At 58.0% G+C, this 57671-nt stretch carries 50 protein-coding genes and 2 pseudogenes (1 of these 52 running past the window's edge); 24 read left to right on the top strand and 28 right to left on the bottom strand.

Features of this window, described 5'->3' with window-relative positions; genetic code table 11:
- Together MRBLMR1_RS11975 and ppk2 are read right to left on the bottom strand one after the other, a co-directional pair.
- Positions 1 to 530, bottom strand: partial view of an AI-2E family transporter gene (locus tag MRBLMR1_RS11975; protein ID WP_148144267.1) — the start only. The gene continues 631 nt to the left of window position 1, outside the view; only the first 530 of its 1161 coding nucleotides appear in the window; its start codon is at positions 528 to 530; its stop codon lies beyond the left edge, outside the window.
- 29 nt (positions 531 to 559) lie between these two features.
- Positions 560 to 1396: a polyphosphate kinase 2 gene (gene ppk2, locus MRBLMR1_RS11970; protein ID WP_500064789.1), complete on the bottom strand. Its 837-nt coding sequence runs from the start codon at positions 1394 to 1396 to the stop codon at positions 560 to 562.
- A gap of 423 nt (positions 1397 to 1819) precedes the next feature.
- On the opposite strand from ppk2, the gene MRBLMR1_RS11965 reads away from it, so the two are divergent.
- The 8 genes from MRBLMR1_RS11965 (at position 1820) to MRBLMR1_RS11930 (ending at position 14137) form a co-directional block, all read left to right on the top strand.
- Positions 1820 to 2116 carry a hypothetical protein gene (locus MRBLMR1_RS11965; RefSeq protein WP_148144265.1) on the top strand — a complete coding sequence of 99 codons (297 nt, stop codon included), beginning with the start codon at positions 1820 to 1822 and terminating at the stop codon, positions 2114 to 2116.
- A gap of 226 nt (positions 2117 to 2342) precedes the next feature.
- Positions 2343 to 4034 (top strand): aspartate-alanine antiporter, encoded by a 1692-nt coding sequence (aspT, locus tag MRBLMR1_RS11960; protein WP_148144264.1) that lies wholly within the window; start codon positions 2343 to 2345, stop codon positions 4032 to 4034.
- A 151-nt stretch (positions 4035 to 4185) separates the two neighbouring features.
- Entirely contained in the window at positions 4186 to 6927 is a 2742-nt protein-coding gene (locus MRBLMR1_RS11955) for a decarboxylase (protein WP_500064788.1), read from the top strand.
- A gap of 72 nt (positions 6928 to 6999) precedes the next feature.
- Positions 7000 to 8691, top strand: a complete 1692-nt coding sequence (gene aspT, locus MRBLMR1_RS11950; protein WP_500064787.1) for an aspartate-alanine antiporter — start codon at positions 7000 to 7002, stop codon at positions 8689 to 8691.
- A gap of 89 nt (positions 8692 to 8780) precedes the next feature.
- Positions 8781 to 10487: a SulP family inorganic anion transporter gene (locus tag MRBLMR1_RS11945; RefSeq protein ID WP_500064786.1), complete on the top strand. Its 1707-nt coding sequence runs from the start codon at positions 8781 to 8783 to the stop codon at positions 10485 to 10487.
- Positions 10488 to 10555: 68 nt separating this feature from the next.
- Positions 10556 to 11002 (top strand): ion channel, encoded by a 447-nt coding sequence (locus tag MRBLMR1_RS11940; RefSeq protein WP_206827686.1) that lies wholly within the window; start codon positions 10556 to 10558, stop codon positions 11000 to 11002.
- A gap of 148 nt (positions 11003 to 11150) precedes the next feature.
- Positions 11151 to 13085, top strand: coding sequence for a mechanosensitive ion channel family protein (locus MRBLMR1_RS11935; protein ID WP_500064785.1), 1935 nt, complete (start codon positions 11151 to 11153; stop codon positions 13083 to 13085).
- Positions 13086 to 13702: 617 nt separating this feature from the next.
- Entirely contained in the window at positions 13703 to 14137 is a 435-nt protein-coding gene (locus MRBLMR1_RS11930) for a DUF2721 domain-containing protein (protein ID WP_148144258.1), read from the top strand.
- Positions 14138 to 14545: 408 nt separating this feature from the next.
- On the opposite strand, the gene MRBLMR1_RS11925 is transcribed toward MRBLMR1_RS11930, so the two are convergent.
- The 7 genes from MRBLMR1_RS11925 to MRBLMR1_RS11895 form a co-directional block, all read right to left on the bottom strand.
- Positions 14546 to 16777: a methyl-accepting chemotaxis protein gene (locus tag MRBLMR1_RS11925; RefSeq protein ID WP_206827683.1), complete on the bottom strand. Its 2232-nt coding sequence runs from the start codon at positions 16775 to 16777 to the stop codon at positions 14546 to 14548.
- A 769-nt stretch (positions 16778 to 17546) separates the two neighbouring features.
- The gene (locus MRBLMR1_RS11920) at positions 17547 to 18710 is read right to left on the bottom strand and encodes an ABC transporter ATP-binding protein (protein ID WP_500064784.1); all 1164 of its coding nucleotides are present in this window, start codon (positions 18708 to 18710) and stop codon (positions 17547 to 17549) included.
- Positions 18703 to 19647 carry a carbohydrate ABC transporter permease gene (locus MRBLMR1_RS11915; RefSeq protein ID WP_500064783.1) on the bottom strand — a complete coding sequence of 315 codons (945 nt, stop codon included), beginning with the start codon at positions 19645 to 19647 and terminating at the stop codon, positions 18703 to 18705. The genes MRBLMR1_RS11920 and MRBLMR1_RS11915 overlap by 8 nt, the downstream gene beginning before the upstream one ends.
- Positions 19644 to 20531: a carbohydrate ABC transporter permease gene (locus MRBLMR1_RS11910; protein ID WP_148144254.1), complete on the bottom strand. Its 888-nt coding sequence runs from the start codon at positions 20529 to 20531 to the stop codon at positions 19644 to 19646. Before MRBLMR1_RS11910 ends, MRBLMR1_RS11915 begins: the two co-directional genes overlap by 4 nt.
- Before the next feature lie 126 nt (positions 20532 to 20657).
- Positions 20658 to 21944: an ABC transporter substrate-binding protein gene (locus MRBLMR1_RS11905; protein ID WP_500064782.1), complete on the bottom strand. Its 1287-nt coding sequence runs from the start codon at positions 21942 to 21944 to the stop codon at positions 20658 to 20660.
- A gap of 30 nt (positions 21945 to 21974) precedes the next feature.
- Entirely contained in the window at positions 21975 to 23720 is a 1746-nt protein-coding gene (locus MRBLMR1_RS11900) for a DUF2264 domain-containing protein (RefSeq protein ID WP_500064781.1), read from the bottom strand.
- Between the two features lie 8 nt (positions 23721 to 23728).
- Positions 23729 to 24910, bottom strand: coding sequence for a YyaL domain-containing protein (locus MRBLMR1_RS11895; protein ID WP_148144251.1), 1182 nt, complete (start codon positions 24908 to 24910; stop codon positions 23729 to 23731).
- A gap of 275 nt (positions 24911 to 25185) precedes the next feature.
- On the opposite strand from MRBLMR1_RS11895, the gene MRBLMR1_RS11890 reads away from it, so the two are divergent.
- Complete coding sequence (locus MRBLMR1_RS11890; protein ID WP_500064780.1) at positions 25186 to 26229, top strand: LacI family DNA-binding transcriptional regulator; 1044 nt, start codon at positions 25186 to 25188, stop codon at positions 26227 to 26229.
- 83 nt (positions 26230 to 26312) lie between these two features.
- On the opposite strand, the gene MRBLMR1_RS11885 is transcribed toward MRBLMR1_RS11890, so the two are convergent.
- The 9 genes from MRBLMR1_RS11885 to MRBLMR1_RS11845 form a co-directional block, all read right to left on the bottom strand.
- Positions 26313 to 27500, bottom strand: a complete 1188-nt coding sequence (locus MRBLMR1_RS11885) for an NnrS family protein (RefSeq protein ID WP_500064779.1) — start codon at positions 27498 to 27500, stop codon at positions 26313 to 26315.
- A 2-nt stretch (positions 27501 to 27502) separates the two neighbouring features.
- Positions 27503 to 28714: an NnrS family protein gene (locus MRBLMR1_RS11880; RefSeq protein ID WP_500064778.1), complete on the bottom strand. Its 1212-nt coding sequence runs from the start codon at positions 28712 to 28714 to the stop codon at positions 27503 to 27505.
- Positions 28715 to 28719: 5 nt separating this feature from the next.
- Positions 28720 to 29466, bottom strand: coding sequence for an ABC transporter ATP-binding protein (locus tag MRBLMR1_RS11875; RefSeq protein ID WP_148144247.1), 747 nt, complete (start codon positions 29464 to 29466; stop codon positions 28720 to 28722).
- A complete protein-coding gene (locus MRBLMR1_RS11870; RefSeq protein WP_148144246.1) occupies positions 29463 to 30272 on the bottom strand; it encodes an ABC transporter permease in 810 nt (269 codons plus the stop codon). The genes MRBLMR1_RS11875 and MRBLMR1_RS11870 overlap by 4 nt, the downstream gene beginning before the upstream one ends.
- 8 nt (positions 30273 to 30280) lie before the next feature.
- Positions 30281 to 31300 carry an ABC transporter substrate-binding protein gene (locus tag MRBLMR1_RS11865; RefSeq protein WP_500064777.1) on the bottom strand — a complete coding sequence of 340 codons (1020 nt, stop codon included), beginning with the start codon at positions 31298 to 31300 and terminating at the stop codon, positions 30281 to 30283.
- Positions 31301 to 31398: 98 nt separating this feature from the next.
- A complete protein-coding gene (locus tag MRBLMR1_RS11860) occupies positions 31399 to 33675 on the bottom strand; it encodes a TonB-dependent receptor family protein (RefSeq protein WP_500064776.1) in 2277 nt (758 codons plus the stop codon).
- 204 nt (positions 33676 to 33879) lie between these two features.
- On the bottom strand, positions 33880 to 34563 hold the full coding sequence (locus tag MRBLMR1_RS11855; RefSeq protein WP_500064775.1) for an NnrU family protein: 684 nt from the start codon (positions 34561 to 34563) through the stop codon (positions 33880 to 33882).
- Entirely contained in the window at positions 34560 to 35036 is a 477-nt protein-coding gene (locus MRBLMR1_RS11850; RefSeq protein WP_500064774.1) for a hemerythrin domain-containing protein, read from the bottom strand. Before MRBLMR1_RS11850 ends, MRBLMR1_RS11855 begins: the two co-directional genes overlap by 4 nt.
- Positions 35037 to 35049: 13 nt before the next feature.
- Positions 35050 to 35205, bottom strand: coding sequence for a hypothetical protein (locus tag MRBLMR1_RS11845; protein ID WP_206827671.1), 156 nt, complete (start codon positions 35203 to 35205; stop codon positions 35050 to 35052).
- Between the two features lie 105 nt (positions 35206 to 35310).
- On the opposite strand from MRBLMR1_RS11845, the gene MRBLMR1_RS11840 reads away from it, so the two are divergent.
- The 6 genes from MRBLMR1_RS11840 (at position 35311) to MRBLMR1_RS11815 (ending at position 40930) form a co-directional block, all read left to right on the top strand.
- Positions 35311 to 35880: a cytochrome c oxidase subunit 3 gene (locus MRBLMR1_RS11840; RefSeq protein WP_206827670.1), complete on the top strand. Its 570-nt coding sequence runs from the start codon at positions 35311 to 35313 to the stop codon at positions 35878 to 35880.
- A 26-nt stretch (positions 35881 to 35906) separates the two neighbouring features.
- Positions 35907 to 36158, top strand: coding sequence for a cytochrome C oxidase subunit IV family protein (locus MRBLMR1_RS11835; protein ID WP_500064773.1), 252 nt, complete (start codon positions 35907 to 35909; stop codon positions 36156 to 36158).
- Positions 36159 to 36318: 160 nt separating this feature from the next.
- Complete coding sequence (locus MRBLMR1_RS11830; protein WP_148144240.1) at positions 36319 to 36771, top strand: c-type cytochrome; 453 nt, start codon at positions 36319 to 36321, stop codon at positions 36769 to 36771.
- 28 nt (positions 36772 to 36799) lie between these two features.
- Positions 36800 to 38146: a cbb3-type cytochrome c oxidase subunit I gene (locus tag MRBLMR1_RS11825; RefSeq protein ID WP_404946077.1), complete on the top strand. Its 1347-nt coding sequence runs from the start codon at positions 36800 to 36802 to the stop codon at positions 38144 to 38146.
- Positions 38147 to 38215: 69 nt separating this feature from the next.
- On the top strand, positions 38216 to 39019 hold the full coding sequence (locus tag MRBLMR1_RS11820; RefSeq protein ID WP_206827665.1) for a CbbQ/NirQ/NorQ/GpvN family protein: 804 nt from the start codon (positions 38216 to 38218) through the stop codon (positions 39017 to 39019).
- Positions 39020 to 39031: 12 nt separating this feature from the next.
- On the top strand, positions 39032 to 40930 hold the full coding sequence (locus MRBLMR1_RS11815; RefSeq protein WP_500064772.1) for a nitric oxide reductase activation protein NorD: 1899 nt from the start codon (positions 39032 to 39034) through the stop codon (positions 40928 to 40930).
- 68 nt (positions 40931 to 40998) lie between these two features.
- On the opposite strand, the gene hemN is transcribed toward MRBLMR1_RS11815, so the two are convergent.
- Complete coding sequence (hemN, locus tag MRBLMR1_RS11810) at positions 40999 to 42351, bottom strand: oxygen-independent coproporphyrinogen III oxidase (RefSeq protein WP_500064771.1); 1353 nt, start codon at positions 42349 to 42351, stop codon at positions 40999 to 41001.
- A 204-nt stretch (positions 42352 to 42555) separates the two neighbouring features.
- Between hemN and MRBLMR1_RS11805 the strand changes: the two genes are divergently transcribed.
- Positions 42556 to 42837, top strand: coding sequence for a DUF2249 domain-containing protein (locus tag MRBLMR1_RS11805; RefSeq protein ID WP_500064770.1), 282 nt, complete (start codon positions 42556 to 42558; stop codon positions 42835 to 42837).
- Positions 42838 to 42907: 70 nt separating this feature from the next.
- Positions 42908 to 43417, top strand: a complete 510-nt coding sequence (locus tag MRBLMR1_RS11800) for a DUF2249 domain-containing protein (protein ID WP_206827659.1) — start codon at positions 42908 to 42910, stop codon at positions 43415 to 43417.
- Positions 43418 to 43511: 94 nt separating this feature from the next.
- Here the strand turns inward: MRBLMR1_RS11800 and MRBLMR1_RS11795 are convergent, their stop codons facing one another.
- From MRBLMR1_RS11795 to napE, 6 genes are read right to left on the bottom strand one after another with little or no spacing between them, the layout of a single operon-like run.
- Complete coding sequence (locus tag MRBLMR1_RS11795) at positions 43512 to 44213, bottom strand: NapC/NirT family cytochrome c (protein ID WP_500064798.1); 702 nt, start codon at positions 44211 to 44213, stop codon at positions 43512 to 43514.
- On the bottom strand, positions 44213 to 44704 hold the full coding sequence (locus tag MRBLMR1_RS11790; protein ID WP_148144233.1) for a nitrate reductase cytochrome c-type subunit: 492 nt from the start codon (positions 44702 to 44704) through the stop codon (positions 44213 to 44215). The genes MRBLMR1_RS11795 and MRBLMR1_RS11790 overlap by 1 nt, the downstream gene beginning before the upstream one ends.
- Positions 44674 to 47178 (bottom strand): periplasmic nitrate reductase subunit alpha, encoded by a 2505-nt coding sequence (gene napA, locus MRBLMR1_RS11785; RefSeq protein ID WP_183827775.1) that lies wholly within the window; start codon positions 47176 to 47178, stop codon positions 44674 to 44676. The genes MRBLMR1_RS11790 and napA overlap by 31 nt, the downstream gene beginning before the upstream one ends.
- A complete protein-coding gene (locus MRBLMR1_RS11780) occupies positions 47153 to 47434 on the bottom strand; it encodes a chaperone NapD (protein WP_206827656.1) in 282 nt (93 codons plus the stop codon). The genes napA and MRBLMR1_RS11780 overlap by 26 nt, the downstream gene beginning before the upstream one ends.
- Positions 47427 to 47927, bottom strand: coding sequence for a ferredoxin-type protein NapF (gene napF / locus MRBLMR1_RS11775; RefSeq protein WP_500064769.1), 501 nt, complete (start codon positions 47925 to 47927; stop codon positions 47427 to 47429). The genes MRBLMR1_RS11780 and napF overlap by 8 nt, the downstream gene beginning before the upstream one ends.
- Before the next feature lie 5 nt (positions 47928 to 47932).
- The gene (gene napE / locus MRBLMR1_RS11770; protein WP_206827655.1) at positions 47933 to 48148 is read right to left on the bottom strand and encodes a periplasmic nitrate reductase, NapE protein; all 216 of its coding nucleotides are present in this window, start codon (positions 48146 to 48148) and stop codon (positions 47933 to 47935) included.
- 459 nt (positions 48149 to 48607) lie between these two features.
- Here napE and nirK point away from each other — a divergent pair, with 459 nt between their 5' ends.
- The 6 genes from nirK (at position 48608) to MRBLMR1_RS11740 (ending at position 55542) form a co-directional block, all read left to right on the top strand.
- Positions 48608 to 49747, top strand: coding sequence for a copper-containing nitrite reductase (nirK, locus tag MRBLMR1_RS11765; RefSeq protein ID WP_206827654.1), 1140 nt, complete (start codon positions 48608 to 48610; stop codon positions 49745 to 49747).
- Positions 49748 to 49829: 82 nt separating this feature from the next.
- Entirely contained in the window at positions 49830 to 50726 is an 897-nt protein-coding gene (locus tag MRBLMR1_RS11760; protein ID WP_500064768.1) for a formylglycine-generating enzyme family protein, read from the top strand.
- Between the two features lie 91 nt (positions 50727 to 50817).
- Positions 50818 to 51522 (top strand): Crp/Fnr family transcriptional regulator, encoded by a 705-nt coding sequence (locus MRBLMR1_RS11755; protein WP_183686745.1) that lies wholly within the window; start codon positions 50818 to 50820, stop codon positions 51520 to 51522.
- 444 nt (positions 51523 to 51966) lie between these two features.
- Complete coding sequence (locus MRBLMR1_RS11750; protein ID WP_500064767.1) at positions 51967 to 53931, top strand: PAS domain S-box protein; 1965 nt, start codon at positions 51967 to 51969, stop codon at positions 53929 to 53931.
- A gap of 61 nt (positions 53932 to 53992) precedes the next feature.
- On the top strand, positions 53993 to 55120 hold the full coding sequence (locus MRBLMR1_RS11745) for a PAS domain-containing protein (RefSeq protein WP_500064766.1): 1128 nt from the start codon (positions 53993 to 53995) through the stop codon (positions 55118 to 55120).
- Complete coding sequence (locus tag MRBLMR1_RS11740; RefSeq protein WP_183827766.1) at positions 55117 to 55542, top strand: response regulator; 426 nt, start codon at positions 55117 to 55119, stop codon at positions 55540 to 55542. The genes MRBLMR1_RS11745 and MRBLMR1_RS11740 overlap by 4 nt, the downstream gene beginning before the upstream one ends.
- Positions 55543 to 55689: 147 nt before the next feature.
- On the opposite strand, the gene MRBLMR1_RS11735 is transcribed toward MRBLMR1_RS11740, so the two are convergent.
- From MRBLMR1_RS11735 to MRBLMR1_RS11725, 3 genes and pseudogenes are all read right to left on the bottom strand, one after another.
- Positions 55690 to 56100, bottom strand: a complete 411-nt coding sequence (locus MRBLMR1_RS11735) for a hypothetical protein (RefSeq protein WP_500064765.1) — start codon at positions 56098 to 56100, stop codon at positions 55690 to 55692.
- Between the two features lie 7 nt (positions 56101 to 56107).
- Positions 56108 to 56977, bottom strand: a complete 870-nt coding sequence (locus tag MRBLMR1_RS11730) for a TIGR02587 family membrane protein (protein ID WP_500064764.1) — start codon at positions 56975 to 56977, stop codon at positions 56108 to 56110.
- Between the two features lie 117 nt (positions 56978 to 57094).
- Positions 57095 to 57205 (bottom strand): annotated as a pseudogene (locus tag MRBLMR1_RS11725) (exodeoxyribonuclease III); the annotation flags it as partial.
- A gap of 69 nt (positions 57206 to 57274) precedes the next feature.
- On the opposite strand from MRBLMR1_RS11725, the pseudogene MRBLMR1_RS11720 reads away from it, so the two are divergent.
- Positions 57275 to 57487 (top strand): annotated as a pseudogene (locus tag MRBLMR1_RS11720) (IS3 family transposase); the annotation flags it as partial.
- Positions 57488 to 57671: the final 184 nt, after the last annotated feature.

Genomic DNA, 57671 nt, shown 5'->3' with positions numbered 1-57671 from the left:
ATCCCACCGCCGATTGATAGAACCCTGCCCAGAATGACCCCACCCGCCTCACGCAACGGCTGCTTGAACGACAGTATCGCTGCGGCCACGTTGGTGGCAGCCTCATTCCAGGCAGAGTAGAGTTTTGTTCCGACGATCGGAACCTCATTCAGTCGCTCTGGCGCCCTCGGTATGTGGAAGCCGACGGCATCCGAAAAAAATGTCTGCAGGGTATCGACAAAGTTCACCGCAGCGAGCGCCAGAGGGCTGATGATCACGATAAGACATGCGGCGACGAGAGTGGATGCCGACAGGAACTGCCTTCCCCCGAGGAGCTTGGTCAAAAGGTTGAATAACGGATAGAGCGCCACTGTCATTATTGCCGCCCATATAACGATCAGGGCGAAGGGCGCGATCAGTTGCGCAGACCAATAGGTGAAGGCCGCAATGACCCCGATCCGGACGATATCGCTTACGCGCGCCTCGATCGATATATGGCTTGCCGCGACGGGATGCGGCTCCTGCTTATCGGCTGGGGCAGCGGCGTTCATGATCTGGCCTCGCTGGCTGACGAACGGGCTCAATTACCGTGGCGTGCTGATCGGCTGATGTCAGGCACGATATGTCGAGGACTTTGATCTTCGATATAGTCGTTCGGCCGCTTCTGGCGTTTGCCGAGATCAGGGATCTTGAACGCTAGTTTCTCATAGGGAATGGATGAGAGAATGTGGGCGATGCAGTTCACGCGGGCACGCTTCTTGTCGTCTGAGGGGACTATCCACCAACGCGCGTGCTCGGTGTCGGTCATGCGTAGCATTTCGTCATAGGCCTGAGTGTAGTCCCACCAGCGCCGGTAGGATTCGACATCCATCGGGCTCAGTTTCCACTGCCGCAGCGGATCTTCGATACGCTTCTTGAAACGGCGTTCCTGCTCTTCCTCGCTGACGATGAGAAAATACTTCAGGAGCAGAACGCCGCTTTCGACGATTGCGGCTTCGAAACGTGGTGCGAGCTCCAGGAAACGGCGCGCCTTCTTCTCGCTGCAAAAGCCCATGATCCTGTCAACGCCGGGCCGATTATACCAGCTGCGGTCGAAGATCACGATCTCACCGGCGGCAGGAAGATGCGCAATATAGCGTTGCATATAGATCTGAGACTTCTCACGCTCTGTCGGAGCCGGAAGCGCGACAACCCGAAACACTCTGGGGCTGACCTTCTCAAGGATACGTTTGATGACGCCGCCTTTGCCGGCCGCATCGCGTCCTTCGAATATGATGACGACCCGCATGCCAGAATCCTTGACCCATGCCTGAAGGTGAGCAAGTTCCACCTGGAGCCTCTTGAGCTCCTTGTCGTAGTTCCACGACTTCTTTTCCTTTTTTCCGATCTCGTGATCCGCGTCATGCAACTGGTTCATCCTAGCCTCCTGTACTGCCTGAATATGCCGGGCCACGCGGTCCAGACGGCAAAACCATTGACGGTGTTGAGAGTGGGCCTCAGGAAGAAATGAACAACACGGCCAAAAAATAGCGGTATGCTGTCGCGTCGATTGCGAGCCTTCGGTTAATCTAGTGCGGCCCGTTTCGCGTGGCTCGTAACTTCCCGTAATCTCTGTGTTACGGCGTGTCGCGGCGAGCTAACGGTCGTGAGTTCGACGATCGCATGCCTTCGATCGCATCGGATCCGGCGATGCAGTGACGCGATGGCTGTCGGACAGGTCAGGCGGCCGAGGAGAGGTCTCCCGTCGGAGGCTTGGTAATTTCGAGTATAATACGTCACGCTTTCCCGAACCGCGCTACGATAATCAATCTGTCGCAATAGAAGCCTTCGTGGGGGTGTGATGGGATCCAGCTCAGATAAGGCACCACATTCGCGCGGACTTGCCGCAGCTCGCGAACGATTTCCGGATTTGCTGAGACAGATAGATAACCTGTTCGAACTCGATGAAGAGTTCAGGGTTCTTTGCGAGGACCTTGCGGATGTCAAAACCGCTCTGAACGAATGTCGGCATCTGCCTGCCGATATCAGAGATGCAAGGCGGCTCGAGTATGAAGAGCTTATCGACAGCCTTGCCAAGGAAATCGAACAGGCCCTCTCACGAGCCAATGTCATCCTGTTGCGGCCGCCGCGTCACTAGCCGCATGCACGATTTGCGGACAGGCTCTCTGGCTCGGGGTGCGCGCTTGTAACCAGTGTCAGCCGCCGCGGTATAATACCGTATTCTACTTCGCGAACACTCTCCGGTGAGCGACCCTGAACTCGGCGCTCCACCCACAAGCGGTTTGGAGCAAAGGAGAGCCGTCCGGGTGCATTCAGAGGGAAACGACCTCCCATGCCCCTGTGATCAACCGAGAGAGGGACCGATGGTTGACTGGTTCGTAAACACGCTCCGCACCTATCCTGAAATTGCAATCTTCCTGTCGCTGGGCCTTGGCTATTACTTCGGCTCATTCACCTATAAAGGGCTGGGTCTGGGTGCCGTCACTGCGACGCTGATTGCCGCGGTTCTTATCGGCCAGCTCGGCATCACCATTTCCCCGCCATTGAAGTCGACATTCTTCCTGATGTTCCTTTTCGCGATCGGGTATGGGGTTGGCCCCCAGTTCGTGAGAGGGATCGCGAAGGACGGAATTCCGCAGGCAGTCTTTGCGGCCGTGGTCTGCCTCTTCTGCCTGGGGGCTGCCTATTTCGGCGCACTCATCGCCGGTTATGACATAGGCTCCGCCGCCGGGCTCTATGCAGGTTCCCAGACGATTTCGGCCTCGATGGGGCTGGCGACGGATGCCATCAACCGTCTTGGCCTTCCGCCTGAACAGAGCAAGGCGATGCTGGATGCAATGCCTGTCGCCTATGCTGTCACCTATATTTTCGGGACGGTGGGCTCCGCCATTGTTCTTGCGCTGATCGGGCCATCCCTGCTGGGCATAGATCTGGAAGCGGAATGCAAGCGTTACGAACTCGAGCATGGCGGCAAGAAGGCTCTGGGTGGTGCAGGGACTGCATGGCATCATTACGAGCTGCGCGCCTACCGGGTGAAGGAGGGGGGACGAGCCGCGGGCCTGACCGTACTCGAGGCAGAACGTATGCTTCCGTCCGAACGCGTATTCATCGAACGCATCAGGCGCGATGGAAAGGTGCAGGACGCAACCGTCGATACCGTAATCGCCGCCGGCGACATTCTCGCCGTGGCAGGTCGACGGGAAATCCTCGTCGATCTCATCGGCAGTGTGGCGGAGGAGATAAACGACCAGGAACTGCTCGCAGTCCCGGCCGGCGGTGTCGATGTCTTCGTCACCAACAAGGCGGTGGACGGCAAGACGCTTGCCGAGCTTGCATCCATGCCGCTCGCCCGCGGCGTCTTTCTGCGCAAGATTGTTCGCGGTGCAACTGCAACCGAAATTCCTATCCTGCCGAACACGCAGGTGCAGCGCGGCGATATTCTGACGATTGTCGGGCGCACACAGGATACCGCTGCGGCAACAAAGGCTCTTGGACGGCCGGACGCACAGACGGACATTGCCGACGTGGCTTTCATCGGCGCCGCTATCGCAATCGGCGCTTTGATCGGGGCGATGACCTACAAGGTTGGCAGCGTACCCTTGACGCTTTCGACATCCGGCGGGGCATTGATTTCTGGCCTTTTCTTCGGATGGCTTCGATCTGTCCGTCCGACATTCGGGCGCATACCTTCGCCTACCGTCTGGTTCATGAATTCCGTGGGTCTCAACGTTTTTATCGCCGTGGTCGGTATTTCGTCGGGACCTGGCTTCGTCGCCGGTCTGCAGCAACTCGGGTTCAGCCTGTTCCTCTGGGGTGTGATGGTAACGACGCTCCCGCTGATCCTTGCGATGTATGTCGGCAAATACGTTTTCCGGTTTCATCCCGCAATCCTGCTGGGATGCTGCTCCGGCGCGCGCACGACGACGGCCTCCCTCGGAATGATCAACGACCGGGCAAAAAGCCAAATTCCGGGCTTGGGCTACACGGTGACTTATGCCGTCGGAAACACGTTGCTGACCATCTGGGGCATGGTTCTGGTTCTGCTTCTGGCCTGAAGCAGACAGCAGGTCGAGGGTGAAGAAGTTCGTCACCCTCGGCGATGCGCAAGTCTTTGCATCTGCAGTTTCTTTCATCGCGGGCGGCGGGAAGTGCGGCACGGTTCGACCAGTGCCGCCAACCATAATCGGGAAACAACGGGAGCGTGAAATGTCAAATCGAAACGTACAGATCGACCAGTTCCTCCTCCTCCATTCGGCGCGTGCAGACAAATGGCGCGAACTGACGACAATGGCCGATGCCTGGGCGAAACAGCAGGGTGACAGGTTGAAGCTGGAAGCAATCTTGAGCGCCCTGGAGGCCGTGGAGGAATATCACGCCTATCCGGGGCCACAGCTTCTTGCAGCGCTGCGGGAAAGTATCGCGGCGAATGATGCCGGCGGTGCTGCACGATTGGCCCGGCGGATCTCCAACGGCCTGCTCACAGATGCATATCGCAGCCGGTCAGCGGAATGGGACGTTCACGACGAAATGTCGGCGTCTGAGGTTCCCGACATCCTGCCGCCCTCGACGAATGATGCCAGTGAACGGCGTCCCTATTTCGAGGTCCTGTTCGTCAACAGTCAGCCGGCTGCCAGATGGCCGGCCTTTGCACGTGAAATACGCCGGTTGCGGCGGCGCGAGGATGCCTTCATCTACGAGCCGGTGATGGTTGGCGCCTTTGAAGATGCCATCTGCGCGACGATCCTCAACCCCAACATCGTTGCAGTCGTTCTCGCGGAAGGTTTTCCCTATCGCTCGCGTCACGATGCGCCGATCCTGCGTTCCGTACTTGATCCGCTCGGCGAGGTGGAGAGTGCAGACGCTTCTGCCCTTCGTCTCTCCAGTGCCCTGCGGAGGCTTCGCCCGGAACTCGACGTCTATCTGCTTTCCGATCGCGAGGTGGAGAAGATCGCGGGCGACCCCAACGCGAAGGGCGTGCGACGCGTCTTTTACGCGGTCGAAGAGATGCTCGAATTGCACCTTGCCGTGTTGGAAGGTGTTTATGCACGCTACGAGACGCCATTCTTCGACAACCTCAAGAAATACGCCCGCCGGCCGATCGGCACATTTCATGCTTTACCGATCGCCAGAGGAAAGTCGGTCTTCAAGTCGGACTGGATCCGCGATTTCGGCGAATTCTACGGCCTGAACCTGTTTCTGGCCGAAAGCAGTGCGACGACTGGCGGACTGGATAGCCTTCTGGAGCCAACGGGCAATATCAAACGATCTCAGGAAATGGCGGCAAGGGCGTTTGGCGCTGACCACGTCTTCTTCGTCACTAACGGCACGTCAACCTCCAACAAGATGGCCGTGCAGGCGCTGTTGGCTCCGGGCGATATCGCCGTCGTCGACCGCAACTGCCACAAGTCGCATCATTACGGAATGGTTCTGTCGGGCGCGCAGCCCTATTATGTCGAAGCCTTTCCTATGACGGAATATTCGATGTACGGGGCCGTGCCGCTTGCAACGATCAAGCGCGCGCTGCTGACCTTGAAGGCCGAGGGACGGCTCGATCGGCTTAAGCTTCTGGATTTGACCAACTGCACGTTCGATGGCCATATGTACAATGTGCGGCGGGTGATGGAGGAATGCCTTGCGATCAAGCCGGATCTGATTTTCCTGTGGGACGAAGCCTGGTCGGGTTTCGCCCGCTTCTCGCCCTTCCTGCGCCCAAGAACAGCGATGGGTGCCGCGGAGGAAATCGAAGACTGGCTGCGTGATCCGGCGTCTTTGAAAGCATTCGAGGCGCAGAAAGCGCAACTAGGCGAAAACCCAGGCGATGATGCCCTGCTTGCGGCGCAGCTCATTCCCGATCCGCGTCTTGTCCGGTTGCGTGTCTACCAGACGAATTCGACCCACAAGTCGATGTCGGCTATTCGGCAGGGGTCGATGCTTCTCGTCAAGGACGTCGACTTCCATACCGTCGCGGCACAATTCCGCGAGGCCGTGTTTACCCACGCATCGACGAGCCCCAATCAGCAACTGATCGCAAGCCTTGACGTTGCTCGCCGGCAGATGGAGCTGGAAGGCTACGGGCTGGTGATGAACGCGATCGAGATTGCACTCAAGATCCGGCGTAGCGTCAACGAGCACAGGCTGATCTCGAAATATTTCAGGGCGCTCGACGCCGATGATATGATCCCCAAATCCTATCGTCAGTCGGGGTTTGAGGGATACATCCGCGACGGCACCACCTGGGCGGATGCCGTCAAGGCAATGCACGAAGACGAGTTCTATCTCGACCCGACGCGTATCACGCTTGTTTGCGGCACGGCCGGCTTCGACGGCACGCAATTCAAGGGCCTGCTGGCCGAGAAATACGGCATCCAGCTCAACAAGACGTCCCGCAACAGCGTGCTGCTGCAATCCAACATCAACAACACCCGCAGCGATGTCGCGCATCTGATCAGGGTTTTGGTTGAGATATGCCAGTCCATCGAGGAGCGCCTCTCCGATGGCGGGGAAGGCGAGCGCACTGCCTTTGCTGCGCGCGTGAAATCGCTCATGACGGACGTACCGGATCTACCCAACTTCAGCCACTTCCATGAGGCGTTTCGTCACGATGCAGGCCGTGACACGCCGGAGGGCGATATCCGGACGGCTTTCTTCAAGGCCTATGATGCGTCGGTATGCGAATATGTGCCTCTGTTCGGTGCCGAATGCGACAAGCGCCTCAAGGACGGGCCGGAAATGGTCTCTGCCAATTTCGTCATTCCCTATCCGCCCGGCTTTCCGATCATGGTTCCGGGCCAGGTCCTGACTCAGGAGACGATCGACTTCATGCGTAAACTGGACGTGAAGGAAATCCACGGCTTCGAAAAGGCGAGGGGGCTGAAGCTTATCCGTTCAGACGCGATCGCGGTGGCTGAACGACCACGAAAGAGCAAGGACGAGAAGCGATCGCATTGAGAATGGTACCGGATCTTCGGCGTTGGGCATTCTGGCCCGGCGCGTTCCGGGAACAGACAGGGCTGGTTTTCAATGGTCTGGACCGAACAATTCCTTATCAAGTATCCGGAACTTGCGGTGTTTCTCGCGATCAGCATCGGCTATCTGATCGGGACCTTCAAGATTGCAGGCTTTAGCCTGGGGCCTGTGACCGGTTCACTGTTTGCCGGTATCGCGATCGGACAACTGGCAGATGTTCCGATTGCCTCCATGGCAAAGTCCTTCCTGTTTCTCCTTTTCCTCTTCGGAACAGGTTATTCGGTCGGCCCGCAGTTCATGAAGTCGATCAGGCGGGACGGGTTGAAGCCTATGCTGCTCGCCGTGGTGGTCACCGTCACCGGGCTGGGCCTGGCGATCACTATCGCCAGGCTGCTGGATCTCGATCCCGGCTTCGCGGCTGGTCTTCTCTCCGGATCGCTGACGGAAAGTCCGGCGATCGGCACTGCCGCCGAGGCGATCAATGCATTGCCGTTACCCGATGCGGAGCGTGAACGACTGGTGGCGCATATCGCTGTGGCCGATGCGGTATGTTACGTTTTCGGCGCCTTAGGCGTGATCCTTTTCTGCAGTGTCGCCGCTCCCCGGCTGCTCGGGATCGACCTGCCCGCCGAGGCGCTGAAACTCGAACGTGAACTGGGTATCGTCCGCCGATCCGAGGGGGTGGCGTCCGCATGGCGCCGGTTCGAGTTGCGGGCATATCGGGTTGCCGAAAACGGACTGGTCGCGGGTCTTTCGATCGCTGCCGCCGAACGGCAGGCTTCGGGCGAGAGACTGTTCATTCATCGGCTGCGTCGAGGCGATGCCCTGATCGATGCGACACCCTCGATGGTGATCGTTCCTGGCGATGTTCTTGCCGTCTCCGGGGAGCGCGCGAAGCTCGTGAGATTGATCGGTCCGCATGCCGAGGAGATCGAGGACAAGGCTCTGCTCGATATGCCGGTCGTCTCCACCGACGTCATACTGACCAACCGCGATCTCGATGGGCGTACGATTACACAATTGGGAGAGGGAAACCTCGCCCATGGCCTCTACCTGCGGGGGGTTACCCGTGGTGGAAACGAGGTGCCGATCGCGCCCGGCGTTACCGTGCAACGTGGCGATATTGTCGGACTTGTCGGGCCGGAAGCGGTGGTCGAGAAAGCTGCCCGGCAAATCGGGACAGTCATATCCGCAACGCAGACGACGGACTTTTTCGTTCTGGGACTGGGGATTTTCCTAGGTGGGCTTGTCGGCGTCATTTTGACATTTCCAGTCGGCAGCATGCAGATTTCGCTCAGCACCAGCGTCGGTGCCTTGTTGTCAGGCCTGCTGGTCGGACATTTGCGCACGCGCTTCCCGCTTTTTGGCCGGATACCGGACGCTGGTATCTCGCTGATGACCGGCCTGGGGCTTTCGGCGTTCGTGGCGATGATCGGTTTGCATGCCGGACCTGTCTTCTTCTCGGCGATTGCTGAAGCGGGATTGGGTCTTCTCTTCGGAGGCATGATCGTAACGATAACGCCATTGATCGTCGGGCTGTATTTCGGCCGCTATGTCCTCAAGATGAACCCCATACTGCTTCTTGGCGGACTTGCGGGGGCGCAGACGATGACGGCGGCCATGGCGGCAGTTCAGGAACGTTCCGGTAGCACAGTCGCGGTGCTCGGGTATACGCCGGCAGTGCCGCTCGGCCACATCCTGCTTACGACCTGGGGAAGCGTAATCGTCAATGTGATCGCAGGTTAGGGATCACCGATGCCGGACGATCTCGTGAGCGAATATCCGGTTTGGCGGGAGAAAGGCAATTTCCGCCATGATTGTAAGGAACGGTAACGATGATCGGGCCATCATCCTCTGGCAGCACTGCCGATCTGTCCCCCGCAGGAGGCATCCGGCGAGATGTCATCGCTGGCTTGACGGCGGCAGCTGTCGTCCTGCCGAAGGCTATGGCCTACGCGACGGTTGCCGGATTGCCCGTGATCGTCGGCCTTTATACGGCATTCGTGCCGATGATCATTTATGCCTTTCTCGGTTCGTCGCGGGTGTTGAGCGTCAGCTCGACGACAACCATCGCAATCCTGACCGCAGCTGAGCTGCAGTTAGTTGTACCCGATGGGGATCCAAGCGAGCTCATCGTCGCTACCGCGACCTTCACGGCTTTGACGGGCGCGCTGCTGCTCATTGCATCTGGTCTGCGGTTGGGCTTTGTTGCCAATTTTATCTCGGTGCCGGTGCTGACTGGGTTCAAGGCAGGTATCGGGCTGGTAATCATCCTGGACCAGTTGCCGAAGCTCTTCGGGCTTCACATTACCAAGGCCGGCTTTTTCAGAGACATATTGGCGTTTGTGGAACAGCTTCCCCAAGCATCGGTAATCACTGCAATTGTAGGACTTACGGCGCTTTTCCTGTTGTTATTGGTAGAATGGATCCGTCCTCACTCTCCGGCGCCGCTTGCTGTCGTCGGTGGCGCCATTGCCGCCTCATGGATGTTGGGCCTGAGCGACAGAGGAGTTGCCATCATCGGCGAGATTCCACGGGCGCTGCCTACGGTGACCGTGCCCAATCTCGATCTGATCATGATGCTGTTGCCTGGGGCGATCGGTGTGGCACTGATGAGTTTCACCGAGACCGCGGCTGCAGGACGCGCTTTCGCAATTTCTTCGGATCCTCCAATCCGCCCTAATAGAGAGTTGTTCGCGATCGGTGCGTCCAATCTCGGTGGAGCATTTTTCGGTGCCATGCCAGCCGGGGGAGGGACGTCGCAAACCGCGGTCGTACGTGCCGTCGGAGGGCAAACCCAGCGCGCCTCACTGGTCACGGCCGCCGTCTCCGTTGCGACGATGCTGGTGCTCGCTCCCCTGCTGGGGCTTTTGCCTCAAGCAGCGCTTTCCGCAATCGTCATCGTCTATTCACTCGGTCTGATCCGGCCCAGTGAGTTCAGGAGTATACTCCAGGTTCGCAGGATGGAGTTCCGCTGGGCCTTGGCTGCGCTGGTGGGAGTGCTGTTCTTTGGCACGCTCCAGGGTATCGTTGTCGCTATCATCGTCTCTTTGCTCGGCCTATCCAGCCAATCCGCAAACCCACGGATACATGTAATCGGTCGTGCTCGCGGAGACAGGGTTTTGCGGCCCGTTTCTGACAAGGACGATGAAGAGAATATTGTGGATGGGCTATTGATCCTGCGCCCGGAAGGGCGGCTGTTCTTCGCCAATGTGCAGCAGGTTGCCGATCGAATCCGCGACCTCGTGCTGCAAAGAAAGCCGAAGGTCCTGTTGCTGGATCTGAGCAGGGTGTTCGATATTGAATATTCCGCGATGCAGATGGTGATCGCGAGCGATCGAAATCTCGCGGATCAGGGAGTGACATTATGGCTCGCGAGCCTCAACCCCGATGTACTCGACTATGTCCGCGCGTCAGGCTTCGCCGAACATCTCGGCAAAAGCCGTATGTTCAAGCGGGTGGATGACGGGGTTCGCCACTTCCAGCACAGTATCGAGGCCTCTGTCTCAAGCACGGTGAAGCTCGATCCGCATGACAGCTGAAAGAGGGAGCGGAAACGCGAATATGTGATTGTCGATCAGCACTTTATACAGGAAACGGGGCATCCTTCATGTTCATGGTCATCCTTCTTTCTGCCGGCATACTGTTTTTCACCATCATCATTCACGGGCTGGTCGTGACATGTCTGTACAGCCTGTGCATAGGCGCGGTCAGAAATGCTCGAAACCTATCCGGCATAGCCCGGCTTTGCCTCACCTACGTCTTTGTCTTGGGGTTTGTTTTTGCCCATTTTTTTGAAATCTTCATCTGGGCTGTGGCCTACCGGGCATTGGGTGCGCTCGAAAGCATGGAGGAGGCCGTCTATTTTTCGGCCGTCACTTTTGCAACAATTGGCTATGGCGACGTCACGCTTTCCGGTGGCTGGAGGATCGGCAGTGCAATCGAAGGCGTGAATGGCATCCTCCTTTTCGGCTGGACGACAGCATTCCTTTTCAAGGTTTCGGGAACGCTCTGGTTCTCTGAAGACAGTGAGGAGCCGAAGGCGGGTCAGAGATAGACATCTACGGTGTCAATGAACGACAGAGGGCATGCCAGTTCGTACGGCTCGCCAGTAGGTTACGGTATTCTACGTATACGCAGGCAAGGTCCGCGATATCATTCGGCACAATAACTTTTACTGAGTAGCTATCCAGGACATACGGATAATGAAGTGGCTGGCGCTATCGCTGTTTCTGCTTTTAGCCGCCGCGCCTGCCTATTCGCAGCCGGCGCCCCCTCTGCCCGAAAAGATCGAAGCGCTTACAACACTGCTTCAGGATCCCCAGGTCCAGTCGTGGATCAAGCGGGCCGAGGATAAAAGCACGCCGCCTCCAAAACCATCTTCCGAACCTTTGATCTCGACGTGGGAAACGGCCATCCGGGCCCGCATGGACAGGATTGCCGCGGCAATCCCCCGGATCCCAACCGAAGTTCTGAAAGCTGCCAAACGCGTCAGGGGGGATGCTGTCTCGAACGGATACGCACCAGTCTTCCTGATGTTTTTCGGGCTTATCCTTGTCGGAATGATTGTCGAGCGGCTTTATCTCCGAATGCGGTCACATGCCGACAATGGCGTTTACGGCCTGCTGTCCGTTTTCGTTTTTGCCTTGCCGCTGGCCATCATATTCTTCGCCGTTCACTGGCCGCCACTCGTGCGTGTTGCTCTGCTCGTCTACCTGATTGCCTTCGTGGGCTTTCGGTTGGCTTCTGCATTGGTTGTGCTTGCAGTCCCAAGGGAGGGCCTGATACGGGCACAGCTTCTAGTGGGAGCCGCAGTGCTGGCGACCGCGAATTCGGTCGCCGGTTCCTTGATCGGTATCGATCAGGACGTGGTGGATGCCTTGTCCTATCTCAGCTCGATCCTCCTTCTGGCCTTGCTGCTGGAAGCTGTCTGGTCGGTGCGGACGCGCAGCCTGCAACGTAGGTTCACGTTGACTTTTGCCATCGTCGTCATCTGGGCGCTTTGGTGTCTGGGATTAAAGGGGCTTTTCTGGATCGGGTTTTTTGCGCTGATCCTGCCTGCTACCCTCCAGTCCGTGGGAAAGGCAGCACTGCGTCTGGTGCCGAATGCCACAGGGATGCGTAGCGTGCTTATCACACGCGGCGCGCGTGCCGCGATCATCGTCGTTGCCTTGGCCTGGCTCGTCTTTGTCTGGAAGATGAATCCGGAAGGGCTTGCGCAGCGGGATCCTGCGCTCTCGGCGGTCTTTTATGGGCTGTTGAAAAGTGTCGCAGTCGTGCTTGTTGCCGATCTTCTGTGGCACATGGCAAAATCCTGGATCGACGGACAGCTCGTCACAAGTGACGATGCAGGTTTAACAGCTCAGGAAACGTCGCGCCGCGGTCGTCTACGCACCTTGCTGCCGATACTGCGAAATGCGCTGGCGGCGGTCGGCCTGACGATAACCGTGCTTCTCGTCCTGGCGGAACTCGGGGTGGAGATCGGCCCGCTGATCGCCGGAGCAGGGGTTTTCGGGGTTGCGATCGGCTTTGGGTCACAGACCTTGGTGAAGGATGTTATCAGCGGTGTCTTTTATATGCTCGACGACGCGTTCAGGGTCGGAGAATACATTCAGGCGAAGAGTTACAAGGGTACCGTCGAGGGCTTCAGCCTCAGGTCTGTCCGTCTCCGGCACCACCGGGGGCCTATTTTTACCGTCCCATTCGGCGAACTCGGTGCGGTGGAGAACATGAGCCGGGATTGGGGTGTGGTGAAATTCCGCATTTCCGTCGGCTTCGACGCCGATGTCGAGAAGGCGCGGAAATTGACGAAAAAGATCGGTGCCACGATGCTGGAGGATCCCGAGTTCGGCCCAATCTTTATCGAGCCCCTGAAGATGAAGGGCGTCGAGGAATTCGGCGATTACGGAATGGTGCTGAGTTTCGGGATGACGCTCAAGCCTTCTCCGATGCAGTCCTTCATTCGAAGGCGTGCAAACCTTTTGTTGCGTGAAGCTTTCGTCTCGAACGGAATTCAGTTCGCACAGCCAACGGTGAATGTCGGAGGAGAGGGGGCTGCGGGCAATGCGTCAGCGGCGGCATTACAGGCATTGAACAAGCACACGCAGCTAGCCGCAACCATCGATGGAAGCCCGCCATAAATACGAGGCCGCTCTGAATGAACGGGCGTCAATCAGGAATGAAACAGGAAGCCAGTGATTTTGGTGGTGGAGGCGAGACACAACCGGCAAGGATTTCGGGTTTGTCTGCGAGGTAACGGATTGTGATCGCTCGGGAAACAGATGTTGAGGCGCTGTGGAGCAATCTTTCTCACAGACAACGTCAAGCGGTGTTGGGAATCTTGCTTCGAGATATCGCTGAAGCGTATCGAATGTCGGACGACGAGTCCAAAATGCGGTGGTCCGGGCCGATCCTGAAGCTGATCGAGATGTTGGAAAGACTTAGACGTGATCCTGCCGATAGCAACCGAGGCGCGGCGCTTGAGGCGATAGGGCTTGGCTGTCGCTTCACCAGCCAGATTTTGCCGAAATGCCAAGCTCCATCTGGTCGAGAGACCCAATAGAGTGACTGCGTTCCGAAAAGGCCCAGCTTTGCTTGGCGGGGTCATACGCAAATTGCATTGGCCGGCTTGACTGCAGGATAGCCAAGGCTTCCGGTCTGCCCTACCATTTCTCTATTGCTTCAGGTTGTTGCCCCGGTGGACGAAGAGGGCTCCGGAACTTCTCAGCGAGGACGATGCCTGGACGAGGAGGAAATTATGGATACACCACCCATCATCAACCAGTATGCAGGGATAATTCAGACATCGTTGGCTCCTGTATTTCTGCTTGCCGGGACCGCAGCATTCGTGAGTATCTACAGCCTGCGACTGGGCAGAGTTGCGGACCGCCTGAATGAAGTCGGGGACAAACCCGACTTGGGAGATAGAGGGGTGCAATGGATAACCTATTTGAGCCGTCGCACGCTTATTCTGGAGGTAGCAGTTATCTTTGGAGTGGTATCGGGTTTGTGTACTTGTGCCGCAATCCTTAATCTTCTTGCAGGCGGCCTTTCCATTCGGCTTCGACCGGAAAACCTGCCATGGCTTTTTGGCGGGGCGATCATTTGTCTGATGCTCTCGCTGCTCGCGTTCCTCCTGGAGCTTGTTTATGCGGGCAGGAGTATGCTCCAGCAAATCCGCGAGCGGCGCTAGCCAGCTGAGCTTTTCACGCCAATCCCCGTCTCGGCTTGCTCACGAACCGCACCACAATCTCTTGGATATCGCCGTACTTCGGGTGCTGTTCGGATAAGCTGGTCTCACTGACGAACCTGGCACAAAGCCTGGTCTGGTCTTATCAATAGCTTGAGCGTGAAACCACGAGTGCGCTGGCCATTTCGCAGCGTTTCCGTACATCGCGACTAGGTGGATGGCCCGAAGCTGTCTTGAGTGGAGTCGTCGGCGGGATGATTGCGTGCGGCATCATTTTTCCTTCGGCCGAAAATGGGCATTACTTGAAGTCGGATCCACGGTGTTTTTCTGTTCATGTCGCGTTGCGCTCGTGGATGAGCGCAACGCATTGAGGCTCTCCTGATCTACGATACAGTTGCGGAACTCATTTCATCAGGCGGCGCGCATTCTTGAGCCTTGGGCAGCTGCTTGACGCATCTCAAAACGCATTAGCAGCTCTGAAAGGCGGCCGCTTTCATCAGCAAGGCCAGCGCCGGCGGCATTCATTTCTTCCACCATGGCGGCATTCTGCTGGGTTACCTGGTCCATGTGATTGACCGAGGTGTTGATTTCAGTCAGACCCGATGCCTGTTCCCGCGCGCCGAGGGCGATCGCGTCCATGTGCTGGTTGATGGCGGAGACGAGATTCGCAATCTCGTTCAGCCCGTTACCGGTATCGTTGACCAACGCCACTCCTTGCGTGACCGCGGCTTCCGAATTGCCGATCAGCGTCTTGATCTCCTTGGCTGCGTTGGCGGAACGCTGCGCGAGTTCACGGACTTCCTGAGCAACGACCGCAAATCCCTTGCCCGCTTCGCCCGCACGGGCAGCTTCCACACCGGCGTTAAGGGCCAGAAGGTTGGTCTGGAAGGCGATGTCGTTGATGACACCGATGATCTGGCCTATCTGTGTGGACGCTGCCTCGATCTTGCTCATTGCATCGATCGCGTTCGATACGACCGAACTGGAGGAGTTTGCGCGCGCGCTGGCATGGCGAACCATCTCGCGAGCCTCGGAGGCTCGTTCCGACGTCTGCTTGACGTTTGTTGTAACCTGTTCGAGCGCCGCTGCCGTTTCTTCCAGCGAGGCGGCCTGCTGTTCGGTGCGCTTGGCGAGTTGGTCCGAGGCAGTGGAAATCTCGTCGCTGCCGCTGCGAACCGTCAGTGCCGACTTGGCGACACCTTCCAGCGCAGTCCGCAGTTGGCGGATCGAGCTATTGAAATCGTGGCGCAGGGCTTCGAACTGCTCGGAAAACTCCTCTTCGATTTCGCAGAGCAGATCACCGGCTGCAAGACGGCGCAGGCCGGAGGCGAGGCCGGAAGTCGCTTGGGTGAGGCGGGCTTCGGCTTCGCTTTCAGCGCGTTTCTGGAAGGCAACGCGCTCGGCTTCGGCCGCCTGGCGGGAGCCGATTGCTTCTTCTTCAAGCTGGCGATTGTGGATTGAGGCCTCGCGGAAAACCTCGACGGCGCGGGCCATGTCGCCTATTTCATCTTTGCGGGTGGCACCATCGATCTTGGCGGAGAGATCGCCGGCGGCGAGCGTGCGCATGGCGCCGGTCAGGGCGGTGATCGGGTTGGCGATACGGAAGATGATGGTAGTGAAACCGACGATGGCGAGCGCAAGAGCAAGAAGCGTGGCAACGCCATAGATGACGATCGACCGTGTAGACGCGGCCGCATTGGCACCGGTCAGAGCCGTCATTTCCTTCAGCGATGCCGAGGCGATATCGGCAAGCGATGCCTGCGCCGGGCCGGCGGGCTTGCGCCAGTCATCGACATTCATGGCAAAGGGCTGCCCGGCCTGGAACTGCTTGATGGCGGACGACTTCTGTTCGGCGTAGGCGCCGGAGAAGTAGGTGTTCTGCGCGACCTTGTGCAGATCGCGGATGGCGGCTGGCGTCGTGTCGCTTGCGACAATCTGCGAGATCACGTCCCAGGCCAGAAACACGCGGGCGTCCTGCACAGCGATTTCGGCCAGCTTTTCTGCCGAAAGCGGCTGCTTGGAAATGATGGCACCAACGATCGAGGAATTGGCGGTACCGAGCTGCGTGCGGGAGGTCCAGGCAAGCGAACGCAGCTGCGTGAACATGATCATGGCAGGCCCGCGAGCATTGATGACCGCTTCGACCTGATAGGAGGCCTTTTCGAGATCGACGAGCATCTGGTCGGCAAGGCCGAGTGCGTTCTTTCCGACACTGGCATCGCGATCCTTGACCGGAAGGGCGAGTCCTGCATCCACCTTCGCGCGAAGATCCAGCCATTTGCGGTAGTTTTCGAGAACCGGGCCGAGGCTGATCTTCAGGCTCGCCGGTTCGACCCTGTCGATGATTGATTTGGCATCATTGAAGGCGGCATCGAGATCACGTCTGCCATCCTCGATATTCTTGCGGGTGGAGGCCATATCCACCGGTTCCAGCTTGACGGCTGAGCTGATGGCGCCGCGTTCGCCGCGCATGCCGAGCAGCGCATCGAACAGCGATTTATCGAGCGAGGCCAAGCCTGCCAGTTGGGTTGATACGCGCTGGGTTTCGATCTGTCGCAGCAGCTGCTGCAACATAAGACCCATAACTGCGAAACTGAGAACCGCAAACACGGTGACGAGTATGTTTCGAACCGAAAATTTCATTGCAATGCCCCCAAAGAGACCGGCACGGAACGCAATTCCCCTTGCACACGCCGATCCAATATCCTCCGCGCGATCAAGGCGATCTCGCATTACAAGATCAATGTTCAATATTGACTAAATCTTTCCTAATTCACGCCCGTATCGATCGAATTATTGTGCGTATTTGTTGTGCGGCGCAACATTCGGCATGCGGGTGATGGAGGGTGTGCGCATAGGTTTGATTACCGCGTGCCCTATCGACTACTTACAGATGATCCGAAGTCGTGGCGACAGCCGAGCGTTTCCCGAGTTCCTGTCGTAGGAGGACTGCAGACGTTCTTGGAATACAATGTCAGGCATCACGGAATGAAGTCATTGGCTGAAACAAGCGCAAGGACCAAGGTTTCGATGGCTCCCGCTGCCTCTCACTTGGCCTCAATGAGGCCAGGAACGCGACACAAAGCGTTGCGGCAGCGCCCGGAAAGGCAAGGTCGCGGCAGGAAAACCACCGGGAGTAATGGTCAGATTCACGATCTTCTTATGTAGTTCCGCGGTTCAGCGCAGATGTGTGCTGCGGCAAAGGCGTTCTGAAGGGCAGTTGACAGCTAAAACAGAGACTTCACGCTTCAGAACCATGAGCTTTCCAGATCCGTCTTTGCGCGCCGGGCTTCTTCGAGCTGCAGCAAACCGCCGATCCTATTCAAGGGAAGGCGGTTTATGTTGCGCGGCTCCAGCTGACAGGTGTGTGCTGCGTCCTTTGGCGCAGGTGTTACCTGTCAAGCCAGGTAGCTTATGCCGTTTGCAATGCGCTTAGCGTCAGATTCAATCCGGTATCCGCATCGAATATGTGTGCCTTGTCCATCACGAAACCGAGTGGGATCGTCTGGCCACGTTCTGCTTTGTCGATCTCGCCGGCAAAATCGGTCGGGACGCGGGCGGCAAACTCGTGGCCGCCAAGATCGAAATAGGTATAGACCTCGTTGCCCATATGCTCGCGCAGGCGGAAAGTGCAATTGGCGACGGAAGCACGTTCCTGCGATCCCGCAGCAAAAATGCTGCGTGGCGTGCCGATATTTTCAGGGCGAATACCGAACTGCACCTTCTGGCCGATCCGATTGCCAAGGGCATCGGAATATGCAGCGGGAAGCGGCAGCATCGTATCGCCGATCTCAACGCCCAACCCGCCGTCGCGCGCCACCACCGTTGCCGGGCGGATGTTCATTTCGGGCGAGCCGATGAACCCGGCGACGAAGGCGTTGACCGGACGATCATAGAGCGTCGTCGGCGTGTCCACCTGCTGGATCGTGCCGTCTTTCAGCACGCAGATGCGTTCGCCCATGGTCATTGCCTCGACCTGGTCATGGGTCACGTAGATTGCCGTCGATGGCTGTCCCCGGTCACGCAACTCGCGATGAAGTTCCGTCAGACGCACGCGCATCGAGGCACGCAGCTTGGCGTCGAGGTTGGAGAGCGGCTCATCGAAGAGGAACACTTCCGGCCGCTTGACGATGCAGCGGCCGACAGCCACGCGCTGCGCCTGACCACCCGAAAGCTGGCGCGGCAGGCGATCGAGCAATTGCTCCATTTCCAGCATTTTGGCGGCCTGGGTGACACGTTCGTGGATTTCCTGCTTGGGCAGACCTGCCAGCTTCAGGCCGAAGGCCATGTTGTCATAGACTTTCATATGCGGATAAAGCGCGTAGTTCTGGAATACCATGGCAATCCCGCGCTCCTTGGCGCGCAGGTTGTTGACGACAGTATTGCCGATCTTCAGTTCTCCGCCGGAAATCGATTCCAGCCCAGCGATCATGCGCAGAATGGTGCTTTTCGAGCAGCCGGACGGGCCCACAAAGACCATGAATTCGCCATCGCGCACTTCAAGGTCGACACCGTGCACGGCCTCGAAACCGTTGGGATATGTCTTGACGATCTTTTCGAGATTAACGCTAGCCATGATGGCTCCTTCTCCTCAACCCTTGATACCGCTCGAGGTTGCGCCCTCGATGAAATAGCGCTGCGCCAGGAAGAACACGGTCAGTGACGGCAGCAGGGCTACGATGGAAATTGCAATAATATTGGCCCACTCGACTTCGCCGCTGACGTCCATGCTCATCTTGAGCGCGAGTGACACAGGGTATTTCTCGACGGTGGAAATGTAGATCAGTGGCCCAATGAAGTCGTTCATCGTCCAGATGAACTGGAAGATGGCAACCGAGATCAGCGCCGGTTTTAAAAGCGGCACGACGATGTGCCACAAAAGCTGCAAGGCGTTGCAGCCGTCGATGATCGCCGCCTCCCATGTCGCGAGGCGTGCCGCGCAGGAACTGGACGACAAGGAAGGTAAAGAAGGTATCGACGGCAAAGGCCGATGGCAGGATCAACGGCCAATAGGTGTCGATCATGCCCAGTTCCTTGAACATCAGATATTGCGGCACGCGCAACACGATCGGCGGCAGGAGCATGGTGCCGATCATGATGGAAAACAGGAACTTTTTCCCCGGATATTCAAAGCGTGCGAAGGAATATGCCACCAGCGTGCACGAAATCAGCGTGACGATGACCCGCGGGATGACGATGAGGAACGAGTTCAGGAAGTAGGTTGCGAAGGTAAACTCGGTCCGCGTCATCCAGCCATTGTAATAGGCGCTGAAATCGAGCAACTGGGTAAGGTCACGCGGCAGGAACCAGATCGTGGTGAAGATTTCCTGGTTCGATTTGAACGATGCTCCCAGCAGCCAGAATAACGGATAAAGCATCAGCAAGCCGACGCTTCCCAGTATCAGATAGCGCAAGGCGAGTGAAATCCGCTCCCTGCGTTGTGTGCGCAGCACTTCCGCGTTCGACGGGATTCGCGTTTTCGGCAGCGCGGTTGCGACTGTGTCACTGCTCATCGCGCTTTCTCCTTTTCCCCTGAATAGAAGACCCAATATTTCGAGGACCAGAACAGGACGCCTGCAATCGCGACGATCAGGAAGAACAGGACCCAGGACAGGGCGCTGGCGTAGCCCATGTTGAAATATTTGAATGCTTCGTCGTAGATGTAGATGGCCATGAAGTAAGTGGAGTAGAGAGGGCCGCCTTCGGTAATCATGTAAGGCGCGTTGAACTCCTGGAAGCAGTTCACGATCTGCATGATCATGTTGAAGAAGATGACCGGCGTGATGATCGGCAGGGTGACACTGCGGAACTGCTGCCAGAAGGATGCACCGTCGATTTCGGCTGCTTCGTAAAGCGATTTCGGCACACCCTGGAGCGCGGCCAGAAAGATCACCATGGCGGCGCCGAACTGCCAGGTGTTGAGCGCGACAATGGTCCAGACCGCATAACGCTCATTTGCCAGCCACGGGATCGGATCGATGCCGACGGTATCGAGGATGATGTTGACCAGCCCCTTCTGCTGGAAGAGGAACTTCCACATCACGGAGATGGCGATCGAGCCGCCGAGAATGGTAGGCAGGTAATAGGCGGCGCGGAAGAAATTGATGCCGCGCAGCTTGAAGTTCAGCACCTGCGCGATGAAAAGCGCGACCGCCAGCCGGGCCGGAACGACGATGAGGGCGAAGGACACCGTAACCGTCAGCGACTTCCAGAATAGATCATCGTCGAAAACCATCTTTTCGTAGTTTTCCAGCCCGATATAGGTCGGCGATCCGATCAGCGGATAGTCGGTAAAGCTCAACGCGAACGAGGCCGCGAAAGGGAATAGATTGAAGGCGAGGATGCCCAGAATAAAGGGCATCACAAAAAGATAGCCAAGGCGTTTGCTTTCATACATCCGCATCACCTGAGAAATGTTCGGCCGATGGCCGCGTGGAAGGGTGAGTGCGCCGACAGCAGCCGTCGCACTCTTCCGGAAAGGTCGGGCTCATCCGGGCCTCACGGGCCGGTGACCCTTGTCGCGCTATAGGCGGGACAGTATCCGGGTGGCTTCCTTGATCAGCTTCGGCGCAGCTTCCTCCGGTGTGGTCTTGTCGAAAGAAAGCTCCTCGAAGGTATTGAACAGAAGCTTGTAGATCAGCGGATGTTCGAAATAGAGCGAGAAGCGTGGCACAAGTCCCTCCTCATCGAGCTCCATGATCTGACCTGTTCCGATCTTCTGGATCGGCGGGATGAGATTTTCCTTGGTCAGGACATCCCATTGCGTTTTGGAGGCGGGGATGGCGCGTGACGTGCCGATGATGCGGGCGGCTTCCGCATCCGTTGTCAGGAAGTTGATAAATTTCGCCGCCGCCTCCTGCTGCTTGCTGTGCTTGCTGATCGAATAGATGAAGCCGGTACGGCTCATGGTGCCCGCTGTCTTGGCGTCTGGCAGCATGATGTAAGGGCCGACTTCCAGCTGATCGAGACCGCCGGTCAGGGTATCGGCGCGCGATGTCAGCGTTGAATCCTGCGAATAGACGCCGCCCCACTTACCTTCCACCCAGTCGGGCATCTGCGATGTAGGCTTGTTTGCACCGCCCATGGCGGTACGCGCCTTGATGCTGACCAGAACATGTTCGTTTTCCAGTCGTTTGAAGAAGCGCAGCCAGTCGGCCACCTGTTCCTCGCTCATCGACACCTTGGGTTCGTCCGGATCGATGAAGTTTACATTGTATTTCTGCATGGCCCAGGACAGCGAGATCAGGAAGCTGCCCTGTGTGGTCGGATCGAGCGGGTAATAATCGTCGCCTAGACGCTCGCGCATCAGTTTCCCGGCTTCGAACAACTCGTCCCAGGTTTTGGGATAGTCGATTTTGGCCTTCTGCCACGGTTCCTTATTGTACAGGAACAGGAAGCCGATCGGCACGCCCTGCATCTTGCCGTTGATACTTACCTGCTCAAGCGTGGTCTTGGGGAATTCCTCAAGATTGATCAGGCTGGAGAACTTGTTGATGTCTTCAAAGCCGTCGCCCTTTTTCGAGAACATCGGCAGCCAGGCCAGTAGTACCTGCATGACGTCCGGTTCAGTTCCGCCGGCAAACTGAGTGCTCAGGCGTGTCTGGTAACCATCATAGCCGGAATATTCGGCTTTCACAGTGATGCCCGGGTTTTTCTCCTCGAAAAGCTTTATGACTTTAAGTGTATTTGCGGCGCGTGCTTCGTTACCCCACCAGGCGAAACGGATCGACGCGTCCTCGGCAAAAGCCGCAGATGTAAGTGAAACAAGCGCTGTGAATGTCAGCGCCGCAAGTGTCTTTCGTTTGAACATGGTCTCCTCCTAAATTTCCTCTTCAGCTTGTTATGATCGCCTCCCGGCGGTCAGGCATGTGCGCATGAGACTGCGGCCGACGGGTATGGAGCCGAGCAAGGCAGGCACTGCGGAATGGGGGTGGACAAGATTGGTGTTCGGCGCACAGGGCAGCACGCGGCGCTTTAACCTGCCATCGAGATCGCGCAGGTCGCTGAACAGCGTCAAACCTTCAGCTACCGGCCTTTCCTCGGAAGACCCTTCGCTTTCGATCACCTGCTGCAAGGACTGCGGCGCTACCCACAGATCTGCCGCATGGCCCGTTGCAAGAACCTGCAGCGGGAAATCCGCCTCGATCGTACTCTCGCGCAACTCTCCTGCATCTCTCGGTCGCTGTCGTGTCGTCACGCGGCAACCGGGAAAGGGTGACCAGACCGCTTTCAGTTCACCGTCTTCGAGAACGGCTTCGTCGATCTCAGTGCGAAATGCCCAGGTAACGCCATCGCGACTAAACGCGAGCAGGTTATCGCCGGCAAAGCCGCTTGAGATCCAATCCAGCGATTCCACGCAGAAGCCGTGATGTGAGGAATAGGCAAATTTTGCGTATTTATCGGCAACATGCCGGATCTCTTGATGTCTCGGCGGCGGCGCGACCAGATAGGAAACGCCGTTGGAGCGCCAGGTAATCTGGCGCGATACGGCAACTGCATGGAGAGCAGGCGGAGTGTCCGCCTCCTCCGCGGTGCTCCAAAATGGATGGTCGGCAGGAAGGGCCAGCGGAGCGAAGGCTTTCAACGCCCAGAGTGGTGATTGCGCACTGTTGTAGAACTCGCTCATCAGCAGGTTAGGGTAGGCGTAACCTACGGTCAGGCGTCCTTCCGTGTCGAAGATCGGCTGACCAAGCCACCAGCGCATCGCCCGCGACCAGAGGCCACGCAACTTTCCTGCACTCAGTTCAGGATGGCCGAATTCGGCGAGGAGGCCCCAGAAACCGGCGGTTCCGAAGCGATAGGTCATCGAGCGGCCATAGGCGATAGCCGCACCATCTTCTGCAAACCAGTGGCGATACGAGAGAGCAAAGGTTCTCGCCCGCTCGATATAGCGCGCCGACCGCTCGGGATCGTCAACCGCGTGCCAGCGCGCATAGAGAAGCCCGTAGAAATGGAAGGCGAAGGGATTGTAGTAGTCGAACCGTCCCACCTCAGCGCCGTCCTTGTACCATCCTTCACCGACATATTGGCTGTCGATGAAATCAAGCTCTTCGGCGAGGCCTTTCCTGTCGACCGGCCAGCCGACGCTGGCAAGCGCATCGATCACCAGAATTCTGAAGAAGCGCCAGTTGCTTGGGTTGATGCGGGCGTGCTGAATTTGCGATAAGCAGCGGAAGAGGTTTTCGCGGCAAGCCTGCGACATCAGTCTGTTCAGGAGCTCGGGTTGTTCACGCAGGAACACGGCAAGCGCTGCCATCTCGACCAGCCGCTGATCCATGTCGCCGGCTTCACCCCAATAGGCAGGATGATCCGGGTCGGAGCCGTTGGCCAAACCTTCGACGATGGCCTCAACTCCGGGCACTGAACAGCCGCCCGCGAGCGCTGGAATCACACCCCATAACAGGCGTGAAAGCCCCTCAAGGCGCGCGGCGCGTTCATCATAGGCAGCAACCGTCGATCCGAGCTTGAGCCCGGCATTGCCTTGCGTGAACGCGCCGAGATGGTTGCCGACGAGCCATGAGAGGAGATGCGCGGCGGCATTCCGGTCGATGGCGGCATCTGGATTGATTGGTGGCGAAGGACGCATCGTCGGTCTCACCAGCAGAAACGGGAATGGCCGAGCGACCGCATGAGCGCTTCCATGAAATAATAGTCGCCATAGGGCAGCATGTTGCGCACCGAGCCGCGCCGTACATGGGCGGCGCCATAATCGAGCAATCCCTGCGCCCCTTCAATTTGCGTAACGTCGCAAGTCTCGATCAGCCCATCGAGCAGTCGATCGGCAAAGGCGCGCCAGCGGATTTTCTCTTCACCGCTTGTCACATCCGCCAGGATGAAAAGCCCGGCCGACAGAATGGCCCCTGCCGAACTGTCGAGATATTGCGGCTCATCGGCCGGAAGGCGCAAATCCCAGAGAGGCACCTGGTCATCGCCCATAAGCTCCTCTGCCTTGGCCGCGACCAGCCGAGCCGCATCGAGATATTCGGGATTGCCCGTCGTGCCGTAGGATTGTGCAAAGCCATGCACCAGCCAGGCCTGGCCACGGGCCCAACAAGAATCATGCGCATAACCCTGATGGGTTTCACCGCGTAGCGGCGCACCGGTCGTGGCGTCGAAAACGAATGTATGGAAGGACGTGCCGTCTTCCCGGATCAGATTGCGGCGGGTGGTTTCCGCATGGGCGTCGGCGATCATCTTGAAATCGGGCGCGCCGGTTTCTGCATGTGCCCAGTAAAGCAGCGCAAGGTTCTGCATCGTGTCGGCAATGATGCGTCCAGCGACGAAGGTGGAGCGCGTCGTATTTTCCGTACCATGCGAGTTCCAGGCCTGGATATAGCCGCCGGCGGGTCTGAAGCGGGCGCGCAGCGCTTCTGCAGCGCGCAGGGCCATCTGTCGCGCTGTCTGCGATCCGGTCAGTTTCCAATCGGCCACGCAGTTCAGTGAAAAGATGAAACCGAGATCATGATCCTGCGCAGCGAGGTTGGACAAAAGCAGGTTAAGGTCAGACTGACGGGCTCGGGCGAGATTGGCCAATCCAGGTTCGCCACCGAACTGATAAGCGAGCCAAAGCTGCCCGGCATAAAAGCTGATGACCCAGTCGAACGGATTGCAATACTGCCAGCCGTTTTCCACGCTGCCGATCTGAGGGTTGCGCAGCCCGAAAATACGCGATGTCGACTTCACCCGTTCGACGCACCGCTCCAGGACCGCCTGGCGACCATTTGGTTTTGCCCTGGCAGGAGATTGGACGGAGTGTGGAAGGGTGGCGGTGAGCATGCAGGTTTCCTCGCTGTAGATGCGAAGACTTTGGCATGTGCGAAAATTTTGTCAATTAAGAAAACTTTTCGCACATGCAGCGAAAAATCCTTTCGCAAATTGTCGATTGCTAGGCGTGCCAATCATGTAGAACTATCTCGCGTGTTGATTTAAATGCGAAAATTTACGAAAATCGCGGAAGAAGGCGCACAGCTTTAATACCGAAAATTTTCGTGATAGACCTTCTGTCGCGGAACCGATCGCGGGCGTTAAGAACCGCAGAGACAAAGTGAATGATGAGCGATCCAGACTCGTATCTTTCAACGGCGACACTTCACGATGTTGCAGCTGCAGCCGGCGTTTCGGTTGGCACTGTATCCAAGGCGCTCAATAGACGTGGTGGCGTAAGTCCGAGCGTTGCAGCGCAAATCATTGAGACGGCACGCCGGCTCGGATACCAGAAGCGCCAGCTGCCACCGGAACCCGCATATAACGTGGCGTCCACGACGATCATCACCTTCGACCGGTTCGTGGTGAGCGGTCAGTTTTACGGCGAGATCCTCGACTCGATATTGAAGGAAGCCGAAAGGCGCGGCATTGCCACCAATGTAGAGCTGCTTCCTTCCGTCGAAGTTCCAGCACTGCTAGCCCAGGAAAGCTGGTTTGGACGGCAGCGCCCCGAAAGTCTCATCGTGCTTGGCATCGATACGCCGGAAATGCTGGATGCGATTAGCGAACTTGGCTGTCCTGCCGTGATTGTCAACGGTGCCGACCGCCGGATGCGGATCCCGAGCGTGTCGCCCGACTATCACTTCGGCGGGTGGTTGGCGGCACGGCATCTACTGGAGCAGGGGCATCGCAAGATTGCGCATGTGACGCATCCCTGGCGCGTGTCATTTGCGCTCCGGCTCGACGGCTTTCGTGATGCGCTTTCGGATTTCGGAATCACTTTCGATCCCGAAATCCACCTTATTGACACACAGAGCCGGGCTCTGATGAGCCTCGATGCGCGACGTGCCGTCGAGGAAAGGCTGGCGGCCGGCAGGCTGGATTATACCGGCTTTGTCTGTGCTGCAGACATGTTGGCGCTCGGCGTCATACAGGCTGCGACCGCGGCCGGTCTCTCGGTCCCCAATGACATCTCGGTTATCGGCTTCGATGATCTGCCTGTGAGTAGTCACTCAACGCCTCCGCTCAGCTCGATCCGCATCGACAGACAGGAAGTCGGCCGCACGGCGGTCGATCTGCTGCTTGAGCGAGCTGCGATGCCGGATCGCGTTGCGCGGCGGGTCGGCATCGGCGTCTCGCTTGTCTCGCGTGCTTCGGTTTGCACTATTTAGTCGTTGCTAATTGATTGTTCGGGAAACAATGGCCTTCATAGGCATTGATCTCGGAGCGATTGGACCCGCGACATGCATTGACGCTATTTGGACATTATGTAAATGCCATAGAAAATCGCGTAGCCGCAGAAGGCTAGAACCCAGAGCAGACCGGCGAGCGGCAGAAGCAACATCGTGTATTGTGGCGCAAGCGCTGCAGCGATGCGTAGTGCGGCAGCGATAACGATTGGCAGGTAGATGACGAAAACCGTCGAAGCCGGCGCATGCAGCGCCTGACCGGAGTGGCCACGGGTTGCGCGGGTCATAACCGCGAGCGTCATGGTGCCGATCGCCCCCGATGTCCAGGCATGGATACCGGCCGAGGCGAAGCTTGAATCATAGGCAAGCAGGGCGATGCCGGTCAAGACAAAGCCAAGTGGCACGAATAGGAAGGCGACGTGGAGAATGGTGACGAGCGGTTCGTAGAGCGTGCGTTCGGGACACCAGCGCGCCTGTCGGACCAGTTGAAGAGTACCGGCGAGCAGCATCAGGATTGCAGCCGGTTTTGCCAGAGCGTCCCAGTGCGACGCCAGCGGCCAAGTGGCAAGCGCTATGGTCGAGATCACCATTACGAAAAGATCGAAACGACCGAAGGGTGGCGGCTCGCGGCCGGGATTATTCTTTCTTAGCCAGTTGCCGGTAAAGGTGGGAATGATGCGGCCGCCGACGATAGCGATCATCAGGATGATGGCGGATATGGCAAGGCGTCCCGCGACATCGACATGGGCGAAGCGGGAAAATTCATAAAGGAAAAGCGCCTGCGCTGCCGCGATCAGGCCGATCACGGCCGCCAGTTTGTAATTACGTTTGTTTCTGGCTGCCACGACTTCGCGTAGCGCATAAAGGCCGAGCACGACCAGGAAGGCGAGGTTGATGACGCTTGCGGCGGTGAGGCTGGTATATTCCGAGAGGAAGGTCGCCAGCCGTCCCGCTAGCCAGACGGCAAACAGAAGAACGAGCGGCGTGCCGGTCAACCGTTTGCGTTTGGTCCAGTTCGGCATGGCTGTCAGTAGGAAGCCAGCGATAATCGCGGGCACATAACCGAACAGAAGTTCATGCTGGTGCCATGCGATCGGCGACAGTGCCGTCGGCACATGCAGAAAACCGAGATACCAAGGCACCCAGAGCAGGATCGACAGTGCAGCATAAAGTGCGCCGAACAGAAAGAACGGTCTAAAGCCTTCGAGCGCGAGGTTTGAAAGACGGATTTTCGGGGCGGAGGTGTTCGACATGGTCAACATCTGTCCTGGTCGATTGTGGTGGTTGACCACAAGAGGGGAATATAGGCGTAAAGCCAGAGAAGGAAGGCGGCAGCCCAGGCGAGGGCAGACGGGCCATATTGCCCACCGGGCAGGATGAGAGATGGCCAGAACTCCGGTGTGACACGCAGCGCCACAGCAGTTAGAAGGCAGAGAATGGCAGCGCGGGTGGGGCGCGAAAAACCGAGTGGCTGGCCGGTATGCAACAGACCGGCGATCGACAGGACCTGCAGCACACCGAGGCCAAGACCACCCATCAGCATCAGGTGCAGGCCCCCGAGCGTCGGGATATCGACGCCGATCCTGCCAAGGCCGATGAGGAGAAGGCCCAGGCCGGCAAGCAGGCTGGACAGCCAGAGGCCTGCGACCTCGAACGTCCAGCCTTCCCGACCGATAAAACCTTCGGCGACGCGGTCGAGAAAGGCAGCGCCCGTCGCCAGTACCAGGTAACCGCAAACAGCATCGGAAAACCCCGAAAACTCGGCGGCGATCAGCAGTCCTGCAAGCCCCGGCGCGAGATTGATCCGGCCCGGATGCGGCCGGTACGGCGAGGTTTCCTCACTTGGATCGAGAACGCGGTTGGTAATCGGCACGCTGATGCGGGCCAGCGCCAGACCGAGAAGACCGAGAAAGGCATATTGCATGAGCCTTATAGCGCGCTCGGCCAGATCATAGGCATCCGTAAGCATGGAAAAACGCAGTAGGCCGGCGGCGATTGCCAATGTCGCGAGCAGCAGGACGAAGCCGGTCAGCGCCATCGTCCGTTTTTTCCAACCCAGACAGGCAGCGTAACCAACAAGGAAAACCAGCCATATCTGATCAAAAATGCCGCCGAGAAGGATTGCGGCGTCAATGCCGAACAGGCCGATGAGCCGGGCTGAAGTCCACAGACCTGCGAGGATGAGCAGTGGCCTTCCCGAAAATCCCTTCGTATCCGTCCATTCCGGCAAAGCCGAGGTGAGAAACCCGAGCAATGCGGCTCCGAACGATCCAATCAGCATTTCCTGGGCATGCCAGTGGGCCGGCAGGGTGTTGTGAGCGAAGGGCAGGCCGAGTTGCCAGCCTGCGACCCAAAGCAGTGGCCAGAGAGCTGTGTGCAAAGCGGCAATCGGGAAGAACAACCGCAGCCCTTCGGCGGTCGCGGCCCGCAGGATATTGCGCCATCCCGAAGTTGTATCAAAGGGCATCACCGTCATCCCGCCCTCCGTTCGTCGAGTTCCTCAACATGTCGAAACAGCGGGTCTTGCTTCATGAAGTGCTGAACGGTCTCGAAAACCATCCGCTCGTCACGTTCTCCAGGCATGAGCGATATGTGACGCTTCCCTGATATTCCGTTTCCGCGCCGGTCCAGCGCGACGACCCGATGAGCGATCCGCACGGCCTCTGCCATGTCATGGGTGATGAAGAGGCCGCCGCGTTTGCCGCTGCCCACATGGCCGATGACGATATCCTGCATATGGCGGCGAAGCGCGGGGTCAAGCGCGGTAAACGGCTCGTCGAAAAACAGAAAATCGGCTTCGCTTGCCAGCGCGCGGGCAATCGCGGTTCGCTGCTTCATGCCGCCCGAAAGCTGGACCGGATATTTGTCGAGATCTTCGCCTTCAAGAGCGGCCGCTGCCGCTGCAGAGAGGATACGATCGTGACGGTCGCGAACCGAGAGCCTTTCCGGAAGCGCCATGCCGATATTCTTGCGCGCCGTGGCCCATGGCAGGAGCCTCGGTTCCTGAAACACGACTGCGTGTCGTACATAGGTCCGGTTGATGCGGCCATGTCGCGGTTCGACAAGCCCGGCGGCGATATGCAGAAGCGTGCTCTTGCCGCAACCGGATGGCCCGACCAGGGCCACCAGTTCGCCTTCGCCGATGTCGAGTGTAACCCGATCAAGAACCGTGCGGCCGAGAAAGGCGTGTCCGATGTCGTTGAGGGTGAGGGCGCTCATCGCTTGACACCCCATGGCCGGGCGGCATGGCGCCATGCTTCCAGCTCGGAACGTGTCGGCTGGATCAGCCCATATTCGACGGCAAGCAGTGCACTTACCGATAGCAGGATCCAGGCAAGTGCGTTCGCCACGTCGAGATTGGAACGCGAGACCGCAAGCGCTTCGCCGATCCCTCCGGCATTGGCGAGAAGTTCGGCCATCACGGCGGCCTTGAAAGCGGTTCCGAGCGCCATGACGAGGATCGGGAAGAGGCGGTTCAGCATTTGCGGAACGGTGATGCGAACAAGTCTGCGAACCCGCCCCATGCCGAGCGAGAGCGCCATGTCGTCAAGCAGCCTGTCGCGGCTGGCGATACCTTCCGCCGCACCGAGAAAAACGATTGGCAGGCAGGCGACGGCAGCTGTCGTCGTCACCGTCGCTGAACCGGTGCCGAACCAGATCATCAGAAGCACGATCCAGGCGATCGGCGGCACGCCGAGCATCAGGGTGATCTGCGGTTGAACGAGGCGCAGGATCGCCGGATGAAACCCGGCAAGGCATCCGGTCATGGTGCCGATCACACCGGCAAGCGCGAAGCCCGAGAGTGCGCGTGACGAGGTGGTGAGCAAAAGCTGCCAGGCGGAAGCCTCGCCCAGAAGGGCCCACGCGGCGGCAAGCGTTTCCAGCGGCGAGGGCAGGATGAAGCTGCCATAGGCTTCATGCGCCACCTGCCAGAAGGCTGCAAAGACGCTCAATCCCGCAAGGCCGGACCAGCCGGACCAGAGAAATTGTCCCGTTCTTGAGGCGCGCTCGGAAAGTGAGGGCATGGTTGGGCTCACAGATACAGCGTGTCGTCGGGTAGTTTTCCGCCGATCATTGGTGCGTTGGTCTTCGCGATAGCTTCAAGCAGCGCCTCGATCTCGGGGCGAGCCCTAGCTGCGGGCGTTGCGACGAGATTGGAGAAAGGCACGGATTTTTCGATGACCGGCCAGGGCAGTTCCAGCGCCGAAGCGGCGTGGCCAGCCGCGGCTGCCGGGTTGGCAACGACCTCTGCTGTCGCTTTTTCGAGACCGGAGAGAAGGGGGGCGATCCTCTCCGGGTCGTCGCGCAGGAAGGCAGGCGCCAATGCCAGTCCCGCCTGCGGCATGATGGCCGCAAGCCCTGTCACTGCGCCCCATTCCTTTTGCATGTCTATTGCGCGATGGACGGTCTTGCTCGTACTCGAGGCCTTGATCATCGCCGCGGTCGCGGCCGGTTCTGGCACCAGTGCCGTTTCGATCCGGCCGGAAAGAAGCAGCTGGATCGCCTCGATCGGGGAGCCGGAACGGCTGACCTTCACCTTGTCAGCCAGACCGCGATGCGCCAGCACGGCGTCGAATACCAGTTCCGGCGTATCGTTGGGGAAGGGCACGGTGATTTCTCTGCCGGACAGGTCGGCAATGCTGCGAATTTCGGGGTTAGTCGAGATTACATAGAGAAGGCCATTGGTCATCACATTGGCGAGCTTGACGCCGAAGCCACGGTTGCTGAGGTTTGCCGCTGCCGTCACCGGCATGACCACGGCCTGCATGGTGCCGGAGGTAAGGCCTGCGCGCATTTCGTCCGGCGTGCGCCAGATGCGGAAACGAACCCGCTCGGCGACATCGCGCAGCAGGCCGGCGCCAACGGCATAGGCAAGCGTGATCGAAGGGCCGGCCGGAGGTCCGTAAAGCACGAGTTCATCGAGTGCGGCGGCATTGACGCGGCTGACGAACGGAAGCGCAAGCGCTGCAGTTGCGGCCGTCCTTAGCAGGGAGCGGCGGTCGATGCCGTTCAAGGTGCTGGAATTCTTCTCGGGTTTTGCAAAAAGGTTCACGACGGATTCTTTCCAAGGGGGCGATAAGGATCTTATCCGGTCATCACGCCGGCTCTTTGCGTAAGCGCAAGAAACGGCGCGACAACAGGGGCGGATTTTCAGAAGCGGCTCCTGAGACCGGCATAAAAGCCGCGACCGTCGCCCGGAATGTAGGCGGCCTGTCCCGCGGTCGCCTGATCGACCACCAGCGTCGAGGAAGCGTATTTTTCGTCGAACAGATTGGTGATCTCGCCGAAGATCGAGAGTTTGTCGTTGATGCGGTATTCGGTCTTCAGATCGATCACGGCGTAAGGATCAGCCCATAACGTGTTCATGTTGTCGACCGGCGTCTCGTCCGGCACCCATTTCAGGCTGGTGGAAATCGTCCAGTCGTCGGTCGCCTGATAAGCGAGCGCCAGGTTGACGATGTGGCGCGGTGCGCCGGCAAGATAGTTGTCGCCGCGCAACGGATCGTCGACGAAGCGGAAATCCTGGAACGTGTAGGCAATCCGTCCGGTCAGACGGTCGGTGAGATCAGTGGATAGGCCGATCTCGATGCCGAAATGGCGGGTTCGATCAGCATTGATGGCGCCAATGGGTGCGCCGGTCGCATCGCGCAGGCTCAGAAGCTCATTGTCGATCCAGGAATAATAAGTGGTGAGGTCCCAACCGACTCTACCGGTCTGGCCGCGCCAGCCTCCTTCGAGTGTCGTTGCCGTCTGAGCTTCTAGAGCGGGCGTGATGAAGGCGTTGGAGGGCAGAGACGGGTTCGCAGGTGCCGGGCGTCCGGGGCTGCTGTTCGGGGTACCGTTGATGGTCGCCAGCAGATCGTCATGGGTCGGTGGTTCGAAGCTGCGGCTTATGGCGGCAAAGAAGATGTGATCGGCGGACGGTTCGAAAGTCACGCCGAGGCTGGGGCTCCAGGCCGTATAGCTGCGATCATAGCTGGTATCAGTCGCAGTTATGGCGCCGTTCGGCAGGCGTACCGTCGGGTTCATCGGATTGTAGGCGATCGTCGGACGCGTTGCCGACGAATAGGTATCGCTATTGCGCCGCGAGGCATGCGCGTATGAAATGGCAGGCGAAACTGTCCAGCCGTCGGCGACCGGAATGTTGAAACCGGCATGCAGCGACAGGCTCGAGGCGTCGAGGTCGTTTTCACCGAACAGGCTGCCGCGTGTACCGGATTCATTGAGGTAATAACGGCGGTCCGCCGAGCCGATCGTATAGAGCGCCGAGGTTTCGAACAAAGGCAGATCGCCAAATCCGTCCGGTGCATAGCTGTAGCGGGCCATGCCCGTCAGGTCGCCGCCAACCGTTTCGCGAATGCCGGCGGAAACCGGAAAACGGAAGCTGTCGTCGGTATGGGTGTAACCGAGGCCGAGATCGATGCGGTGTTCGCCGAGATCGATCGTGGTACGGGAACCGAGCATCACCTGCGTTGCATCCCGGCGCGGCTTGTCGCGCAGCACATTGGGGCCGGGATTGGTGGCGACACCACCGACGATGACCGGGCCTGCCGAAACCTGGCTCGGATCGCTGTCGAGCGCCGCCTTGTTGATCGGGCCGGCGACGTCAAAACCGAGATCGGTGTAATCGAAGAACACGCGGGTGGTCACGACGTCGGAAAGCTCGGCGACGAAGCTGCCGCCGAAACTCACGCGCTCGGACGAATTGTAGTCACGAAAGCCGTCTCGTCGTGTCGCATCGGCATAGATCGAGGCGCCGAGGCTTTCATCGCCGAAATTGGCGCGCGCCGTGCCGCCGACCTGGCCGAAGCTTCCGCCGCCGGTGCTAATCTCGACGCCGGGCGCGCCGGTGATCGGTGGTGACATGAAGTTCATGGCGCCGCCGAGCACGGTGGCACCGAGCCGGTTCGCCATGTAGCCACGATAGACTTCCACGCCCTGCGCGGTCGAGGGATTGGCAAGCCCGACAATATAGGAGCCGTCGGCGCGGTTGATCGGCAGGCCGTCATGCAGCATCAGGATGCCGCGCTCGACCGGGTTCTGCTGCAGGCCGGAGCCGCGGATCTGGATGCGCGGCTGGTCGTTGGCGCCGAAGAAATCCTGCACCACGACGCCCGGAACTCCAGCCAAAACATCCGACAGGGTCGGCGCAATCACACCTTGCCAGCTGTCGGCCTGAACCAGCGTGACGCCGCCGGCCATCCTGTCCATCACGCCATTGGACCAGCCGGTAGTCGTTTTCTGCCCGGATTCCAGAACGATCGGCTCAAGTGCGGTTGACGAACCTGGCACCGCGGATTGCGCCAGCGCTGTCTGGCTGAGCGACGTGGAGGTAATAAGGAGAATGAGCGTATGGCTTGCGAAACGCTTGACGCCAGCGTTTCGCATGAGCGGTGTCTGGACGACGCGCTCTTGTGTAATGGACATGATGAAAGGCCCCCGGACTGCATGTTTTGGATGCCACGCCCGTGCGCCATCAGGCGCCGCGAGGTGGCTACGGACAGAGCGAGGGGAATTCTTGGGGAAGGAGCACAGGCGCAAATGTCATGTAGCCAGCGTTAATTGAGCGCCGGTCCGGCTTCTTTGTCGGAGCGCAAACAAGGCTGACAAACCGACCTTCGTCAGGACGTTCTATATGGTAGCCATACTCAGCGGATCGGCGCCGAACAAAAGGGCATGGCCGCCGAGGAGAAGCCAGAGGGTCATTGCCGCTGTCAGTGCAAATGCAAGCGCCATCGGGGCATCGACCTTGATCCTTTTTCTGCCGGTCGCGAATGTGGCCAGAGGCAGCAGCGGATGGTCCGCGCAAAATGTGCTCCAGCCCTGGCCAAGCCGACGCTTCGCGCGCCTGTCCAGCATCAGGAAACCGGCTGCGGAAAATAGGCCAAGTCCGCCAAAGAGGATGAGAGACCGCAGGTCGCCATTCGCAATCACGTGACCACCAGACCAGAAGAGGAAACCCCACAGAACCGGATGGCGCGTGACCGCGACAAGGGCGCCCGGTCGATCACCGTGCCGGAAGGTTATCGAGGCGGGGTTGGGTGTGAAAAGGCCGGCAAGGACGAGAAATATGCCAATCGGAGCGAGCACCAGTGCTGCTGTCGCGTGGCTGCCGGATGGCCCCCACAATTCTACATAGGGCGTGTTCAAAGCGGCATGGAACACCCAGACGAGCAGCAGAGTCGAGACGACCGAATAGATCAGGAGATAGGTTTTTCGGCCGAAAATAGCGATTGCGCCGTTACGGACCGGTGGGAGTGCCGGTACCGAATGCAACAATATGAATGCGATCAGCGCGAGAAAAAGCTGGCTCAAGCGAAAATCTCCCGCTCTTCCGCCTCTGCGGCCAACAGGGCTTCCATCATCAGTTTCTCGGTGGAGCCGTGGCGGCGCAGGCACTCCAGGAAGCTACGTAGCATTCTTGCTATCGTGTCGAGGGGAAGGGCGCACCGGCCTTCGGAAAGCGCCGTGAGGGTCAGCCGCAACTCTTCTCCCGCCAGTCTGTCGTAACGGTGCTCGGCCTTCAAATGTTCGATAATCATGACCGAAAAACACGAACCTGCGCGATGGTCAAAGCCGGGAAATAGAACCCGCTCCTCCAGATCATGCGCTTCCCTGAGCAGCAGGAATATGGAATTGGAAAGGCGTTGCAGATCGAAGTATTTCGGATCGGTTCCAATCTCTTCCATAGCCTGCTCGAGCTGAAGGCTCAGACTGAGGAGCTGCTGGTGATTGGTTTCGAGCCGGCGAATATCCGGTGCGTTCAGTGGAGTGACTGAGACTGTCATGACGCTTCTTCCCTTATTGTTGCAGGAACAGAATGCCGGCGATGATGACCGAGGCTGCAACTGCCGAAAGCGTGCCGGTGCGCTGAAGCACACCCATGCGCTGCAGGGTGAGCGCGAAGCCGATGATGATGGGTGTGGCGACGAGGAGGCCGACCTGTGCATCCGTCATGATAGAATTCCTTTCGATGCTCCCACCATGCCTTGGTGATGCGCAATTCTCTTTGCCGAAGCGCAAAGAAGGGCATTTTCGCGACGCCTATCGTCGGGCATGACCATGCAAAACGAGATATCAGGTGGCGCGCTGCATCAGACGTCCCATGAAGCGGCTGTCGATGAAGATGTGCTGCTCCTCTGGATTCTGGTCTGGAGTGAACTTGTCGCCTTCGGCATTCTGCTCACGGCATTTCTCATCATGTCAGGCATACACGCAGACGACTTTGCGGTCGCCCGCATTCACCTAAACCCCGGCCTTGCGGCGGCAAACACTCTCGTGCTTTTAACCAGCGGCTGGCAGGCCGCGATTGCGGCACGGCGGCGGGCGTCGCCTTCAACAGCGCGGATTCCACTTTGCCTGGCCGCGGCCTTCGGGTTTCTGTTCGTCGTGATCAAATGTATCGAATACGCCGCCGAGTTCCGTTATTCTTTCGATGCGACCTTCTCCTATTTTTTCCAGCTTTATTTTCTCATTACCGGGTTTCATCTTCTCCATGTCGTCTTCGGCAGCTTCGTCCTGCTTCTCGTCGCGTGGCGACCGGCGCGGGGCAATATCCTTCTCATCGCCACACTCTGGCACGCGATCGATCTTGTCTGGCTGGTAATGTTCCCGATCATCTATCTGGTTTGAACGATGTGCATGACACCCGTTTCCCAATGCTTGGGACATTCATTCTCGTTCTTATTCTGGCTATCGGTGGTGCCACGATCGCGGCTCTCTCTGACGGAAACCCGATCGCCATCGGTACCGTGCTGTTGATCGCTTTCGTCAAGGCGCGGTTCGTCATTCTCGACTTCATGGAACTGCGTCATGGCCAGCGTGGCATGGCACTCTCACTGTTGGCATGGTGCGCCCTGTTGCTTCTTGTGGCCCTGGCGCGGCCGCTTCTAGTTTCATATCTCACCTAAGCCAAACCGCTCCCTTCTTTGCCAATGCACAAAGAAGGCTTTTCCCCGAACAATAGAAAGAGGACGTCCCGCATGGCCGGCGAGGTGATCGTCCGGCCGTAACATGGCGGGGGATTTCGAGCCGTGGTCACTGACTGCGTCAGATGAGAGGACGTAAGGTATGGCAGAACGCCTCACCAAGACCGGAGCCCGCAACGTCTTTTACGGCGGGTCCATATTCTTCTTCGCGATTTTCGTGGGGCTGACAGCCCATAGTCACTGGTACATCCGCACGACCTCGACGGATGAAACGGCGCTCACCGACAGCGTTGCCCGCGGCAAGCATGTCTGGGAAAGAAACGCCTGCATCAACTGTCACACCTTGTTGGGGGAAGGGGCCTATTTCGCGCCCGAGCTGGGCAATGTCTGGGTTCGTTATGGCGGCAAGGACGACCCGGAAAGCGCCCGCGACAGCCTGAAGGCCTGGATGGCGGCGCAGCCCTCGGGCATCGAGGGGCGGCGCCAGATGCCGCAGTTCAACCTGACCGAACAGGAACTGAACGACCTCGCCGACTTCCTCGAATGGACGAGCAAGATCAACACCCAGAAATGGCCGCCGAACGACGCCGGTTGATGAGCTCGGACCCAAGGAGAAACATGCGATGAAATACCAAACTCAAAAGGTCGCGATGCTGTATTTCTACGGCGCGATCGGCCTCTTCCTGGCGCAGGTGCTGTTCGGCGTTCTGGCCGGCACGATCTATGTCATGCCAAACACTCTTTCCGAACTTCTGCCGTTCAACATCGTCAGGATGATCCATACCAATGCGCTGATCGTCTGGCTGCTGATCGGTTTCATGGGGGCAACCTACTATCTGCTTCCCGAAGAGGCGGAAACCGAACTCTATAGCCCAAAGCTGGCAATTGCGCAGTTCTGGATCTTTCTCATCGCCGCGGCCGTTGCCGTCGTGGGCTACATGTTCAAGATCCATGAGGGACGCGAATTCCTCGAACAGCCCTTTGCCATCAAGGTCGGCATCGTCATCGTCTGCCTGATGTTCCTCTTCAATGTCACCATGACATCGCTGAAGGGCCGCAAGACCGTCGTCACCAATATCCTGATCTTCGGTCTCTGGGGCATCGCGATCTTCTTCCTGTTTTCCTTCTACAATCCGGCCAACCTCGCGCTCGACAAGATGTACTGGTGGTATGTCGTCCACCTGTGGGTCGAAGGCGTGTGGGAGCTGATCATGGCCTCGGTCCTGGCCTTCCTGATGATCAAGCTCAACGGGATCGACCGCGAAGTGGTCGAGAAGTGGCTCTATGTCATTGTCGGCCTGGCGCTGTTTTCCGGCATTCTCGGCACCGGCCACCACTATTACTGGATCGGCGCCCCGGGCTACTGGCAGTGGATCGGTTCGCTGTTTTCGACGCTCGAAGTCGCACCCTTCTTCACCATGGTCATCTTCACCTTCGTGATGACATGGAAGGCCGGACGCAAGCATCCGAACCGCGCCGCTCTTCTATGGTCGATCGGTTGCTCGGTCATGGCATTCTTCGGTGCCGGCGTCTGGGGTTTCCTGCACACACTGTCCTCGGTGAACTATTATACCCACGGCACACAGGTGACTGCAGCACATGGCCATCTCGCCTTCTTCGGTGCCTATGTCATGCTCAACCTTGCCATCATGGCCTATGCCGTTCCGGAAATCCGTGGCCGCAAGCCCTATAACCAGTGGCTGTCCATGGTGTCTTTCTGGATGATGTGCACGGCCATGTCGGTGATGACCTTCGCGCTCACCTTTGCGGGTGTCCTGCAAGTTCATCTGCAGCGCGTGCTGGGCGAAGGCTACATGGACGTGCAGGACCAGTTGGCGCTTTTCTACTGGGTCCGCCTGGGCTCCGGCGTCTTCGTCCTCATCTCGGCACTGATGTTTGTCTGGGCCACTCTTGTACCCGGCAAGGATCGCGTCCCGGCGATTAGCGGCATCGCTGAGCCGGCCGAATGAGTGACTTCCCGGCTCGCGATCCTGAAGCGCGGGCCGGGAATTATCCTTTCATCCTTAAGGAAATCTCCGATGAACATGCATCTGCGTCACTCGACCTCCCAGATCCCGGCCTATGCGCCGGCTGGCAATGAATGCGCCCTGTTCGAAACCGCCTGGACACGCCAGCTGCCTCTACTGCTGAAAGGCCCGACCGGTTGCGGGAAGACCCGCTTTGTCAGCCATATGGCGGCAAAGCTCGGCCTGCCTTTGACCACCGTGTCCTGCCATGACGATCTCGCCGCCGCCGACCTTACCGGCCGTTATCTGCTGAAGGGCGGCGATACAGTGTGGGTCGATGGTCCGTTGACGCGGGCGGTGCGCGATGGCGGCATTTGTTACCTCGATGAAGTGGTTGAAGCCCGCAAGGATGTTGCGGTCGTGCTTCACCCCTTGACCGACGACCGCCGCATTCTGCCCTTGGAGCGCACCGGCGAACAGCTGGAAGCGCCGGGTTCGTTCATGCTCGTCGTTTCCTACAATCCCGGTTACCAGAGCCTGTTGAAAACGCTCAAACCCTCGACACGCCAGCGTTTCGTGGCGATCGAGTTCGATTTTCTGCCCAAGGCACGCGAGATCGAGGTCGTAGTTGAGGAAAGCGGTCTTGATGCGGCGCGGGTCGAACCGCTGGTCGAACTCGCTCGCCGGCTGCGGGCCCTGAAGGGCCATGATCTGGAAGAGGGCGTTTCCACCCGTCTCCTGGTCTATTGCGCAAGCCTGATCGATGCCGGCCTTGAACCGCGTGATGCGGTGCGCTCTGCGATGATCGAGCCGCTGACTGATGAGCAGGATGTGCGCTCGGCGCTTCTCGAACTGATGCAGGCGGTAATCCGCTAAGGGGAGGACGCGATGCTGGATTTTCTCGAGCTCGAAGAAACCGTGGGGCGCGCCTGGCACAATTTTGCCGGCAATACCCGCACCTGGCCGCGATATGAGGCGGCGGCGGTGAAGCTGGACGAGCTGCTTCCGGTGATCTCCGTCTGCTTCCGTGGTTTCGGTGGCGAGCGGGCGGTACAGCTCGTTCCCTCCCGGGGCAAGGCATCCGCGCATCGCCTGAAACTTCGCCAGCGCATGGGTTTGGGAGAAGAAAAGCTCGTCCACCCGGCCCGCGACGAGGCATCGTTGATGTTGCCGCCGGTGCTAGACCTGATGCCGCAGCGCGATCTCAACCGCGATCTCTATCTGTGGCTCGCGGCGGTCATGGCGCGGATGGATCTTTCGCCGATCCATGAAATCGATCCGCTTCGCCGCGATCTTGCACTGCTTGAACAGGCGGCGCACCGGGTGGAGGATGTGCTTGAAGCCTTCCCAGGATTGATGCCGCGTTATCAAAATCTCTGTCTGTCGCTGATCGAACAACGCCAGCGCGGAAAGCTGCCGCGTATCGAGCAGATGGTGGAAAATCGCATCAGCGATCTGTTGCGGCATGGCGCCGGTCTTGCGCCGCTTTACCAAGCGGGGCCGTGGCCGCTGAAGGCGCCGCCCGGTTATTTGCCAATGCTGCCGGTGCCGCTCTGGCCGGATGTGTTTTCGCGGGAGGAGGCGGAACCGCGGCAGGAGGAGGATCGTCCCGCCGGTGGCGCAACGCAGGATGCCATGGCGGGTGGCCGCCATATCGCCGTGCGCGAAAAGGATTCTCAGAGGAAAGGCGAGCGCAGCCCTTTTATCCTCAACCGTTTCGAAAAAATCCTCGCCATGGCGGAGATGGTTAATGTCGATCGCCCCGGTGACGATAGCGACGATCATGACGCGGCGGCTGCCGACGAATTGGACGAGATGACGCTCGGCGAGCGAAAGGGGCGACCATCGGCAAAATTCCGTTTCGATCTCGACCTGCCGCCGGAAGCGCTGGTGCATACGCCTCTTGTCGCTGAACTCACCTATCCGGAATGGGATTATCGTCGCGGCGTCTATATGCTCGATCATTGCCGGGTGTTTGCCGGTCCGGCTCCGCTGGAGGGCGAGGACTTCCAGCAGTCCGAGCAGGTCAAAAACCTCATTCGCCGGGTGCGACGGCAGTTCGAGGTGATGCGGCCGAAACGTGAAATGCTGCGCGCCCAGTTCGATGGTTCCGATCTCGATCTGGATGCCGTGGTGCGCAGCCGCACCGACTTGAAGGCCAGCGGCGAATGCTCGGACCGCATCCATCTGATGAGCCGCCCGCAGGCGCATGATCTGGCGGTAACGCTGCTGGTCGATGTGTCGCTGTCTACTGATTCCTGGTTCAACGACCGCCGTGTTCTCGATGTGGAGAAGGAAGCGCTGATGGTGCTGACGGAAGGCCTCTCCGCCTGTGGCGACAACCACTCCATCCTGACATTTACCTCGCGGCGTCGCGACTGGGTGCGGGTGGAAACCATCAAGGCATTCGACGAGCCGATGAACCAAGCTGTGCGCCGCCGTATCGCCTCGCTGAAACCGGGCTATTACACCCGTATCGGCGCTGCCATTCGCCATGCGGCGGCAAAACTGTCCGAACAGCCCAACCGTAAGCACCTTATGCTGGTGCTGACCGACGGCAAGCCCAATGATGTCGATCACTACGAAGGCCGGTTCGCGCTGGAGGATACGCGGCGTTCGGTGATCGAGGCGCGTCGCAAGGGTGCGCAGGTGTTCGGGGTTACCGTCGATCAGGATGCCAAATCCTATGTGCCGGCGATTTTCGGTCAGCATGGATTTTCTGTCGTGCCGGATATCCGCAAGCTGCCTTCGGCACTTCCGGCCATCTATCGCGGGCTGGTCGGTTAATCCCCCAACCGACTCCAGCGAGGACCCGGCCTTACCCGAAGGCCGGGTCCATCTTTTACAATGAGCGTTTAAGCCGCTTTGGAATGGGTGCGGCCCGCCTGAGCAAGATAGGCGTCGAAACAGGTAGCAACTGCCCTCACCAGGAAACGCTCCTCGCCGCGCAGGAGCAAAACCCCATTCTCCAATGTTACGATTTCATCTGCGAGCAGGCGTTGAAGCTGCGGATTCCCATTCACGACCGTATCTGCCGAGACACCGTGAGATCGGCATATCGCAGCAAGATCGACCGAAAAATCGCACATGACCCGCTCGATGATCTCCGCTCTCAGCCGATCGTCGGCGGTCAGCCGATAGCCTTTGGCAGTGGCAAGCTGGCCAGTGGCGACGGACTGCGCATATCGGCCGATAGCGACCTCGTTTTGCACGTAGCCGTGAGCTGAACGGCCGATCGCAGAAGCGCCGAAGCCGATCAGGGTCTCACAGGCATCCGTCGTATAACCCTGGAAATTCCGATGTAGCGATCCGGTTTTGGCGGCTATCGACAGGCTGTCGCCAGGAAGGGCAAAATGGTCGAGCCCGATCTGCCTGTATCCGGCATCGAGCAAGGTCGCGGCAATCGCCTCGGCCTGTGCATGGCGTCCGGCTGCGTCTGCGAGCGCTGCCTCATCGATAAGGCGCTGATGTTTCTTGAAGGTCGGGACGTGGGCATAGCCAAAAACGGCAAACCGGTCGGGGCGCATGGATATGGCGGTTTCTGCCGTTTCGATTGCGGAAGCGACGGTTTGATGCGGCAAGCCATAGATGAGGTCGAAATTGATACTTCCGACACCGGCGGCGCGTAGGCCTTCAGTTGCAGCGCGTGTCTGCTTTGGCGTCTGAATGCGGTTGATCGCTTTTTGCACTTTCGGATCAAAGCTCTGCACGCCTAGGCTCGCACGCGTGACACCGGCCTTGCCGAGGGCAGAGATCATCTTATCGGTCAGGGTGCGGGGATCGATCTCTACCGCCAGTTCCGTTTTCTCGACAAAAGCGAAACGGCTGCGCAGGTGGAAGTCGAGATCCAGAAATTCATTTGGTTCCATGATCGTCGGCGTGCCGCCACCGAAATGGATCGTGGCTATTTCCGGCTTTCTCGGCATGGCGTCAGCAACCAGACTTATCTCCCGTTTCAGGACATCGAGATAATCGAGTATCGGCTGGTCTTTCAGGGTGATCGTCGTGTGACAGCCGCAGTACCAACACATCGACCGACAGAACGGAATATGGACATAAAGAGAGATGGGATCGTCGCCCTCGATCTGGGACAACCAGTCGCCATAGGTTCCACCACCAATGGACGGAGAAAACCGCGGCGCGGTCGGATAGCTGGTGTAACGCGGCAGGCGGGCGTCGCCATAGCGCTCAAGAATGCTTCTCTTCATCGTTCAACTCCTGTGACAGGAGCAACATTAGAGGTCGCACACCTATCCTTCTTTGCCGAATGCCAAGCAGCGAACGGATTGGCTGGATCTGAAAGATCTTTGAGCCGAAACAACGAGGGGGCGTTTTGCGTGTGTTAGCGAAAGATCATAGGCCGCGCCCCAGGCCCGACATATCTCGCGGGCAGATGAAGGACGATAAACACGATGACTGCAAAGCTTGGTGAGGTTCTCTCGATCGATGTTCGCGAAATTCCGGGGGCTCAGCGCCATCGGCGCATTTTCGGCACGCTCGAAACGCTTGAGCCTGATGAGGTGCTGCACATTACAGTAGATCACGATCCGATCCCTTTGCGCATGCATCTCGATACTAACTTCGCTGGCCTGTTTGGGTGGGAATACCTCGAGCACGGCCCGCAGCGTTGGAAGGTTGAGCTCAAGCGGCTCAAGCATGATGGTTGCGGTTGTTCCTGCGGTGGCAATCACTGATATAAGGCGGCTGTTTTGAAACTGTCGGGTTAATTGCAGCGGCCCACATTCCTTTATTAGGAGAATCCGCATGTCGCAGGTTTACAAGGAACTCGATGTCCGCCCTATTCTGCGCGAAGGCGGGGAGCCTTTTCAGGACATCATGGCGGCTGTTCAGTCATTAGCGCCAGGAGAGGGGCTGCGGCTTCTCTCCACATTCAAGCCGACACCGCTTCTGCCGCTGATGAGCAGACAGGGTTTTTCAAGCGAAACCCTTGAGCTCGATACCGGCGATTGGGAGATTATCTTTTCGCCGATTGCAAAACAGGCGGCTCATGTCGCCGTATCGAGCGGCGCCGAGGACGCTTCGGATTGGCCGGAGCCCTTATGGCAGCTCGACCTCGTCGGTGCGCAACCACCAGTCCCGATGGAAAAAGTGCTGTCGCGACTTTCGTTGATGGAGCCGGGCGAAGTCTTGTTTGTGCTTTTTGACCGCGAGCCAGCATTCCTGGCGACCGAGCTCGAAAACAGGGGGCACCGCTGGGTCGGTGCTTCGGATGGTTCAGGCAACGTCTATCGAATGCTTATCCGGGTCGGATAGCGGACTGGACCTCTTTCCATCCTGATCGTATCGCGTGTCATCGCCACTAAACAGTATAATCAGCCCCGTTTCGGGGCTGATTATATCGCAGCTATCAGTCGATGATGTTACCTTCCCGGGCGGCCAGATAGGCTGCCAGCTGATCGGTGTCCTGAAGTCCGTGCGAGGCGGCTTTACCCATCAGCTCGGCCGGAACTTTCCAGCCGGGATCGACACCATCCATGTTGGGAAGTTCATGCGCAATTCCCTTGTGGCAGTCGATGCAGGTCGCCTTGCCCGAGAGGAGATAACGTGTGTGAATGTCGGCGGCGCGTTTCGTCTGCTTGGTTAAATCCATAGCAATCGACGAGTGGCAATTCCGGCATTCCAGGCTGTCATTGGCCTTCAGACGCGCCCATTCGTGCTGGGCAAGCTCAAGCCGCTTGTCGAGAAACTTCTCGCGCGTGCTGATCGTACCGAAGATCTTGCCCCAGACTTCTTTCGAAGCCTGCATCTTGCGGGCGATCTTGTCAGTCCATTGATGCGGGACGTGGCAATCCGGACAAGATGCCCGAACACCCGAACGGTTGGAGAAATGCACCGTTTGCGTCAATTCCTCGTAGACGTTGGTCTTCATTTCGTGACAACCGGTGCAGAATTTTTCAGTATTGGTCACTTCCAGTGCCGTGTTGAACGCGCCCCAGAAAATCACCCCTCCAACAAAACCGCCGAGCGTGAGGAAGCCCAAGCCCAAGGTTCCAGCGGGCGTGGCGAGAATACGCCAGGCCCAAAGGATCACTGCTTTGATCATGCCGATCATTGTCCAGATCCCGCCGGTTTGAAGCCGAGTTCGCTCATATCCTTGAACGTGTTGTCGACAAGGGGCCGCGTATCTGCCTGCGGGACGTGGCACGCAGTGCAGAAATAACGGCGGGGCGAAACATCGGCCAGCATCTGGCCCTCACGGTTCATATAATGGGTAACGCTGATCATCGGCGCACCGGAACCTTCTGTCAGTTCACGTCGGTGACAGGACATGCAGCGGTTGGTGTTGACCGACAGCTGGTATCCCTCGATCGAATGCGGGATGACCGGCGGCTGATCGGGATAGTTGCGCATCTTCTGGATGTCGTCGACGATCCATCTCGGCAGGGGATCCGCTCCGGTGTTTTGCATCGGGCTTGAACGGCCCGATAGTTGCGGCACGGTCTGTGCGAGAGCGACCGTGCCGGTGACCAGACACAGAGCAAGCGCGAAAAGCGTCCAGAGACGCCGACTCAGGCGACGGGAAGGATCTTGACTGCGCATTTTTTGAAATCCGTCTGTTTGGAAATGGGGTCGGTGGCATCGAGCGTGACCTTGTTGATCAACTGGCTGGCATCGAACCAAGGTACGAAGATCACGCCATGCGGCATGCGGTTACGGCCGCGGATATCCACCCGGCTGATGATCTCGCCGCGGCGGGACTGGATTTTCACCTGTCCGCCCTGGTTGATGCCGAGCCGGCGCGCGTCGTCGCCGTTCATGAAGCAGCGGGCACCTGGGAACGCTCTGTAGAGTTCGGGAACGCGCATGGTCATAGAGCCGGAATGCCAGTGTTCAAGAACACGGCCGGTGACCAGCCAGAAGCCGAACTCGTCATCCGGTGATTCCGCCGGCGGCTCGTAAGGGGCGGCGAGGATGACGGCGCGACCGTCCTTCTGACCGTAAAATTTGACGCCTTCGCCTGCTTTCACGTAGGGATCATAACCTTCACGGTAACGCCATTTGGTTTCCTTGCCGTCGACCACCGGCCAGCGCAGACCGCGAACTTCATGATAGAGGTCGTATGGACCCAAGTCGTGGCCATGGCCACGTCCGAAGCTCGCATATTCCTCGAATATGCCTTTCTGGATGTAAAAGCCAAAAGCCTTGGCCTCGCGGTTTTCGTAGTCTGGCGAGATTTCGGTGACCGGGAACCGGTCGACCTGACCATTCTGGAAAAGGACTTGGTAGAGGGTCTTGCCTTTATAGTCCGGGTTCTGGTCGAGAATGTCCTGCGGCCAGACTTCCTCGGTGGTGAAGCGCTTGGAGAACTCAACCAACTGCCAGAGGTCGGAGCGGGCTTCGCCCGGCGCGTTTACCAACTGGTGCCATACATGGGTGCGGCGTTCGGCATTGCCGTAAGCACCTTCCTTCTCCACCCACATCGCAGCGGGCAGGATAAGATCGGCACTTAGGGCCGTTACCGTCGGGTAGGCATCCGAAACAACGATGAAATTGTCCGGGTTGCGATAGCCAAGATAGGCCTCGTTGCTGTTGTTGGCGGCGGCCTGCATGTTGTTGTTCACCTGAACCCAGTAGAAGTTCAGCTTTCCATCATGCAGCATGCGATCCTGCTGGACGGCATGGTAGCCGGGCTTTTCCGGGATGATGCCGTGCGGGATCTTCCAGAGTTCCTCTGCGTGTTTGCGGTGCTCCGGATTAGTCACAGTCATGTCGGCCGGCAGGCGGTGGGCAAACGTGCCGACCTCGCGGGCGGTGCCGCAGGCCGAAGGCTGGCCGGTCAGCGAGAAGGGGCTGTTGCCCGGCTCGGAGATTTTACCGGTCAAGAGATGGATGTTGTAGACCATCTGGTTGGCCCAGACGCCGCGGACGTGCTGGTTGAAGCCCATAGTCCAGAGCGACATGACCTTGACCTTGGGGTCGGCATAAAGCTCGGCCAGCTGTTCAAGGAATGCTTTGTCGACACCTGCAAGCTCGGCTACCTTGTCGAGCGTGTATTCGGAAACGTGCTTCTTGAAGGCTTCGAAATCGATCGGCGTCATCTCGGCCGCCTTAGCCGCACCGGTTGCCTTGACTTCCAGCGGGTGTTCGGCGCGCAGGCCATAACCGATGTCGGTCGTCGCCTGCATGAACTTGGTGTTCTTGTCGATGAATTCCTGGTTGACGCGACCGGTCTGGATGATGTGGTTGGCGATGTAGTTAAGGATCGCCAGATCCGTGCCGGGTTTGAAGACCAGCGGAATGTCGGCAAGGTCCATGCTGCGATGGGTGAAGGTCGATAGAACAGAGACCTTTACATGCTCGTGGCCCAGGCGACGGTCGGCAAGACGCGTCCACAGGATGGGATGCATCTCAGCCATGTTCGAGCCCCACAGCACGAAGGCGTCGGCATGCTCGAAGTCGTCATAACAGCCCATCGGCTCGTCCATGCCGAAGGTGCGCATGAAGCCATAAGCTGCCGACGCCATGCAGTGGCGGGCGTTGGGGTCGAGGTTGTTCGATCGGAAGCCAGCGCGCATCAGTTTTGTCGCGGCATACCCTTCGAAAATCGTCCATTGGCCGGAGCCGAACATTCCGAGCGCTGTCGGGCCCTTTTCCTTCAGGGTCTTCTTGGCCTTCTCGGCCATGATGTCGAAGGCTTCTTCCCAGGTGACGGGTTCGAATTCGCCTTCCTTGTCAAAGACGCCGTTGCGTTTGCGTAGGAGCGGTGTCGTCAGCCGGTCCTTGCCGTACATGATTTTCGACAGGAAGTAGCCCTTGACGCAGTTGAGGCCGCGATTGACCTCGGCCTCCATGTCGCCATGGGTGGCAACCACGTGGTTTTCCTTAACACCGACCATGACCCCGCAACCGGTGCCGCAGAAGCGACAGGGGGCCTTGGACCACTTGATTTCCAGTGCCGCAACGCCACCGGGGACGGATTGGGCGGCTGCCGGCATGGCGATGCCGGCTGTCGATGCTGCGATGGCAGCAGCTTGCGCTTTCAGCACATCACGCCGCGTGAGTTCTGCCGTCATCCAACATCTCCTTTTCAGTAATTGTCTGTTCGAAGACCATGTGTGCGGCGATGACGTCATCCATCGCCGAAATTACGATCAATGTTTCACCGAGAAAGCCGGAACTCGGGCCTTCGATGACGATGACGATCTTGCCGCCGCCGGTGGCATGCACCTCGACACCTTCGATATCGGTGAGGGCGGCAGTCATACGCTCGACCGCTTCGGGCCGCACGACGACCACGGCGCTCGATATATGGTGCTGTGGTTCACGCATGCGCCACCTCCATCCTGGTTGCCGTCATGGTGATGGACTGGGTGGGACAGACCGAAATGCAGGCACCGCAACCGGTACAAGGATCGGTATCGAGCACCGGCACGAAAGGCCCGCCCAGCCGGGGTTTGAACCGGATTGCCGTCGTCGGACAGGCATCGCGACACGCCTGGCAATCAACGAAGTTCAACGCGAGACAGCTATCTGCAATGACGGCATGATGCGCGAATGATGTGGCGGGTTCAGGCGGGAAAACCCGCTCAGGACATCGCGCGGAACATTCACCGCAGAACGTACATTCGCCGACTTGAAAATCGACGGTGGGAATACGATCACGCAGGCTGATTATTTTTGTCGGACAGGCATCAAGGCAGTTACTGCAGCCCGTACAGTTGCCTACGGATTCATCTGTAACGCCGGGCGGGTAATAACTGCTGTTTTCGCGCAAAACGCTGCCGGTCAAGAATGCGCGACGCGTGCTGGCCATCTGCCCCATGTCACTCACTCCGCCGAATTTGGCCGTGCCGGGGTTATGTCGTGCGGGCCAGGGGGGCCATAGATGATCTGGTAGGCCCAAACTGCGAAGCCATAGGTGGCAACAGTGCCGACCGCGACTATGGGCCAGATGCCAAACGCGAGAACAACAAAAGTCAGCATCTCGCGACGCCGCTTTTGACGGAACGATGTCTGTTCGAGAGTTGCGGTCGGCTCAACCATATTCGCTTCCGGTTCTGGCAAGATCTGAAATGCAAATATGCACCAAATGCCTTAATTATAACCAAATCCGATAGTCGTTCACCTTGATAAAAGTCAAATAAGCCGTAGTTCGCCAAAAAAATATGCGTAAAGATTAAAAAGAAGACAAACGAAAGTTGTGCCGCGGGCGACGCACAACATTCAAGACGATATTGCCAATGTACTGAAACCAAGTCCAATCATGGTTCGGATCGGCCACTGCCCCAGGGCTCGATGAGCAAAACTTTCTTCGCCCGGTACTTCAGTGTTCCCTAAAAATCAGCATTGATCAAGTGGACGAGTGTCTCTTCGCGTAATCTACCTATACGCGATAACTCTCGTTTTTATTTGTGTTGGAACAATAACGCGCATTCAAGTCGATCTAACTTCGAAGCTGCGGAACAGACATTGGTCCGCTTCTTGAAAAAGGGAGAGACTTTCATGAGTGAACAGTTTCGGTTGACCCGCCGGAGCATGCTGGCCGGCGCAGCTGTCGCGGGAGCATTGGCGCCGGTCGTCACCTCTGTTGCACATGCCGAAGGTGGAGATATCAAGACAAATCCCGCTGCAACAGCAGCAAACATCGCGACGCTGAAGCGCGTCAAGGTTGACTTGGTCAGGCCGCCGTTCGTACATGCCCACACCCAGAAGGGTGAGGGCGCGCCAAAGGTTATCGAGTTCAAGATGACCATCCAGGAAAAGAAGATTATCGTCGACGACAAAGGGACGGAAGTCCATGCGATGACATTCGATGGATCTGTTCCGGGGCCGATGATGGTCGTTCACCAGGACGACTACGTCGAACTGACGCTCGTCAACCCCGATACCAATGAGCTGCAGCACAATATAGATTTCCATTCGGCGACGGGTGCGCTGGGTGGCGGGGCGCTGACGGTGGTCAATCCCGGTGAGACGGCGGTGCTGCGCTTCAAGGCCACCAAGGCGGGTGTCTTTGTCTACCACTGTGCCCCCGCCGGCATGGTGCCATGGCATGTCACTTCGGGCATGAATGGCGCGATCATGGTTTTGCCGCGTGACGGACTCAAGGACCACAAGGGCCACGACCTCGTTTACGACAAGGTGTACTATGTCGGCGAGCAGGACTTCTATGTTCCCAAGGATGAGAACGGTCAGTTCAAGAAGTACGAAAGTGCTGGTGAAGCCTATCCGGATGTCCTGGAAGCAATGAAGACACTAACCCCGACACATGTCGTGTTTAACGGGGCGGTCGGCGCTTTGACGGGTGAGAACGCCTTGCAGGCAAAGGTTGGCGACCGCGTCCTGATCCTGCATTCGCAAGCCAACAGAGATACGCGTCCGCATCTCATCGGGGGCCATGGCGACTATGTCTGGGCTACCGGCAAGTTCGCCAATCCGCCAGAACTCGATCAGGAAACATGGTTCATCCCTGGAGGCGCTGCAGGTGCGGCTTACTACACGTTCCAGCAGCCTGGTATCTATGCATATGTAAACCACAATCTGATCGAGGCGTTCGAACTTGGCGCGGCCGGCCACTTCAAGGTGACGGGCGACTGGAACGATGACCTTATGACAGCCGTGGTCTCGCCGACCTCGGGTTGACGATGTTTGGCTCGGCCTCGGATCGAGTGCCGAGCCGCATCTCCGTGCCGGTCAGAGGAGGCCGGAGGGATCGGAGGATCCTATGACGTTTGTCAATGCCGCTCTTCTTCGTAATGCCTTTTCGTCAATCGCTCTTCCGTTCGCACTTGTTGTCGGCTTGACGGGCGCAATTGGCTTTCAGTCTGGATTACTACCGACGCGTGGAAACGGCGGCCCAGTTCCTGAAACCATCAGCATCCCTGCGGGTCGCTTAGAGTATCGTGAAAGTGGGGAGTTCTTTCGCAATGGCCTCGCCGTCGACGCGCCGATGACCAAAACTCTCCGACAGCCGTTGGAAATCATGAAGTATCAGGTAAGTGCCGAGAGCTACGATCAATGTGTTCTCGAAGGGGGCTGTACTCGCCGCGATTTGCCGACATCGTCAGGCGCGGATTTGCCCGTGACCGGGGTAAGCTTTGACGATGCGGCCATGTATGCCCGCTGGCTTTCTCATAAAACCGGAGAGATCTGGCGATTGCCGGCCATTGAAGAACTGGCGTTTGCTGCAGGCTCGAAATATCCGGATGATGCACTCGGCATCGATCCGGACAGCAAGAATCCCGCATTGCGTTGGCTGGCGGACTATGAACGCGAAACCGCGCGCAAAGCCTCGCGTCTTCCTCATCCTCAACCCTATGGGAGTTTTGGCGAGAACGAACACGGCCTTGCCGATTTCGGAGGAAATATATGGGAATGGACATCAACCTGCCTGCGCAGGGTCATGCTGGACAGGTACTCGAAGCCGATATCGGAAGCCGAAAGTTGCGGTATCTATATTACGGCCGGCAAACACAGCGCCCCGTTGAGCTCGTTTATTCGTGAACCTAAAGGTGGCGGTTGTTCGGTCGGCGCACCACCCGACAACGTAGGCTTTCGCCTCGTGCGTGACAGACGGTGGTATGCGCCGCTGCTTTTTGCCATTTCGGGTCGTCCGATGTAGCGTTACTCATGCCGATTCCTCAGGGAGGGAAGTGGGCTGCGTTTCACTATGAACGCGACCTGACCGGCTTCGCACCGAGGAACAAGCCACCTTGAAAATCGACCGCTCGCTTATTCGATCTATTTCGCTTTTCGACCTTATGCCGGACGATGAGTTGGATCGGTTGCTGCAACATGCGTCTGCACGGCGCTTTGCCCAAGGGGAGGCAGTTTTCGAACAAGGCGGATCCGCCGACAGTTTCTTTCTTCTTCTGCACGGCCGGCTCAAGGTGACGCAGGTGACGGAAGACGGCCAGCAGATCATTGTCAGGGTCGTGCATCCAGGTGATTTGTTCGGCTTTGCCAGGGCACTGCAGCGTACGGACTACCCAGGCACGGCAACGGCCGTAGCCGAAAGTGTCACGCTGGCTTGGCCAACGGAGCTTTGGCCGAGCTTTGTAGAGCACAATCCGCGCCTTGCCGTGACGGCCATGCAGACTATTGGGGAGAGACTGGAAGAAGCACATGTTCGCATCCGCGAAATGTCGACCGAGGAAGTGGAACGACGGGTTGCTCACACCGTTCTGCGCCTTGCCAAGAAGGCGGGGAAACAGGAGGAGCGTGGCATCCGCATCGATTTCCTGATTTCCCGGCAGGACATTGCGGAAATGACCGGCACTACCCTTCACACAGTTTCGCGCATTTTAAGCGCGTGGGAACAAATGGGGTTTGTGCTGGGCGGGCGACAAAAGCTCTTTGTAACAGATATGTCGGGGCTTGAGAGTATTGCCGCGGGCGAATTTCGACGGAGAAAATAAGACTCCGCTTTATTTTCCTACGAGGTACGGAGACGAAAGAGTTCTCGTGCCTGCGAAGAAATCCTCGAATTTTGGAAGACAATTCTTCTTGGGAAGGACACCAGGCACTGCCTGACTTCGTCCGAACTATGGATGACCACAAGGCACTTGCAGACAGTGCTAGCCGATGATTGCATGCCTATAATGGCATCAATTGTCTCTATGATTTGTTCTTCTCGATAAGGTCGAGAAGAAAACTGTTTCGGCTGGAATTAGATCGCCTGGCGTCGTCGACATGGTCAGACACAATGATCTTGATCGGTGGCCAGCGGTCGCGAATAATCGCGGCGAGCGGCATGCCATCCTATGCCAGGTGGCATGTCAACGTCGGTCATGGGCCGTGACCAGAGTTCAGAAATGAAAGCTTGGCAGAGCAGGCTTTGATTTGAAGAGGGCCTGCATTGGATGCCTCTAACCTCAAAGGTCGGTTACCTTCGCTTTCCGAATTCATTGCGGAATGGCCTTGCAGCAGTCATCTGCCGCCATAAATCTGCCAACAACCAATCGGGAACACGATGTGCAATATCGCAGCGGCAAGTAGAGCGGGTACCAATGCGAAGCGAGACTGGAAAAACCTTCAAAGGGACGGACGAGATCTCACGATTGATCGAGAGCGGAAAATGGGACGATTCTTTCCTCGGTCCGCTATCAGCATGGCCTCGCCGTCTGCAATCCGCTGTCGATATCATGCTGCCGGCCAAGGCCCAGATCGTCATTTTCTGGGGACCAGATCTGGTCGCGCTATACAATGAGGCTTACGCTCCGACAATCGGCCATCGGCACCCTATAGCTTTTGGCAGACCCGCGCGAGAGAATTGGCCCGAGCTCTGGGACGATCTCGAGCCACTCTTGCGCCGTGTGATGGACACAGGTGAGACAGTTGCCGCGAAGGATCGCCCCTTCTACATCGAGCGTTACGGCTACCCCGAAACCGTCTATTTCGACATCTCGTATTCCGCTATCCATGACGAGGACGGGGTCGTGCGAGGCGTCTTCTGCATCGTAAATGAAACGACGGACCGCGTTCGCGCCGATAAGGCCCTACAGGATAGCGAGGAGCGGCTAAGAGCTGTCGTGTCGCAGTCGGCAGCCGGCATCGGCCAAGGCAGCCTGAAAGGGGAGATCCTGCACGTCAATCGGCGGTTTTGCGAAATCGTTGGTTATGAAGAACGGGAGCTCATCGGAAAGAGTATCGCCGACATCACCTACCTCGATGACATGCCCGAGCAAAACCGGCTGTTCAGCCAGCTTGCAGCCACCGGCGAAAGCTTCGACATGGAGAAGCGATATGTGAGGAAAGATGGCAGTCTCGTGTGGGTTAACAATACCGTTTCTGCGTTGCGCGATGCCCAAGGGCTTATCCATCAGGTTTCTGTCGTTTCGATCGACATCAGTGAGCGAAAAAAGGCTCAAGAGGCAGAGCGCCGGTTAGCCTCGATCATCGCGTCCTCAAACGATGCGATCCTTGCGATAGACCTGGACATGACTATCACATCATGGAACGGCGGTGCTGAACGGCTTTATGGCTACAAAGCCGATGAGATCCTTGGTCAGTCTGTTCTGACTTTGGTGCCAGAAGACAGGGCCAAAGAGGAGCCGGCTCTGCTCGAGCAGATCAAAGCCGGCTCCGTGATCGAGGCCTATGAGACCAAGCGCCGCCGCAAGGACGGCCATCTGGTCGACGTTCTGCTGGGCGTCTCACCCATTCATGACACTGTCGGGAAGATTGTCGGGGCATCGAAAATCGCCCATGATATTTCCACAAAAATGGAGGCCGATCGGCTTCAGGCGGTTTTGATCGGCGAGCTGCATCACCGGGTGAAGAATGTCTTCGCGACAGTGATCGCCATCGCGCGTCAGACCTTTGCTAAGACGCCTGATACAACAGATGCGGTAGCCGCATTCGAAGCGCGGCTGTCGGCAATGGCGCACGCTCACGATCTGCTTGCAGAATGTGACTGGCAAAGCGCGGATCTCGCCGCGGTGGTAGAGCAGGCGGCCGCACCTTACCCGCCGGAACGTTTCGAAATCTCCGGCCCATCAGTTCTACTGCCCCACAAGGCCGTCGCAACATTGTCGCTCGCCCTCCATGAACTCGGAACGAACGCGGCCAAGTACGGTGCCCTTTCCGTCCCGACGGGCAAAGTATCGATTACCTGGCTCTATGACCCCAAAACCACCTCTCTTCGTCTCCGCTGGCAGGAAAGGGACGGGCCGAGCGTAGGTGCCCCGACCAGGACGGGCTTCGGATCTCGACTGGTCGAGCGTTTGCTGGCGGCCGAGCTCAAAGGAACATCGACGATCATATATGATTCTGCCGGGGTCATCTGTGAAATCGAAGCGTTAATGCCGCCACACGGCAGGGCATGACCAGCAGGAACCATTTTCCCCGCCATGACTTCTCTCGTGACGCAACTCAATCAGGGCTAATATGCAGGAAAATGATCAAAACCAACGCGAAGCACGCAGCGCCGGGGATCGTTTGGTCGCCGGGCACGTGAGTGAGGACCCATTCGCGGCCGCCTTCAAAGCCACGCGTATGCCAATGATCGTCACGGATCCAAACCAGGCTGACAACCCGATTATCTTCTGCAACGAGGCTTTTAGAAAGCTAACTGGCTATAGTGACGATGAGGTCATCGGCCGCAATTGTCGTTTTCTGCAGGGGCCTGAGACTGATCGGGATACCATCGCGCTTATGCGCGAACGGATCGGAGCCGGTCAGGACGTGGCCGTGGACATCCTCAATTATTGCAAGGATGGCTCCACGTTCTGGAATGCCGTATTCATTAGCCCTGTGCGCGATGAAGCAAGTAGGATCATCTACTTCTTTGCTTCTCAGCTCGACTTCACGCCGGTCAAGAGTCGGGAAGCGGATTTGGCCGCCGCGCGGCATCAGGCCGAGGCGGAGGTTGCAAAACACACGGCGAACCTGCGCTCTGCGCTGGACGCCCGCACGCTCCTCGTCCACGAGGTCGACCATCGGGTAAAGAATAATCTTTTGACGATGGCCTCGATCGTCAAAATTCAGGCGCGTGTCACCAAGGATGATCGGCAAAAACGTACTCTAATGTCGGTGCTGAACCGGATCGAAGCGCTCAGCACGGTTCAGCGCAAGTTGTTCACCCTGGACGATGTCTCGAAGTTCGACATGTCGGAGTTCACACGAGAGCTTGTCACCGACCTTGTCGATGCAACGGGCCGCAAGGATATTCGCCTTTCGCTGGATTTATCACCTCTGCTCGTGCCAGCCGTCAAGGCCACACCACTCTCGCTGATCGTCAACGAGCTCGTCGGGGACGCCGTCCGGCGCGGGCTAAGCGATGGCGGCGGCGATATCCATGTTGTCGTAAAACGCCTCAATGGCCACTTTCTGATCCGTGTCGAAGACACATCGGAGCCGGTCGAGCCTGACAGCGAAAGTGCTGAGCTTGGACGGATGTTGCTTGAGGCCTCCGCCCTCCAGCTCGGCGCTGAAATCGAACGGAAGCGGGACGGGCAGAAGACGATTGTCGACGTCGTCCTTCTCGTCGGCGACCATCAGGAGAATACGCATTGAAAGTTATGATCGTAGAAGATGAGATGCTGCTTGCCATGGAGCTCGAAAGCGAGGTGGAAATGGCAGGACATATCGTGACCGGGCTTGCCATGAGCAGTGCTCAGGCACGCCATCAGATCGGCAGTTCCAAACCGGATTTTGCGTTTGTGGACATCCATCTCATGGATGGGCCCACGGGCATCGATGTCGGGCGAGAGCTTGCTGCTGCAGGTATTCCCTACGTGTTCGTCAGTGGCAACATCAAGAAAATTCCCGATGATTTCGCTGGTGCTCTTGGCGCAATAGAGAAGCCTTACACGATGAACGGGATGAAGAACGCACTCGCTTATGTGTCGGCAATCATCCAAGGAGACGATAGCGGCTCGCCGCCGGTGAGCCTGGTTCTTGCCGAAGATGCGAATGCGGGACGGCGATCTACGTGAACACCGACAGTGCAATTGATTTCGGCCCTCAAGGGAAGATACAGAGCTGCCTTAACTCAGTTCGGTGTCTTCGCTTGTCGCTGCCTTCCTTCTGATCGTAATTTTTGGCCCGGCAGTTTCCGACTGAACGTCGCGTCAGCTTGACAATTACGGCTCACTGAAAGCCGTTGCTCTGACCTCGAGCTCCCTCTCCGTCGGATTTTGCCGAAAAATCAGTCCGCCGCCAGCTTTGGAATGTCCGGGAACGTAATCCAAGATGGTTTCCTTACTTTCCAGCACCGAGCCTTGCTCTCTTATTTCTCCTAGAATTTTCACCTGGGATGCAGTTGCACTGGAATCGTTTTCGATTACGAATAAGACCTGAAACCCATCGCTGCGCTCGTCTATCTGCACTACCTTCCCATGAAGGTTCGGCGAGGTATCGCGGTCCAGAAACCCGTCCTTTCCTATCCAGACGATCACGCCAACTACGATGATCCCGGAGACAGCACCTGTGATCCATTCGATCCAGTGAGGGGCGCCGGCCTCGATGTTTTTACCGTTCGAGATTTTGGTCATCGCGGCCTCACAGGATCAGGCGAGCGGCCGCCGCGCCGATCGCGCCGGGGAAGCTCAGGATGACAATAGTCATCAGGATTTGGGTGGATCCGATGTCATCGGTTCTGTGGAACGTCCAAAGGCAATAGGCACTGATCAAACAAGCGATCAGATATCCAGGTAATGTGAAACGGACAAAAGCATGCCAGCTTGGCGTTCCCTCGGCGAGATCATGGCTCCCCCTAAAAGACAGTGCGTAGACGAAACCATGCATCACCGCCAGCGAGGCGGCGATGATGACGAGGGCGTGCCACGGCGTCATCTTATAAGACAGCAGGATCATTTCTTCGGTGGGCGCAACGTTGAGATTGAGGAACAAGGCACCGACAGTCATGAGAAACAACTCCCCAGCGTAGCCTGTCTCCCTTTCGTGAACGGGGTCGTCATCGTTTCCGCCCGCTTCGTCGTTTCTATTATCCGACTGCCCACCGAGTTGGCTTCGGCCCAGCATCGCACCTATACTCGCGGGCACGGCCTGAAGCGCGATCATGCCAATAATCTCGTGCGCTGACTGGTCTTGCTTGATGACTCCCATCGCAACCAAGATCAATGCGCAGGAAACGATACCAAGAGCATAGGCAATGCTTGCATCACGGATCGCTTGCCGCCACGTGGATGTCTCTTCGAAGCCGACCCTGTCGGAGAGAATGATCAGCAGGGGGATATTGACGAGGAGAAGGAGCAGCAGACGGCTGCGGTCCATGTAAACGCCGAGCTGCCACATTTCCATTGTCATAAGCATCGGCAGCGCGAAGAGAAGGGCCCCTGCAATACCGCGTGCAATCCCTGCGAAAAATTTGCGGTTGTCAAAATCCTCGCGCGTCGTCGCGATACTCATGCCAAGTTTTCCTTAAGCAAAAAATTCCTACCAGCCGAAGATAGAGGCAGTTGCGTTGAGGACCAGGGCGCTTGTAGCCGAAGCCCGGTTGGCTGGAGAAGAGCGAGCGCTGGGTGGATATTTCCAGAATGTGTAGATCCGCTCGTCTGGATGCAGATGGCGGATCGCATCCGTCCAGCCTTGTTCGATAAAGTCCGAATTGGCTTGACGGACCTCGGGGCGATAAAGCTGTCAGGCGAAGTGAGAAACTGACCCCCGGAGGTACGGACGAAAACTTGGACTAACAGGAGATAGTTCATGTATTCGTACGAAGACCGCATGAGGGCCGTGAAGCTCTATATCAAGCTTGGCAAGCGGGCGAATGCCACCATCCGCCAGTTGGGGTATCCGACGAAGAATGCTCTGAAGCATTGAAATCGCGAATTCGCATCTGGCAACGACTTGTCGGCAAGATATGTGCTTATGAAACAGCGTTATTCGGATGAGCGAAGGAGGATTGCTGTTGAGCACGATCGTGTCCCATGGAGTGGTGTAGCTGGATTTCATAGCCATCGGTGATTTCCGGTGGGGTCGGGTTGCTTAGAGCCAACCTGAGGGACACCACCGATGACCGACGACATGATGAACCTGCGCTCACTCGTTGAGAAGAGCGCCGACGCCGATTTGCTGCGCGAGATGATCGGCTTTGCTGCCG

This window comes from Neorhizobium sp. LMR1-1-1.1, assembly GCF_040675795.1.
Taxonomy (GTDB): domain Bacteria; phylum Pseudomonadota; class Alphaproteobacteria; order Rhizobiales; family Rhizobiaceae; genus Neorhizobium; species Neorhizobium cellulosilyticum.
This window is presented reverse-complemented; position numbering and strand designations above follow the sequence as displayed.

Bases quoted from the DNA above. Each gene is read 5' to 3' on its own strand.
- napE (WP_206827655.1), bottom strand. From the start codon at position 48,148: ATGGTTGAGCCGACCGCAACTCTCGAACAGACATCGTTCCGTCAAAAG.
- MRBLMR1_RS11925 (WP_206827683.1), bottom strand. From the start codon at position 16,777: ATGAAATTTTCGGTTCGAAACATACTCGTCACCGTGTTTGCGGTTCTC.
- MRBLMR1_RS11920 (WP_500064784.1), bottom strand. From the start codon at position 18,710: ATGGCTAGCGTTAATCTCGAAAAGATCGTCAAGACATATCCCAACGGT.
- MRBLMR1_RS11930 (WP_148144258.1), top strand. From the start codon at position 13,703: ATGGATACACCACCCATCATCAACCAGTATGCAGGGATAATTCAGACA.
- MRBLMR1_RS11730 (WP_500064764.1), bottom strand. From the start codon at position 56,977: ATGAGTATCGCGACGACGCGCGAGGATTTTGACAACCGCAAATTTTTC.
- MRBLMR1_RS11935 (WP_500064785.1), top strand. From the start codon at position 11,151: ATGAAGTGGCTGGCGCTATCGCTGTTTCTGCTTTTAGCCGCCGCGCCT.
- MRBLMR1_RS11845 (WP_206827671.1), bottom strand. From the start codon at position 35,205: ATGACGGATGCACAGGTCGGCCTCCTCGTCGCCACACCCATCATCATC.
- aspT (WP_500064787.1), top strand. From the start codon at position 7,000: ATGGTCTGGACCGAACAATTCCTTATCAAGTATCCGGAACTTGCGGTG.
- MRBLMR1_RS11830 (WP_148144240.1), top strand. From the start codon at position 36,319: ATGGCAGAACGCCTCACCAAGACCGGAGCCCGCAACGTCTTTTACGGC.
- MRBLMR1_RS11910 (WP_148144254.1), bottom strand. From the start codon at position 20,531: ATGTATGAAAGCAAACGCCTTGGCTATCTTTTTGTGATGCCCTTTATT.
- nirK (WP_206827654.1), top strand. From the start codon at position 48,608: ATGAGTGAACAGTTTCGGTTGACCCGCCGGAGCATGCTGGCCGGCGCA.
- napA (WP_183827775.1), bottom strand. From the start codon at position 47,178: ATGACGGCAGAACTCACGCGGCGTGATGTGCTGAAAGCGCAAGCTGCT.
- MRBLMR1_RS11945 (WP_500064786.1), top strand. From the start codon at position 8,781: ATGATCGGGCCATCATCCTCTGGCAGCACTGCCGATCTGTCCCCCGCA.
- MRBLMR1_RS11780 (WP_206827656.1), bottom strand. From the start codon at position 47,434: ATGCGTGAACCACAGCACCATATATCGAGCGCCGTGGTCGTCGTGCGG.
- MRBLMR1_RS11815 (WP_500064772.1), top strand. From the start codon at position 39,032: ATGCTGGATTTTCTCGAGCTCGAAGAAACCGTGGGGCGCGCCTGGCAC.
- MRBLMR1_RS11790 (WP_148144233.1), bottom strand. From the start codon at position 44,704: ATGCGCAGTCAAGATCCTTCCCGTCGCCTGAGTCGGCGTCTCTGGACG.
- MRBLMR1_RS11820 (WP_206827665.1), top strand. From the start codon at position 38,216: ATGAACATGCATCTGCGTCACTCGACCTCCCAGATCCCGGCCTATGCG.
- MRBLMR1_RS11800 (WP_206827659.1), top strand. From the start codon at position 42,908: ATGTCGCAGGTTTACAAGGAACTCGATGTCCGCCCTATTCTGCGCGAA.
- MRBLMR1_RS11860 (WP_500064776.1), bottom strand. From the start codon at position 33,675: ATGTCCATTACACAAGAGCGCGTCGTCCAGACACCGCTCATGCGAAAC.
- MRBLMR1_RS11880 (WP_500064778.1), bottom strand. From the start codon at position 28,714: ATGCCCTTTGATACAACTTCGGGATGGCGCAATATCCTGCGGGCCGCG.
- MRBLMR1_RS11745 (WP_500064766.1), top strand. From the start codon at position 53,993: ATGCAGGAAAATGATCAAAACCAACGCGAAGCACGCAGCGCCGGGGAT.
- MRBLMR1_RS11750 (WP_500064767.1), top strand. From the start codon at position 51,967: ATGCCTCTAACCTCAAAGGTCGGTTACCTTCGCTTTCCGAATTCATTG.
- MRBLMR1_RS11905 (WP_500064782.1), bottom strand. From the start codon at position 21,944: ATGTTCAAACGAAAGACACTTGCGGCGCTGACATTCACAGCGCTTGTT.
- MRBLMR1_RS11895 (WP_148144251.1), bottom strand. From the start codon at position 24,910: ATGCTCACCGCCACCCTTCCACACTCCGTCCAATCTCCTGCCAGGGCA.
- MRBLMR1_RS11955 (WP_500064788.1), top strand. From the start codon at position 4,186: ATGTCAAATCGAAACGTACAGATCGACCAGTTCCTCCTCCTCCATTCG.
- MRBLMR1_RS11850 (WP_500064774.1), bottom strand. From the start codon at position 35,036: ATGACAGTCTCAGTCACTCCACTGAACGCACCGGATATTCGCCGGCTC.
- MRBLMR1_RS11870 (WP_148144246.1), bottom strand. From the start codon at position 30,272: ATGCCCTCACTTTCCGAGCGCGCCTCAAGAACGGGACAATTTCTCTGG.
- MRBLMR1_RS11885 (WP_500064779.1), bottom strand. From the start codon at position 27,500: ATGTCGAACACCTCCGCCCCGAAAATCCGTCTTTCAAACCTCGCGCTC.
- MRBLMR1_RS11840 (WP_206827670.1), top strand. From the start codon at position 35,311: ATGCAAAACGAGATATCAGGTGGCGCGCTGCATCAGACGTCCCATGAA.
- MRBLMR1_RS11965 (WP_148144265.1), top strand. From the start codon at position 1,820: ATGGGATCCAGCTCAGATAAGGCACCACATTCGCGCGGACTTGCCGCA.
- MRBLMR1_RS11805 (WP_500064770.1), top strand. From the start codon at position 42,556: ATGACTGCAAAGCTTGGTGAGGTTCTCTCGATCGATGTTCGCGAAATT.
- MRBLMR1_RS11900 (WP_500064781.1), bottom strand. From the start codon at position 23,720: ATGCGTCCTTCGCCACCAATCAATCCAGATGCCGCCATCGACCGGAAT.
- MRBLMR1_RS11875 (WP_148144247.1), bottom strand. From the start codon at position 29,466: ATGAGCGCCCTCACCCTCAACGACATCGGACACGCCTTTCTCGGCCGC.
- aspT (WP_148144264.1), top strand. From the start codon at position 2,343: ATGGTTGACTGGTTCGTAAACACGCTCCGCACCTATCCTGAAATTGCA.
- MRBLMR1_RS11835 (WP_500064773.1), top strand. From the start codon at position 35,907: ATGCTTGGGACATTCATTCTCGTTCTTATTCTGGCTATCGGTGGTGCC.
- MRBLMR1_RS11825 (WP_404946077.1), top strand. From the start codon at position 36,800: ATGAAATACCAAACTCAAAAGGTCGCGATGCTGTATTTCTACGGCGCG.
- MRBLMR1_RS11915 (WP_500064783.1), bottom strand. From the start codon at position 19,647: ATGAGCAGTGACACAGTCGCAACCGCGCTGCCGAAAACGCGAATCCCG.
- MRBLMR1_RS11735 (WP_500064765.1), bottom strand. From the start codon at position 56,100: ATGACCAAAATCTCGAACGGTAAAAACATCGAGGCCGGCGCCCCTCAC.
- MRBLMR1_RS11760 (WP_500064768.1), top strand. From the start codon at position 49,830: ATGACGTTTGTCAATGCCGCTCTTCTTCGTAATGCCTTTTCGTCAATC.
- napF (WP_500064769.1), bottom strand. From the start codon at position 47,927: ATGGGGCAGATGGCCAGCACGCGTCGCGCATTCTTGACCGGCAGCGTT.
- MRBLMR1_RS11940 (WP_206827686.1), top strand. From the start codon at position 10,556: ATGTTCATGGTCATCCTTCTTTCTGCCGGCATACTGTTTTTCACCATC.
- MRBLMR1_RS11890 (WP_500064780.1), top strand. From the start codon at position 25,186: ATGAGCGATCCAGACTCGTATCTTTCAACGGCGACACTTCACGATGTT.
- ppk2 (WP_500064789.1), bottom strand. From the start codon at position 1,396: ATGAACCAGTTGCATGACGCGGATCACGAGATCGGAAAAAAGGAAAAG.
- hemN (WP_500064771.1), bottom strand. From the start codon at position 42,351: ATGAAGAGAAGCATTCTTGAGCGCTATGGCGACGCCCGCCTGCCGCGT.